The following is a 57,671-nucleotide window of genomic DNA, read 5'->3' as shown; positions in this document are numbered from 1 at the left end:
GCTTCAAGGTCTTTAAATAGAGCACATTCACCAGAAACTTTAACCTGAGCGTAGCCAAACTCACGTTCGTTAGAGCCCGCTACTTTGCCTCCTAACTGTTCCGCCATGGTTTGCATGCCGTAACATACGCCAAGCAAAGGAACACCGGAATCAAACACATATTGAGGCGCGCGTGGAGAGTTCTCTTCCGTTACGCTTTCTGGACCGCCAGATAGGATAATGCCATCTGGGTTGAATTCGCGAATATCCGCTTCTTCTACATCCCAGCTCCATAGTTCACAGTAAACGCCGATTTCACGTACGCGGCGTGCTACTAATTGAGTGTACTGAGAACCGAAGTCCAAGATCAGAATACGTTGGTCATGGATATTTTTAGTCATTTTGAGCAGTCTTTTTAAGGCTAAGTGATTAAAACCGAGGCGAGTGTACTCGCCTCTTCTTAATGCTTCAAGGAAAAAGCAAACGTTTCCGTTAGGTAATTAGTTCCCTAGACGGTAGTTCGGCGCTTCCTTAGTAATTTGAACATCGTGTACATGAGACTCTTGCATACCTGCACCAGAGATACGTACAAATTCAGCTTTCGTACGCATATCTTCGATAGTTGCAGAACCAGTTAGACCCATGCTTGAACGTAGACCACCCATTTGTTGGTGTACGATCTCTTTTAGACGGCCTTTGTATGCGATACGACCTTCAATGCCTTCTGGTACTAGCTTGTCCGCTGCGTTGTCAGACTGGAAGTAACGGTCAGAAGAACCTTGAGACATAGCACCAAGAGAACCCATGCCGCGGTAAGACTTGTAAGAACGGCCATTGTATAGAATCACTTCACCCGGCGCTTCTTCAGTACCAGCAAACATAGAACCAACCATCACACATGATGCGCCAGCTACGATTGCTTTACAGATATCACCTGAGAAACGGATACCACCATCAGCAATAACCGGAATACCATAATCATTAGCCACTTCTGCCGCATCTGCGATTGCAGTGATTTGTGGAACTCCCACACCCGTTACAATACGAGTTGTACAGATAGAACCAGGGCCGATACCAACTTTCACTGCGCTTACGCCAGCTTCGATTAGTGCTTTAGCACCAGCACCTGTTGCTACGTTACCACCGATGATGTCTAGATCTGGGTAAGCAGCGCGAGTTTCGCGGATGCGGTTTAGTACACCTTCAGAATGTCCGTGTGAAGAGTCGATAAGTAGAATGTCAACGCCTGCTTCAACTAGAGCAGCAACACGCTCTTCGTTACCAGCGCCAGCACCAACGGCTGCGCCAACACGTAGGCGACCACGCTCATCTTTACATGCGTTTGGTTTACGTTCTGCTTTGTGGAAGTCTTTCGCAGTAATCATACCGGTTAGTTGGAACTCATCATTCACAACCAATACTTTCTCTACACGAGCTTCGTGCATTTTCTCTTGCACTTCTTCTCGTGTTGCACCTTCTTTAACTGCTGCCAACTTCTCTTTTGGCGTCATTACTGAAGATACTTTCTTAGAAAGGTCCGTCACAAAACGAACGTCACGACCAGTGATAATACCAACAAGCTCATTGCTCTCAGTGACAACAGGGAAACCTGCAAAACCATGCTTTTCAGTGAGTGCAACAACATCAGCGATGGTCGCGTCAGGGTTTACAGTAACCGCGTCAGTTACCATACCAGCTTCGAACTTCTTAACTTTACGAACTTCGGCTGCCTGCTGCTCAATAGACATGTTCTTGTGGATAAAGCCAATGCCACCCTCTTGCGCTAGCGCAATTGCTAGACGAGCTTCAGTAACAGTGTCCATAGACGCTGAAATCATTGGGATGTTTAGGGTGATGTTCTTAGTTAGCTGAGTGCGAAGATCAGCTGTGTTTGGGAGAACGGTGGAGTGTGCTGGCACAAGTAGTACGTCATCGAATGTCAGCGCTTCTTTGGCAATTCTAAGCATTTGCAATATCTCACAATTAGAGGAGTAAAAAGAACAATCCAATCTCATCGTTTCGCATAATGAGGGTAACCTGCGTTAGCAACTAGCTACATTTGGATTAGATATTGCGGAGGGATTATACGGTTAACGCAATCGCTTGACCACAATTTTTTTAATTTTTTTCTTGCAATTACCCCCTTGCTATGTATTATATTGCCGCTAATTTCCATACTCACGTCTAAGAGATTAGCTGTGCTCTCCAAGACCAATCAAAACATCTTTACTGTTTCTCGTCTCAACGCGGAAGTTCGTTTACTCCTTGAAAACGAAATGGGGATCGTTTGGCTCGTCGGAGAGATATCCAACTTTTCAGCTCCTGTCTCTGGTCACTGGTACCTCACTCTTAAAGACTCTCGCGCTCAAGTTAAATGTGCCATGTTTCGTGGTAACAATCGCCGCGTTACTTTCAAACCCGCTAACGGTAATCAAGTCCTAGTAAAAGCTCGTCTGTCTCTTTATGAGCCTCGCGGTGACTACCAATTGATCATCGAAAGCATGCAACCGGAAGGTGATGGCCGTCTTCAACAAGAGTTTGAAGAGCTGAAAATGAAGCTTGCAGCAGAAGGGTTGTTCGCGCAAATCAATAAGCAATCTTTGCCTGAGCACCCTAAACGTGTTGGCGTCATCACATCGAAAACTGGTGCCGCGCTTTACGATATCTTAGACGTATTGAAACGTCGTGATCCTTCCCTACCTGTTGTGATTTATCCGACAGTGGTACAAGGTGAGGACGCAGCCATTCAAATTGCACAAGCCATTGGTCGCGCTAACAGCCGTGATGAATGTGATGTACTAATTGTGGGCCGAGGTGGTGGTTCATTAGAAGACTTATGGTGCTTTAACAACGAGATATTAGCTCGCACGATTGCAGCAAGCCAAATTCCTATTATTAGCGCCGTTGGACATGAAGTTGACGTGACAATAGCTGATTTTGTCGCCGACGTACGCGCGCCTACTCCATCAGCAGCCGCTGAGCTAGTAAGCCGTGATAACAGCCACAAAGATCAAGCTTTAGTTACCCGCCAGCATAAGTTAGCGAGCGCGATGCGTTACTACCTAGCACAACAAAAGCAGCAATCTGCTCAATTAGTGCACCGTCTAGAGAGACAGCACCCAAGCTATCGCTTGCAACGTCAGACGCAACAGTTAGATGAGTTGGACATGCGCTTACAGCGAGCGATGAGTCGTTTTATTGCCTTGCGTCAACAGCGAATCGAGCGTCAACATTATCGGCTGCAATTAAATTCTCCTGTAACACGCCTTGCCGAGCAGAAGTCGAAGCTAGAACGTGTTGAGCAAAAGCTCATGGATGCAATGGATCGCAAATTACTGACTATGCGCCATCAACTCGCGATTGCTGCAGAGAAGTTAGACACCGTCAGCCCACTAGCGACATTGAAACGAGGTTACTCAATTACTCAAACTGAGCAAGGTAAAGTGATTACTCAATCTTCAGATGTAAAATCGGGAGATGTATTGATTACTCGATTAGCCGAAGGCGACGTTCGCTCTACCGTTAACTGAATACAAACTCTGGTTAACTGATTTTCTGGAACTCAAATCGGACACGTGATTTTGATTTGAGTTCATTACACACATTACAAAAGTAACTCGCAGCACCGCATGCTTGCAGCTTCTCCAGCTCCGCCTCACAATCAGGGCAAAAACCTACTTTTTTAAAATCCGATTCACACTGTGCACAATGGTATTGTCCTGTCCATTCCAGTTCGACATTGCAAGTCGGGCAAATGTTCTGCTGCATATCCCGTTCCTCTCTCTAAACTAAGCAATTTCGAGTAACGCATGCTACTCAAAATAACGAACAAGTATGTTGATCTTCATCACCGCCCCAACAAGTTTCACGAGGCGTTAACCATACTTGATACGTAGGATCTTATACTGATCGTCTGATATTTACTCCTTGATCAGCGATCACCCCTTAAAAGAATATTTATATAACCACACACCGAAAGCATAAGTTACATATTCTGCATTCCAATTTAAGACAGAATAAAAAACCTTAAAGAGATTTAATTAAACGAAAAATCAGAATTTAATAAAAAGATCTTATTCAAAAAGCAGTGTTTACATTGGTGTGCATTTCGATAGTTTGAGCGTCGAGCTTAACGAGTTTAACTTGGATAAAAGCAAACTCATTTAAATGGCTCGCATGCGTTCCACCACAAGGGATTACCGCTAATTGACCTTCCCCTAAATCGCACTTCCAATAGCGAGAATCCGTTAATCTGTCACCGTGGCATTCCATGGTGATCATCGCATCTCGTCGAAGCCATTCCACAAGTTGGCTATTCACTTTTTTTGCAATCGCCTGGAGGTCATTCAGCATATCTGCACTGTTTAATCCTCTTTTACGGAGTGTTTTGCCTAAACGGTACGTATCGAGGCACTTGTCTGGAGTAACATAACTCGTAACTTGTGCATAGCTATTAAAGTCATAATAACCATGTGGGTCTTTGCGGTCTGCGTCTTTTCGCCAATAGTCTTCCGCTAGTACTTTATTCAACGCCAAATACGCTAAGTGTCCTGCAGTGTGGCCTCGACTCAAAGCGCGTTGGTAATCCTTATCTACCGCCAATGTCACCAAATCATCAGTAACAAGTGATTCCGTACGTGATAAAACATGCACGACGACAAACACCCAACCTTCAGCATCACGCTTTACAGGGATGTCACTACCCACATACAGAGCACCACTTTCCTGCTCCACTGCCCCAACTTGGCAATCTACTACGTAATGCTCAGCCCTATTCACCTTCAACGTTCCTTTGTCTGCAGGGTGATCCGGCCATATGTGACTAACGGGATGGAACGGCGTGACATCTGTAATAACGTAAGTCACTTCTTCCGTATATTGAACGAGCTGTATTTGTGCTTCTAATTGCCATGTTTGATGACAAAAACGAGTCTTTGTTGCTGTGATAGTCATTTTTACGATTACTTTTGATAAAAAAATACCCAAGTAGAAACTTGGGTATTCGAATTTCATTATTTATTGCGGTTTTTCACCATCGACATCATACGCTTACGTTTACGCTCTTGTGATAGCGTAAGCTTATTCGTACGGTTCTCGTATGGGTTATCACTGTTGTGGAAGTTAATGCGAATCGGTGTTCCCATAATTTCCAGAGACTTACGGAAGTAGTTCATCAGATAACGTTTATACGAATCTGGCAATTCACGAACCATGTTACCGTGGATAACAACGATCGGTGGGTTGTAACCACCTGCGTGTGCGTATTTGAGTTTGATACGACGACCACGAACCATTGGCGGTTGGTGATCATCCACAGCCATCTTCATGATACGCGTCAGTACTGACGTACCCACACGCGTTGTCGCCGAGTTATATGCTTCTTGGATAGATTCAAACAAGTGACCAACGCCAGTACCGTGCAGCGCAGAGATAAAGTGGATACGCGCGAAGTCGACGAATCCTAGACGGCGGTCCAGTTCTTTCTTCACGCTTTCTTTCACGTCACTGTCTAGACCATCCCACTTGTTAACGGCGATGACAATTGAGCGGCCAGCATTCAGTGCAAAACCAAGCAAGCTTAGGTCTTGGTCTGAAATATTTTCACGAGCATCAATCACCAGTAGAACGACGTTTGCATCTTCTACCGCTTTCAGCGTCTTAACAACAGAGAACTTTTCAACCGTTTCATTGATACGACCACGACGACGAACACCTGCGGTGTCAATTAGTACGTATTCGCGTCCATCACGCTCCATCGGGATGTAGATAGAATCGCGCGTTGTACCAGGCATATCGTATACAACCACACGTTCTTCACCCAGAATACGGTTAGTCAGTGTCGATTTGCCTACGTTAGGACGACCGATGATCGCCAACTTAATCGGCTGCTCTTGAAGGCGTTTGAATTCAGCTTCTGCGTCTTCTTCAGTGTAATCTTCAACAAGAGGCTCTTCGTCTTCGAATCCAGTCAGGTCTTCAATCTCACCTTCTTCAGATTCACTTGTTAGTAGATCATCAAAGAATGGAGATAAAGCACGCTCAAGCAAAGCGGTCACACCACGGCCATGAGCAGCCGCAATCTGGTACATATCATCCACGCCGAGCTGCCAAAAATCAGCACACGCCGCATCGGCATCAATACCATCGATTTTGTTTACTACCAGCATCGCTGGCTTTTCAATTTTACGCAGATGCGCAGCAATTGCTTCATCTGAAGGTGTCAGACCAGCACGACCGTCAACAAGGAACAATACAACATCAGCCTCATCAATCGCGGCTAATGACTGTTCTGCCATCTTTGTTTCCACGCCTTCTTCTGTGCCATCGATACCACCAGTATCAATCACAATGAATTCGTGCTCTTCACCAAGTCTCGCCTGGCCATATTTACGGTCTCGCGTTAGGCCTGGAAAGTCCGCAACCAACGCGTCACGAGTGCGAGTCAATCGGTTAAATAGTGTAGATTTACCTACGTTCGGACGCCCTACTAGAGCTACAACAGGTACCATAACAACCTCTACAATAATCTTTCTTCTGTAGTTATAGGTAACGACTTGCTCGATGCCAAATCAAACCAGCTTTTTACCTATAACCACGTCAGGGTTAATAAATTCAAACAACAAAACGGCTCCTAGCTGTCACCAGCCAGGAGCCGAATGTGAATTATATCACGATATTATTCGTTAATGGTTAGTTTCTTTACATCGCCGTTGCGAGTTGTAATCACATAACCATCCGACAATAACGTCGGGCCAACTGCCAAGCCACTATCATCGACAAACTGCTGCGCAACAAATTCGCCCGTTGAACGATCCATCCAGTGAAGGTAACCAAGCGTGTCACCGACAACGAGATAATTGCCAACAATAACTGGCGCTGTAAGTTGTCGGTGCTCAAGCAAGCTGTTTTCCCACAACTCAGTCCCGCTTCGTGAATCAACGGCAACAACATGATCTTTTTCCGTTATCACAAAGATGCGACTACCATCTGTAGAAATGTCTGTCGCAGATGAGTAATTACGCTTCCAAATCGGGTTCGCTGAACGCAAGTCAATGGCGATAAGTTGACCATTGTATCCAATGGTGAAAAGAGTACCGCCTAGCACAATTGGCGATGAATCAACGTCAACCAAACGATCAATTTCTGTCGCGCCTTTTGGCGTACCAACAGGCTGTTGCCAAATCAACTGACCACGCTCAACGATAGCAGCTGCGAGTCGGCCATTTGCCGTTCCCCAAAATACACCGCCGCCAATTGCAGTCGGAGTACTGTCGCCACGTAAAGTTAAGTTCGGCACTTCTGTGCTCAATGCCCAGCGTTGCTCACCTGTACTCTCATTAAGGGCAATCAGCATGCCTCGGCTAGTATTGATGATAATAAGGCCTGAATCTGCAACTGGCTTCGCCAGTACCTCACCACCAACTTTTACACGCCAAACAATTTCACCTGTTTCTTGGTCAAGAGAGATGACTTCACCATTCTCAGAGCCAATGTAAAGGTTTCCGTATGCCGCTGTGATACCACCAGAGAGACGAGCAATGACATCTTCTTCTAGGTCCGTTTGCCAACGTTGTTTACCGTTTTCAGGATCCAGCGCTTTTACTAAGCCATCACGACTTGCCACGAACAATGTATCATTCGCAAATACAGGGGATAGTTTTGAAAAGTAATGACCAACACCATCGCCAACCGATGTGCTCCACTCACTACTGGTTGTAAACTGACTGTCTACCTGAGGTAGTGGCGCCATTACAATGGTGTCTTTCTCACCTGCACAACCGGCAAGTACTCCCATTGTTAACGCCCCTAGCAAGGCTTTCTTAAAGACTCTTTTCATCCAATGCGGTCCTTATTTCGCCAGATCGTCCAATTTCATTTGTAGTGTCGGGCTTGCATCTGCCGCTTGCTGAGCTTCAGTATACGCAGCGTACGCAGCATCTTTGTCACCTTGGCGAATCGCAATATCGCCACGAAGTTCAGCAATACGACCTGTCCATGCTGTATCAGTGACGTTACTTAGCTCTGCCGTTGCAGCGTCGAAGTTACCCATTTCCGTCTCAATACGCGCAATGCGGTAACTAATCAATGGTAACAACGCAGCATCTTGAGTGTTGCTTTGCGCCCACTTCAGTTGCTCCAATGCAGCAGAAAGGTCTTGAGCTTCAACTTGTGCTTTAGCAAGTTGTAGCGCAGCCAATACTGAATATTCTTTTACTTCATTTGACTCAATGAAAGCTTTCACGTCAGCTTGAGCATCAGTGCCTTTGTCTTGCAAAGCATTCATTGCTGTCGTGTAGCTTTGAGAAGCTGCTTCACTCGCCTGAATCACAGAATCCTGGTAGTAACGCCAGCCGAATAGACCACCTAAACCAACAACCGCACCGATGATGACGGCTTTGCCGTTTTCCTTCCACCAGTCTTTAATGGCTTCAACTTGTTGTTCTTCAGTATCGTAAAGTTCCACTTCCTGTCCTCTTAAAACATGTAAATGGCAGCTTAGCTGCCATTGTTCCTATTTCGTTTAAAGGCTCCACATTTGGGAGCCTTAGCTTACGAACTAGGATGTAATTTTGTTAGATTACTAAAAGACTTAAATCAGTGCTGCGATCTTTTCTGCAACTTCTGCTTGGTTGTAAGTCTCTTGCTCACCACCAGCTAAGTCTTTCAGTACTACGGTATTATCCGCAACTTCGTTTTCGCCCAGAACCAATGCTACAACAGCACCAACTTTGTCTGCGCGTTTAAACTGTTTCTTGAAGTTACCGCCACCGAAGTGATTCATCACACGAACGCCTGGAACAGACTCGCGAAGCTGTTCTGCTAGCTTCATTCCTGCCATCATGGTGCCTTCACCCGCTGTGACTACGTACACGTCAACACTGCGACGAACGTCGGTCAGTTCCAACGTTTCTAGCATCAGTACTAGACGCTCTAGGCCCATTGCAAAGCCAACCGCTGGTGTTGGTTTACCACCTAATTGCTCTACAAGGCCATCGTAACGACCACCGCCACATACAGTGCCTTGAGCACCTAGGCTCTCAGTGATCCACTCAAATACCGTGCGATTGTAGTAATCCAGACCACGAACTAGACGTTCGTTAACTGTGTATTTGATACCTGCGGCGTCTAAAAGTTCACATAGACCTGCGAAGTGTGCTTTAGATTCTTCACCCAAGTAATCTGAAAGGCGAGGCGCATCACCTAAAATAGCTTGAACGTCTGGGTTCTTCGTATCCAGAACACGCAATGGGTTCGTGTGCATGCGACGCTTACAATCTTCATCTAGCACATCAATATGTTGCTCAAGGAATGCAACCAGTGCAGTACGGTAGTCTGCGCGGTCTTCTTGAGAACCGATAGAGTTCAGCTCAAGACGGACATGCTCATTGATACCTAGCTCACGCCATAGACGCGCCGTCATCATGATAAGCTCTGCATCAACATCTGGACCATTTAGACCAAACACCTCAACACCACACTGGTGGAATTGACGGTAACGACCTTTCTGCGGACGTTCATGGCGGAACATAGGCCCCATGTACCACAGACGCTGTTCATCACGGTTGATCAGGCTGTTTTGGATACATGAACGTACACAACCCGCCGTACCTTCTGGGCGAAGTGTTAGGCTGTCGCCGTTACGGTCATCAAAAGTGTACATTTCTTTTGAAACGACGTCTGTTTCTTCACCAACAGCGCGGCTGAATAGGTTTGTTTCTTCAACGATTGGCATGCGCACTTCGTTATAACCGTATGCGCTAATTACATTTTTCACTGTGTTTTCTAATTTTTGCCACAGTGGCGACTGAGTTGGGAGGCAATCGTTCATGCCTCGAATTGCTTGAATTGTTTTTGCCACAATACTTACCGTAATTCTCGTTGAGATTAATCTTGTACTTTAACTTCGATGCGGTTTTCGCCATTCATCATAGCTGCTTTCGCACGGATCTTAGCTTCTAGCTTATTCACAAGGTCATCGTTATTAAAGCGCTCTTTCTGGCGTTTACCATCTTCGTAGAATGCGCTCTTCTTGTTACTACCTGCTAGACCTAAGTGAGAAACTTCTGCTTCACCAGGGCCGTTTACCACACAACCGATGATAGACACATCCATTGGCGTGATGATGTCTTCTAAACGTTGCTCCAGTGCATTCACCGTACCAATCACATCGAATTCTTGGCGTGAGCAGCTTGGGCACGCAATAAAGTTGATGCCTCGAGAGCGAATGCGCAGAGATTTAAGGATGTCAAAACCGACTTTGATTTCTTCAACTGGATCGGCAGCCAAAGAGATACGCAGCGTATCGCCTATCCCTTCAGATAACAGCATACCTAAGCCAACAGATGACTTAACAGCGCCAGCTCGAGCACCACCCGCCTCTGTGATACCTAAATGAAGAGGCTGATCGATTTTCTTCGCCAGCAGACGATATGAATCCACCGCAAGAAAAACGTCTGAAGCTTTCACGCTAACTTTAAATTGGTCAAAGTTAAGACGATCGAGATGGTCTACGTGACGCATCGCCGATTCAACCAAGGCTTCTGGCGTTGGCTCACCGTATTTCATCTGTAGGTCTTTTTCCAAAGATCCACCATTGACACCAATACGGATCGGGATGTTTTTATCGCGAGCGCAATCGACAACAGCGCGAATGCGTTCTTCATTGCCGATGTTACCTGGGTTGATACGTAAACAGTCAACTCCGTACTCCGCAACTTTCAGCGCGATACGATAGTCGAAATGAATATCAGCCACTAATGGTACAGAAACTTGCTGTTTAATCAGTTTGAAAGCTTCTGCTGCGTCCATCGTAGGTACAGAAACTCGAACGATATCTGCGCCGACTTTTTCTAGTGCTCGGATTTGAGCGACTGTCGCTTCTACGTCAGTCGTGCGAGTGTTAGTCATTGACTGTACTGCAATTGGCGCACCATCACCAATTGGCACATCACCCACATAGATACGCGTCGATTTACGACGAATAATTGGAGATTCGTGTTGCATAATTTTTTATAACGGTAGAGTGAATCTAGCTACTTTGCCTGAAGTATACCCAGAAAGGTCGACAGGTTCACTTGCAAATGTCATTGTAACCCCTTCCGGTGCGCCTAATATCACTTTAAATGGCGCTTTTCCGGTAAGTTCTACATCTTGTCCTGGCTTATGAGTACCACTTACCAGCGTTTTACCATTGGTGTCTTTTACTTGAATCCAACAGTCCGCTTTAAACTTCATAGTAAGAAGTGTCATGCCTTCAGGTACTACTGGCGCAGGCTGTTCCTCTTCCGCCGCTTCAATCACGGCAACAGGTTCTTCAGAATCTACGCTTGTTGTATTTTCAGTTTCAGTCAGCAAAGGATCCGCCCCTTGCTCAACGGATGCTTCAGTCGATTCAGCAACGCCTTCATTAGTTGAAGCAACTTCTTCAGGAGTGCTTGCGATTAACTCTTCAGCCGTCATCAAATCGATATCAGCTAATTCTTGAGCAGTGGGCTGCGGCGCTTCAACACTTGAATCCGTTACTTCCTTAGTTAGGCTATTCTCTTGTTGGTTTTGCCACCACCATGCCGCTGAAATGCCAATAATGACCAGCCCGATAACCCAAGTAAGGAGCATAATACGGCTATTGTGCTTCTCGTCTTTTGTTTTACGAGAGAAGCTTTGCATTTCAATTTCTTGCTCTTGAGGCTGAGCATCGGCAGTCTGCTCTAACGCCGTCAAAACCACCTTCTCATCAAGACCCACGAATTTAGCGTAAGAGCGTAAGTAACCACGCGTAAATGTCGCGACTTGTTGAGATTCAAATCGGTTACTTTCAATATCTTCAATCACAGAAATGCGAAGCCTCAGGCGATCGGCAACTTGCTTTTGGCTCATTCCCAAGGATTCACGTTTGTTTTTCAGTAATGTGCCAGCTTCAATAGAGAGTGGCACTTCATTCGTATTTTCGTGTTCTGTCATAATGGCGGTATTTAATCTGTTTTAGTGGCTAACGTGGTCATGTATTTTCGTTATTGTTCTTAAGCCTCTTTAAAAGATAGCTAGCCTAAACGCGTTAACCAAAAATAATAATTTTAAGAAACTCTCAGCGATCTGAGTGCGAATACCAGTTTTGCAAAAATCAGCAAAACGTATGTGAGAAAGTGCTGAGAATTATCGGTGTCATCGTTAGTGTTACATATCATGATAAGCGAATGCGCAACGAAGACAAAAACTCTTTACACTCAAACTAACAGATAGCTCAAGCTTTTGTCCAAACTTTGACAAAGGAATTCGAAATTATACCCAAATAACCTTAGGTTGAAGAGTGATAGTCCCAAATCTTGGCGAAAATGTCCTAAACAATAAACAAAATAGCCAGAGCGAATGGCTCTGGCTATTTTTGAATTCCGGTCGTTTATACAGCTTTCACTTCAATGGTATCGGCACCGCGTGACGCTTTCAGCATTGCCGTACGTTTAGTTCGGTCAATTACATCACCGACCAACTGACCACATGCGGCATCAATGTCATCACCGCGCGTTTTACGAACCGTAACTGTGTGCTCGTATTGCATCAATGTTTTTTGGAAGCGATCAATACGTGAGTTACTTGGTTTCTTGTAAGGTGAACCTGGGTACGGGTTAAACGGAATCAAGTTAATCTTACATGGTGTGTCTTTCATCAATTCAGCCAGTTCACGAGCATGGTCCATGTCATCGTTCACATGATCAAGCAACACGTACTCGACTGTTACCTTGCCACGGTTTGCATTCGATGAAGCAATGTAGCGACGAACGGATGCTAGGAAATCTTGAATATCCCAACGATCGTTAATTGGCATGATTTCACTACGCAGCTTATCGTTTGGCGCATGAAGAGAGATCGCTAACGCAACGTCGATTTTGCCCGTCATCTGATCAAGACCAGAAACGACACCTGATGTTGATACGGTTACGCGACGCTTCGACAAACCAAAGCCAAGGTCATCCAGCATTAACTCCAATGCAGGAATCAAGTTCTTCATATTAAGAAGCGGCTCACCCATGCCCATCATCACGACGTTCGTAATTGGGCGACGGCCTGTTTCTTTCTCAAGACCAATTTCACGTGCAGCACGCCACACCTGACCGATGATCTCTGAAACTTTCAAGTTACGGTTAAAGCCCTGCTGTGCTGTTGAGCAGAACTTACATTCCAATGCACAACCTACTTGAGAAGATACACAAAGCGTTGCGCGATCATCTTCTGGAATGTAAACCGTTTCTACATCCTGATCACCAACCTTCATTGCCCACTTGATCGTGCCGTCTGAAGAATGCTGAGCTTCTGCTACAGTTGGTGCTTTAATTTCACACTTGTGTAAAAGCTTTTCGCGCAGCTTCTTGTTGATGTTTGTCATTTTTTCGAAGTCATCTACACCGAAATGGTAGATCCACTTCATAACCTGATCGGCACGAAACGCTTTCTCGCCAAGTTCTTCCGCGAAAAACTGACGCATGCCTTTGCGATCAAAGTCGAGTAGATTGATTTTTTCAGTGGTCATGTTGCCTCTCAATGACTGAAACAAGAATAAGGGCGCGAATTGTACAGCCTTTATGCAGCTACAACAAGGGGTGTAAGACCCTGAGTTTGCTAAGGCATTAAAATAAAAACGATTAAATTTTAATCAGACTTTACGGTGAGAATAATGATTAGACAACCGACAACAAAAGCGTAGAAGTGGTACAGAGAAAACAGTGAGAACAAACACACGTAACTAAGCTTTCACCCCTGTAAGATGCTCAGATTAGCCAACATCTTCGCGAATAATTACGAATGAACTCGCAGGTGAAATGGAGAACGCGGAATAAAAAACCTCGGACAATTCCGAGGTTATTACGAACTAGATCATCACGCAAAAGTGATGCATGAACGAGTTAGCGAGAGAAAACTTCTGATTCAGGGAAGAAAAACTCAATTTCACGAGCGGCAGACTCAGGGCTATCTGAACCATGAACTGAATTGTGACGCATGCTGAGTGCGTAATCAGCACGCAAAGTGCCACATGCCGCGTCCTCTGGGTTGGTTTTACCCATTAGCTCGCGGTAACGTGCAATCGCATTTTCGCCTTCCAATACCTGAACCATAATAGGACCAGATGTCATGAACTCTTTTAGAGGAGGGAAAAACTCTTTACCTTCATGCTCTGCATAAAAGCCGCTTGCCTGATCTTCTGTCAGGTGAACCATTTTGGCAGCGATGATACGTAGGCCAGCCTTTTCAATACGATTGTAGATTTCACCAATTAGGTTTCGCTCTACAGCATCAGGCTTAATGATTGAAAATGTTCTTTCTAGAGCCATAAAATTTCCTTTCTGTACTTGTAATAATAGTTGTGCTTTTAAAGTGACTTACTGGGTAAGAGCAGCACTCAAACAAGAGAGTGCTGCAATCAATCTTATTTTCCAGCTTGCTCATTGAGGAAACGAGCAAGTGTACGAACACCCATACCCGTTGCTCCCGCAGCCCATTTATCAGAAGCGGCTTTACGATACGTACCCGCACAGTCGAAATGTAACCAGCCTTTTTTGTAGTCCTCAACGAAGTAAGACAAGAACGCAGCTGCAGTACTTGCACCCGGAGAATAATCACCAGAGCTGATATTCGATAAATCGGCAAAATTAGATGGCAGCATTTCTCGATGGAAATCAGCAAGTGGTAGCGGCCACAAGCCTTCTTTTTCCTGGTTTGCCGCCGTAAGCGCTTGATGCGATAGCTCATCATCAAAGCTCATTAGCGCATGGTAATCGTTACCTAACGCATTCTTCGCTGCGCCTGTTAGCGTCGCGCAGTCAATGATTAACTCAGGCTTTTGCTCACTGGCGTAGATAAGACCGTCTGCAAGCACCAAGCGACCTTCCGCGTCGGTATTCATAATCTCAACGGTTTTGCCGTTTTTGTAAGTGATGATGTCGCCAAGCTTAAGGGCACGGCCAGAAACCATGTTCTCAGCACAACACAAGATCAGTTTTACGCGCTTGTTTAAACCGCGCAAGATAGCTAATCCTAGGCCACCAGTTATAGTACCCGAGCCACCCATATCTGCTTTCATTGCACTCATGAAGGTAGAAGGCTTCAAGCTGTAACCACCGGAATCAAAGGTGATGCCTTTACCCACAAGACATGCGAATACAGGTGCGTTTTCGTCACCAGTTGGGTTGTAGTCTAACTGAAGCATCGCAGAAGTACGCTCAGAACCACGGCCTACTGCGTAAATACCTTCCCAACCTTCTGCCAACAAGTCTTTGTCTTTGACGATACGTGCTGTCACAGTGCCTTTCGGCGCAACAGATTTGATGAATTCAGCAGCCATTGTCGCTAGCTGACGAGGAGCAACTTCTTCTGCCGTTTTGTTGATAATATCGCGGGTAAAATCAGTCGAAGTAATACGAGCTTGAAGCTCTGCTTGATCTTCATCAGACAATGCTGCCCACTCAACTGAGCCATGTTTTTTAGGGTTACGGAACCCTTGGTGGAAAGCCCATACGCTCTCTAGATCCCAGTTATCACCAGAAAGAAAAATAGAACGAATTCCTTGGCCATCTAGCTGACGAGCTGCACGTTGAATTGCGCCGAGATCATGACCTTCACCTAAGTGAATAGTTGCGCCGTTTTCAGCGAATGAAAGCAGTGCTTTTTCACCCCAATGTGGTGCTGCCGACTCTTGACTTAAAAATACAGACATCTGTGTAGACATGGTTTCTCCTTGTCTTATAGCAGCGTTGCCTACGCTGCTTCTTTTTAATAACTCACGGATGTTAGCATTATGTAGGGCAAAAATGTCAATTGGATAAAAAAACGGACCTAAAGGTCCGCTTTTTTTAGTAAGAATTGTTAACTAGGCTGTGTTTTACAGACTTAGTCCGCTTCGTCCATCCAGCACATGATAACGGCTTCTAGAATCTTTTCATTAGAACGGTTTGGCTCATCGTCAAACTCATCTAACTCCATGATCCATTGATGAAGATCGGTAAAACGCACTGTTTTTGGATCGACATCTGGAAACTTGTCACAAAGTTCAATCGCGATATCGCGAGAATCTGTCCATTTCATTGCTCATCTTCCTTTTGCTTCTTCCCTATATTGGGAAGATAGTTTTAGTGATCTTCTGAAGCGTGGTTTAGTGTGTATTTAGGAATTTCTACCACCAAGTCTTCATCAGCAATTCTCGCCTGACACCCTAGGCGTGACTCAGGCTCTAGACCCCACGCTTTATCTAGCATGTCGTCTTCTAGTTCTTCACTTTCTTCGAGTGAATCAAAACCTTCACGGATGATTACGTGGCAGGTAGTACACGCACATGACTTCTCACACGCATGTTCAATACCGATACCGTTTTTTAGCGCTACGTCTAGAACGGTGTCACCAGAGTTTGCTTCCAACACTGCACCTTCTGGGCACAAATCGTCGTGTGGTAATACAATAATCTTAGGCATAACTACTTATCTCTTATATATCGTCTACTGATTGACCTGACAACGCAGCTCGAATCGATTTATCCATACGGCGTGATGCGAAATCTTGGCTCGCTTTATCGGTATCTTTAATGCCTTGCTCTATCGCATCTGCATCATCACCATTACGCAGCTCAATCAAGGCTTCGATGGCTTTAATCAAGTTTTGTTTCTCTTGTTCTGATAGTAAGTCATCACCATCAGCTTGCATCGCTGCAATCAAACCTTCTATCACTCGGTCGGCTTCAACACGCTGCTCAGCTAAGGCACGAGCTTGCATGTCTTCTTTTGCGTGCGTCATTGAATCACGCAACATATCCGCCACTTCATTGTCACTTAAGCCGTAAGAAGGTTTTACTTGAATCTCTGATTGAACACCAGTGCTCTTCTCCATTGCCGTAACAGAAAGAAGGCCATCAGCGTCAACTTGGTAAGTCACGCGAATATGTGCCGCACCCGCTGCCATCGGAGGAATACCTTTTAACGAGAAGCGAGCAAGTGAACGACAGTCATCAACCATTTCACGTTCACCTTGTACCACATGAACACTCATCGCCGTTTGGCCATCTTTGAATGTGGTAAATTCTTGCGCACGCGCAACGGGAATCGTAGTGTTGCGGGGGATGATCTTCTCGACCAAACCACCCATGGTTTCAATACCGAGCGACAGTGGAATCACATCAAGAAGCAACATTTCAGAGTCAGGCTTGTTACCCGCGAGAATGTCTGCTTGGATACCCGCGCCGATTGCAACAACTTCATCAGGGTTAATGCTTGTCAGGGGTGTGCGACCAAAAAACTCGCCTACCATTTCACGAACCAGCAATGTACGGGTTGAGCCACCAACCATGACGACCTCGAGTACTTCATCTGCGTCGACATCCGCATCTTTTAATGCGCGACGACAAGACATCAGTGTTTTCTTCACTAGCGGACGAATCAGATCTTCGAACTGCTCGCGAGTCACGGTGCCTTTCCAACCAAAAACGTCAACGTCAACACTGTCTTGCTCAGAGAAAGCAATCTTAGCTTCAGTAGCAATGTTCAACAGTGTACGGTTCTTTTCTGCAGAAAGCGGCGCTTCTAGACCCGCTTGCTCCATTAAATAATCGGCAAATAAATGGTCGAAGTCGTCACCGCCTAATGCAGAGTCGCCACCTGTTGCTAATACTTCAAATACGCCTTTCGATAAACGTAGGATAGAGATATCAAAAGTACCGCCACCTAGATCGTAAACCGCAATCACACCTTCTTGACCTGAGTCTAGGCCATAAGCAATTGCCGCAGCGGTTGGTTCGTTAAGTAGACGGAGAACATGAAGACCAGCTAATTTCGCCGCATCTTTTGTACCTGCACGTTGCGCGTCATCAAAGTAAGCAGGAACGGTAATAACGACACCAGCTAACTCACCACCTAACGTATCTTCAGCTCGCTTACCCAATACTTTTAGGATGTCCGCAGATACTTCAATCGGGTTTTTGTCACCTTGAGGTGTTTGCAGAATTGGCAGGCCGTTTTCACTCTCTTTAAAACGATAAGGAAGTGAAGAGTAACGGGACTGAATGTCCTTTAATGAACGACCGATCAAACGTTTTACAGAGATAATCGTGTTCTCTGGTTCAAACTCTGCTTTGGCTTTGGCTTCGTGGCCGACCGTTAACGTTTCCTCAGCGTAATTAACGACTGAAGGTAAAATAGTACGGCCCTGCTCGTCCGCAAGTGGAGTTGCATCGCCGCTACGTACAGAAGCAACCAAAGAGTTGGTAGTACCTAAGTCGATACCCGCTGCTAACTTATGCTCATGAGGTGCCGAGCTTTGGCCCGGTTCTGCGATTTGAAGTAGTGCCATGATAGGTCCTTGTCACGCTTACTAGCCGAGGAGTTTGTCTTCGACTAGCTCAATTTCGTTCTTTAGTTTGGCAATGAATTTTAGCTTACGAACTCGGTCTGCGGCTTCAGCCCATAGACCATCATCAAGCTCTTGCTCGACGCTTGCCAGATGCTGTTTGTACATTTTGCTGACCTTAGAGTCGAAGTCAAAAAGCGCCGATTCAGGATCGGAGTTGTCAGCAATCTCTTCCAGTTCTTCGCGCAGTTCCATTTGCTCCATTAAGAACATCGGATCTTGCATCGTTTGCTGTTCACCTCGGATCTCAACACCTTGCTCTGCGAGGATATACTCGGCGCGAGAAATAGGATTTTTCAGAACTTGATAGGCATCGTTGATTTGCGCCGCCTTTTGCACCGCCATCAAACGGTCACGTTCTGAGCCCGTTGCAAAGTTATCCGGGTGGAAGCGTTTTTGTAGTTCTCGGAACTGAGAAGAAAGAAGGCTACCATCCAGCTTAAACTGACTTGGTAGCCCAAATAATTCAAAGTGATTCATTAAGTTCGGGTCCTAGTAAAGCCTTCCGGACTCGTTTGCCCAGAAGGACAATCAATTAGACGTTGAAGCTTTCACCACAACCACATTCACTTTTCGCGTTAGGGTTGTTGAATTCAAAACCTTCATTCAACCCTTCTTTCACGTAATCCAATTCAGTACCATCTAGGTACACTAAGCTCTTTTGATCGATGATAATTTTCACTCCAGAGAGTTCAAATACTTCGTCTTCTTCATTGAGCTCATCAACAAACTCAAGTACGTATGCCATGCCGGAACAACCAGTCGTCTTCACTCCAAGACGTAAACCGATACCTTTGCCTCGGTTATCTAGGAATGCTCTTACGCGACTTGCCGCTGATTCTGTCATTGTGATGGCCATACTGCACCTTAGTCTGTCTAAATTTCGATTGGAATGGGAGCGTCAAAGCTCCCATTATATTACGGAATAATTATTCTTGGTGTTTTTTCTTGTAGTCAGCAACCGCTGCTTTGATTGCATCTTCAGCAAGAATAGAACAGTGAACTTTCACTGGTGGAAGCTCTAGCTCTTCAGCAATCTCAGAGTTTTTAATTGCTGCCGCTTCATCAACTGACTTACCTTTTACCCACTCAGTTACTAGTGAGCTTGATGCGATTGCACTACCACAACCGTATGTTTTGAACTTCGCATCTTCGATGATACCTTCAGGTGTCACTTTGATTTGAAGCTTCATTACGTCACCACACGCAGGAGCGCCAACCATGCCGCTACCTACTGATGGATCTTCTTTATCGAATGAACCAACGTTACGTGGGTTCTCGTAGTGATCAATTACTTTTTCGCTGTATGCCATGATAAATTACCTCGAATCCTCTATTTCAATCCCTGAGATTAATGGTGAGCCCATTCAACAGTGCTCAAATCAATCCCTTCTTTGTACATATCCCATAGAGGAGACATGTCGCGTAGCTTAGTCACTGCAACGCGGATTTGTTCAATTGCGTAATCAATTTCTTCTTCAGTCGTGAAACGACCAAACGAGAAACGAACCGAGCTGTGAGCCAATTCGTCATCCATGCCTAGGGCACGAAGAACGTAAGAAGGCTCAAGGCTTGCAGACGTACAAGCACTACCAGAAGATACCGCTAGATCTTTAAGCGACATTAGTAGTGATTCACCTTCTACGAATGCGAAACTGATGTTTAGGTTGTGTGGTACACGCTGCTCAAAGTCACCGTTTACCGTCACTGCTTCTAAGTCTTTCACGCCATCAAAAAGACGGTTACGAAGCGCTAAAGCATGATCGTAATCTTTTTGCATGTCTTCTTTTGCAATACGGAATGCTTCACCCATACCTACGATTTGGTGAGTAGGTAGTGTACCAGAGCGGAAACCACGCTCATGGCCGCCACCGTGCATTTGCGCTTCAAGACGAATACGAGGCTTACGACGAACGTAAAGTGCACCGATGCCTTTAGGGCCATAAACTTTGTGAGCAGAAAGCGAAATTAGGTCAACTTTCATCTCTTGAACGTCGATTGGTAATTTCCCTGCAGATTGCGCTGCATCCACGTGGAAAACAATTTTACGCTCACGACACAATTCGCCGATCGCTGTAATGTCTTGAACCACACCAATCTCGTTGTTTACGTGCATAATAGACACAAGCACTGTGTCATCACGCATTGCCGCTTTAAGCTTCTCTAGATCGATCAAGCCATTTGATTCTGGCTCAAGGTAAGTCACTTCAAAGCCTTCACGCTCAAGTTGACGACATGGGTCAAGAACGGCTTTGTGCTCTGTTTTACAAGTGATTACGTGCTTGCCTTTCTTCGAGTAAAAGTGCGCTGCACCTTTAATAGCAAGGTTGTCTGATTCTGTCGCACCAGATGTAAATACGATTTCGCGAGGATCTGCATTTAGAAGGTCAGCAATTTGCTCACGAGCAGTATCGACCGCTTCTTCTGCCTGCCAGCCGTAACGGTGCGAACGCGACGCTGGGTTGCCAAATGTGCCATCCATTGTCATGTACTGAACCATTTTTTCAGCAACACGTGGATCAACTGGACATGTAGCGGAATAATCAAGATAAATCGGCAGTTTCATTCTCTACTCCAATGTAAAAAGCTGACCGCTAAGAGCGGACGTTTACACCGATGGGCGCGGCGGTTGTATTTTTGTTTGATAGCCCATGGGTTACCGCCAGATCAATGTCCTGACGATCAGAAATTTCGAGTACTTCATTGTCTGTCATCAACTCACCAAGAGTGATGTTATTCAAAAAGTCACTAATGCGAGAGCTTAGGTCACGCCACAGCGTGTGAGTAAGGCAACGTGTTCCACCTTGGCAATCTCCTTTACCTTGGCATTTGGTTGCATCTACTGACTCATCAACGGCAGCAATCACGGTACCAATAGCGATACTGTGAGCGTCGGCACCAAGTCGGTAACCACCACCAGGACCACGAACGCTGGCAACGAGACCTGCTTTACGCAATTTTGAAAATAGCTGCTCTAAGTAAGAGAGCGAGATCCCTTGACGCTCTGAAATATCAGCCAGAGGTACAGGGTTTTGTTGCGAATGCAGTGCCACATCCAGCATGGCTGTCACCGCATATCTTCCTTTAGATGTAAGTTTCATACCACACCGTATCCACATGGTTTGTAATGGTTAAGATTTTTCCATACCTGAGTAATTTGGTCAAGTATTTATTTGACCATTTTACTCAGGTATTCATCCTTACACCTAAAGTGGTTATTATTTACTCAGAACTTCTTTTCTATCGAAGTCAAAACGCCTCGTAGAATATTAAGTTCTTGGGTTTCTGGTCGAGCACGAGAGAACAAACGGCGCAACTTATTCATCACCTGTCCAGGTTGCTCTTTGTTAATAAACTGGGTCTCAACCATCACCTTTTCAAGATGCTCGAAGAACATTTCGAGTTCTCGATGACGCGGGTATTCTTCCGATTCATTTGGGGAAAACTGGCTTTGCTCTAAGTTCAAGTGTGCAACTCGCACTTCGTAACTGAGAGTTTGTACAGCCATCGCTAGGTTAAGCGAGCTGTACTCAGGATTAGCGGGAATACAAACATGGTAGTGGCACTTTTGTAGCTCTTCGTTTGTCAAACCAGTTCTTTCTCGGCCAAACACGAGCGCAACCGGATGCTTTCGGCCTTCAACTGCAAATTTCTCACCGCATTCACGTGGCTCGAGCATTGGCCATTCTAATGTACGAGAGCGGGCGCTAGAACCCACAACAAGGCAACAATCTTCAACCGCTTCTTCTAATGTGCCGACAATCTTTGCATTTTGAGCAATATCACCAGCACCCGCAGCTAAAGCAAGAGTTTGTTCATCCACTTCACATTGTGGATCGACTAATACTAGTTGGTTTAAACCCATCACTTTCATTGCTCGAGCTGCTGAGCCAATATTGCCTGAATGAGAGGTACCTACGAGTACAATTTTTACTTGATCCAACATCTGTGTTTGCTACCTAAATTAAAACCGCAGAATGTTATCATAGTTTTTTAAGACACCCTAGAGGCAAGCAGACCTCTCTTCTCATTCTTGGTTATTGTTCTCGTCCGCAGTATGCTCTGTACACTCAACCAGTCGCATTTAGAACAAAAAATAACCACTTCCCTTTTTAATTATCTCTGGTATACTCGCCGCCGCTTTCATTTGTTCTTTAACATCCGTTGGGAAATTCGTATGCATCCAATGCTAAACATTGCTATTCGCGCTGCGCGAAAGGCAGGCAATCATATTGCTAAATCATTAGAAAACACTGATAAAGTAGAATCTACTCTTAAAGGCACTAATGACTTTGTCACTAACGTAGACAAAGAAGCAGAATACATCATCATCGATACTATCAAGCAGTCTTACCCTGAGCATTGTATCGTTGCTGAAGAACAAGGTCTTATCGAAGGTAAAGATAAAGACGTACAATGGATCATCGACCCACTGGATGGCACCACTAACTTTGTAAAAGGTTACCCAACTTTCGCGGTTTCTATCGCTGTTCGTATTAAGGGTAAAACTGAAGTTGCTTGTGTTTACGATCCAATGCAAAACGAGCTATTCACTGCACAACGCGGTGCCGGCGCTCAACTAAACAGTGCACGTATTCGTGTTGCTCAACTAAAAGACCTTCAAGGTACTGTTCTAGCAACAGGCTTCCCATTCAAGCAGAAACAACACGCTGAGTCTTACATCAAGATCGTTGGTGCGCTATTCACTGAATGTGCTGATTTCCGTCGTAGCGGCTCTGCTGCTCTTGACCTTTGTTACGTGGCTGCTGGCCGTGTTGATGGTTACTTCGAGCTAGGCCTAAAACCTTGGGATATGGCAGCAGGTGAGCTTATTGCTCGTGAAGCTGGCGCAATCCTAACAGACTTTGCTGGCGGCACTGACTACATGAAGTCTGGTAACATCGTTGCTTCAAGCGCTCGTGGCGTAAAATCTATCCTTAAGCACATCCGCGAAAACGGTAACAGCGCGATCCTTAAGTAAGATTTGAAAGTCATATATAGCCCGTCACGCTGATGACTTTAGAAAGCCCCGCTCATTGAGCGGGGCTTTTTTATTTCGAACAATCAGCCTGTTTGTAGAAACGGTCGTAGTCAGATAAGTGGTCTATTTTTACGTGCTTAACCTTCCATATTTGTTCCTTCATTAAAAACTGCAGCGAAACCGTGACTGGCTGGTATACATCACCAAAGCCGTTTACAGAAAGACATCCAACTCCTCCATCCTCACTGTACTCTTCAAAGTAAGACAGCTCTGTAACCAAACTTGATGGGATAGATGATAAAAATGGAAATTGATGACCAAATTTTATTGGGTGAGACTTAATACTGTTCAGCTCTTCAATCGATAGATTTGGTCCTGCCATAGCTTCTACCACCTCTATATACTGCATCTTGTATAAATTATTACGTATATCAAGGTAAGTATCGTGGAGTGGACTTGCGATGCAGGGCGTTGAAACACTTAGTAAAACCGGAATAGGTAGAATTCTATTTAGCATAACCAACTAAACCCCAGCTTCACGGAGCGCTTGATCAATTTTACTCGGCTTAAATCTGTACTTACAAAGCCCCCACTCGCACTGCTCTAAAAGCTCACGGACATTTACCTGCCCAGTAACTCCAAAGGAAACAACACCAAAAAGAGAAACACTCCCACTGTATGTCAAAACACCATCACGAGTAGTTTTAAAAGTAACAGAAACGGCTTTTAATTTTATGCCCAGCTCTTCAACCATTTCTTTTGAAACTTCAAACTTAGTAAATCCAAGCTCACCAGATAAAGTTACTTTACCTGACTCATCAACTGCTAACTTGAACCTTTTCCCTCCAGTAACTAGCTTGGTGGTAACACCTTTATTGTGCTTGTAAGAAATCTCTACAAACTTCAGTAACTGTACTTTTATTTCAGCTTGCCTTGACATTATTTCCTCCCGAAATTGTTGAACATACTTCCGATATTCAACTCAATCAAAAAACTACAATTCAAGCTGGAAGTACCTCAAAAAAAAATGAAACTTTCAAATCTATCAGGCATAAAAAAACCGCTGATTGCTCAGCGGTTTTTGTTTTCGGTTCTCAATCTGCCTTATGGCATCTCGTCGAACTCTGCACCTTCTTTTTCTACTTGAGGTGGCATCAAGTGCTCTTTCTGGATACCCAGTTTCAGAGCCAGTGCTGATGCTACGTAGATAGAAGAGTAAGTACCTACAGTGATACCGAGTAAAAGTGCGGTTGCAAAGCCGTGAATCATAGCACCGCCCTGCATGAACAGTGCAATTACCACGAACAACGTCGTACCAGATGTAATCAATGTACGGCTCAACGTCTGAGTGATTGAGGCGTCCATAATGTCTGAAGGTTCACCCTTACGCATCTTACGGAAGTTTTCACGAATCCGGTCAAATACAACGATGGTATCGTTGAGTGAGTAGCCCACAACCGTCAGTAGCGCAGCTACGATGGTCAGGTCAACTTCAATTTGTAGAAACGAGAAGACACCTAGCGTGATAATTATATCGTGAGCCAATGCCATTACCGCACCAGCCGCTAGACGCCATTCAAATCGCATCGATACATAAAGCAGGATACAGATCAGCGATACCAAGATCGCTAGACCACCAGCTTCTGTTAGCTCATCACCAACGTTGGGACCTACGAACTCAATACGACGCATTTCTACGCTTTCGCCAGTACCATCTTTGATAGCACCAATGATTTGGTTACCTAGCGTTTCACCAGAAACGTCATCACGTGGACGAAGACGAACCATGACTTCACGAGCACTACCGAAGTTTTGTACTGTTGCATCGCCAAAGCCTTTTGAATCTAGTGCTGCACGAATCTCTTCAAGGTTTGCTGGCTGTTCAAAACCGACCTCGATAAGCGTACCGCCAGTGAAATCTAGGCCCCAATTAAGCCACTTGGTTGACAAAGTGAAGATGGAAGCAGCAATCATTATAATTGAAAAAACGAATGCTACTTTCGACCAACGCATAAAGCCGATCGTCTTCTCTGCTTTTAGAATTTGAAACATATTAATTCCCAGCCTTAGATCGACAATTTATCAACGCGTTTGCCACCGTAGATCAGGTTCACGATACAACGTGTACCAATAATGGCGGTGAACATTGAAGTTAAGATACCGATAGATAGAGTAACTGCGAAACCTTTCACCGCACCTGTACCGACCGCAAATAGAATGATTGCAGTAATTAGTGTTGTGATGTTCGCATCAGCAATCGTGCTGAATGCATTCGCGTAACCTTGGTGAATCGCTTGTTGTGGACTACGTCCATCACGAATTTCTTCACGGATACGCTCGAAGATCAGTACGTTCGCATCAACCGCCATACCGACTGTTAACACGATACCGGCTATCCCCGGAAGCGTCATGGTAGCGCCTGGAATCATCGACATAACACCAATGATAAGCACTAAGTTTGCCATTAGAGCGATGTTTGCAATCAAACCAAAGCCGCGGTAGTAAAGCAGCGTAAATAGCATTACGGCAACCATACCCCAGATACATGCTTGGATACCCATATCGATGTTTTGCTGGCCCATTGATGGACCAATGGTACGTTCTTCAACGATAGAGATAGGTGCAATCAGTGCACCAGCACGTAGTAAAAGTGCTAGGTTGTGTGCTTCTGCAGCAGAGTCGATACCTGTGATACGGAAGTTACGACCAAGAGCCGATTGAATCGTTGCTTGGTTGATGACTTCTTCATGCTTATCCAGAATAACTTTGCCTTCAGGCGTACGACGGCCACTGTCTTTGTATTCTGCAAACACGGTAGCCATTAGCTTACCAATGTTCTTCTTAGAGAACGCAGACATTTTATTACCACCTTCGCTGTCTAGCGAGATGTTAACTTGTGGACGACCATATTCATCAACACTTGAGCTTGCATCTGTGATGCTTTGACCGCCAAGAATAACGCGCTTCTTAAGCACTACTGGGCGACCATCACGGTCCATCTTGATTTCACTACCTGCTGGCGCACGACCATTTGCCGCTGCCGATAGGTCAGCTTTATCATCAACTTCACGGAATTCAAGCGTTGCCGTAGCTCCGAGAATTTCTTTTGCACGAGCAGTATCTTGAACACCAGGCAGTTCAACTACAATGCGACTAGCACCTTGACGTTGAACCAATGGTTCCGCAACACCTAGTTCGTTGACACGATTACGTAAAATCGTAATGTTTTGCTCAACAGCATAGTTACGGATCTCTTGTAAACGTTGCTCAGTAAAGGTTGCAGTAAGAGCGTAACGGCCATTTGAATCAGAATCGACAAAAATCATGTCCGGGTGATTCTTTTCTAGCGTTGCTTTCGCTTCTGCTAATTGCTCTTCGTTACGCAACAACACTTCTACCGCTTCTTTTCCAGAAGGGCGGATTGCACGGTAACGAATCTTGGCGTCACGAAGTTCGCTACGGAAAGCTTCTTCTTGTTGACCAACAAGCTTTTCCATCGCTGCATCCATATCCACTTCCATTAAGAAGTGAACACCACCGCGAAGGTCAAGACCTAGCTTCAATGGTGACGCGCCAATCGCTTCTAGCCAATCGGGTGTAGAAGGTGCAAGGTTAAGTGCAACAATTGTGTCTTTGCCTAGCGCTTCGCTGATGACATCACGAGCACTGATTTGTGTGTCAGTGTCGTTAAAACGAACAAGAATTGATCCATCTTCGAGAGCAATGGATTTATGAGAAAGTTGCTCTTTGTTAAGAGCGGTAGTGACAGCATCCAGCGTTGACATATCTACAGAGGCGCCACGCGCCCCTGTAACTTGAATAGCCGGATCTTCACCGTAGATATTTGGAAGTGCGTATAACGCAGCGGTGATGATGGCAAAAAGCACCATCAAGTACTTCCATAATGGATAACGGTTTAGCACAGCGAGGATCCTTTAGCTGTTTTATAGAGACTTAAGCGTACCTTTTGGTAGCACTGCAGTGATGAAGTCTTTCTTGATTACTACTTCATTGTTCGCGTTAAGCTCAATTGAAATGTAGTCATTGTCTTCAGCAATCTTAGTGATTTTACCCACTAGGCCACCGCTAGTTAAAACTTCGTCGCCTTTGCCCATAGAAGCCATTAGGTTTTTGTGTTCTTTTACGCGTTTCGCTTGTGGGCGGTAAATCATGAAGTAAAAGATCACTGCGAACATGCCAAGCATGATTAGCATTTCAAAACCACCGCCTGCTGGCGCGCCTTCTGCTGCTGCGTGAGCCTGAGAAATAAACATTAAAACATCCTCATTATATTTTATTGATAATCAAACAAATTGGGCTTTCGCATTTTAGATTCAAGTCTGAGAGTAACTAATAGAGATCGCTCTCTCAAAAATAACGTGCGTTAGCCTACTTTATTAGCAAAAGCCTCTGGCGACATGCCAAAGGCTTTAATTCTTTTAGTTTTTCAATTACTGCTCTTTTGCTAGTGGTGGCACTTCACGGCCACGACGATCATAGAACTCAGTAACAAATTCATCGAAGCGATCTTCATCAATTGCTTTACGAATGCTTTCCATCAGACGCTGGTAGTAACGCAGGTTATGGATTGTATTCAAGCGAGCGCCTAAGATTTCATTACAACGCTCTAAATGGTGAAGGTACGACTTGCTGTAGTTTTGACAAGTGTAACAGTCACAATGCGGATCCAATGGTGTTGTATCCGTTTTATGTTTCGCATTACGGATCTTGATCACACCACCAGTCACAAATAAGTGACCATTACGTGCGTTACGCGTTGGCATTACACAGTCAAACATGTCGATACCACGACGAACACCTTCAACCAAGTCTTCTGGCTTACCTACGCCCATCAAGTAGCGAGGTTTGTCTTCAGGAAGTTGAGGACAAGTATGCTCAAGAATACGGTGCATGTCTTCTTTAGGCTCACCTACTGCCAAACCACCAACCGCGTAACCGTCAAAACCGATTTCCGTTAGACCTTTTACCGACACATCACGTAAATCTTCGTAAACACCACCTTGAACAATACCAAATAGGTTGTTCGGGTTTTCTAGCTTCTCGAAGTGGTCACGTGAACGCTGTGCCCAGCGTAATGACATTTCCATCGATTTCTTCGCTTCATCGTGTGTCGCTGGGTAAGGCGTACACTCGTCAAAAATCATAACGATGTCAGAGCCCAGGTCTTTTTGAATTTCCATCGACTTTTCTGCGTCCATGAAAATCTTGTCACCGTTTACTGGGTTACGAAAGTGAACACCCTCTTCAGTGATCGTACGCATCTTACCAAGGCTGAATACTTGGAAGCCGCCTGAATCAGTAAGAATAGGACCGTGCCAGTTCATAAAATCGTGCAGGTCACCGTGCATTTTCATCACTTCTTGACCAGGACGTAGCCACAGGTGGAACGTATTACCTAGCAGAATTTCTGCACCAGTACCTTTTACTTCTTCTGGTGTCATACCTTTAACGGTACCGTAAGTACCTACTGGCATGAACGCAGGAGTTTGAACAGTGCCGCGTTCGAAAGTCAGTTGACCACGACGTGCATTGCCGTTTTTCTTCTTAAGATCGAATTTTAATTTCACGATGCCTCCGGGTGTCAGAGAAACAGTCTGACTGAGTGTTTAGGGCTCTACCCTACTTTAAGGAGCGGTCGCTTTTCCTTGCGAGAGACAAAGCAATGGATGCTTTATTTCCTAGCTTACTGCTAGCACTCGTAAATCTACTTTTAACTACGCCGTTTTCTTCTTGATGAACATTGAATCGCCATACGAGAAGAAACGATATTTGTTTTCCACCGCGTGCTTGTAAGCATTCATGGTGTTCTCGTATCCAGCAAATGCACTCACCAACATGATCAGTGTTGATTCAGGCAAGTGGAAGTTTGTGATCAAGCAATCCACCAGCTGATATTCGTAACCAGGGAAAATAAAGATTTCAGTATCGCCAAAGAATGGGGCCAGCTCAGTCCCTTTTTGCAATGCGTCTTGCGCTGCACTTTCAAGTGAACGCACAGATGTGGTACCAACAGCAATAATTCGTCCGCCGCGCGCTTTCGTCGCTTTAATTGCTTCGACGACTTCTTGTGGTACTTCTACGTACTCGGCATGCATGTGGTGATCGTTGATATTTTCCACTTTTACCGGCTGGAATGTACCCGCCCCAACGTGCAAAGTAACGTAAGCAAACTCTGCACCTTTCGCTTTGATTTTCTCCAAGAGAACATCATCAAAGTGAAGGCCCGCTGTCGGTGCCGCAACCGCACCTGGCTTTTGATTATATACCGTTTGGTAACGCTCTTTATCTGCATCTTCGTCTGGACGGTCGATGTAAGGAGGAAGCGGCATATGGCCGATTTCTTCCAGAATTTCTAGTACCGTCTTATCAGAACTGAATTTCAGTTCAAATAAAGCATCATGGCGTGCCACCATTTCTGCTGAATATTCATCATTCTCGCCAACAATAATGGTTGTACCTGGTTTTGGTGATTTAGAGCAACGAACGTGCGCGAGGATGCTTTTCTCATCCAACATGCGCTCCACCAGCACTTCTAATTTACCGCCCGATTCCTTGCGGCCAAAAAGACGAGCAGGAATAACACGAGTATTATTAAACACCACTAAGTCACCGGGTTGAACTTGGCCCAATACATCAGTAAATGTGCCATCAATGAGCTCTCCGGTATTGCCGTCCATTTGCAGCAGTCGGCTAGCGGTACGCTCTGGTTGAGGGTAGCGAGCGATGAGTTCATCTGGAAGGTCGAAATGGAAATCTGATACTTGCATGTTACTTGTCTTATCTATTGGTCAAATCACGTCTAGGCGACGATAAAATTGCGACGAGTTTTTCGCAGCAGACTAGTATATGTTTACATGCTGCAATAGCAAGCAAATCACCAGAATATAGCAGTAAAAGCCATGGTGAAGAGTGTAATAAAACGTGAAAAGCCTCGATGACTTGGCACTATTTTTAATTTGAGCCCAAAAGAGAGAACATGAAAAAAGCAAAGCAGCGTATACCGCTGCTTATTAGTTTGGCATTCCAATCGCCCTATCAAACCTCACGCTTTCGCCACAAGAATAACGGCACGAATAAACCCAATAACCAAAACCCTAGACTGCCACCTTCATCATCTGAGCCTTTGAAATCACAGTTATTGGTCGCAATGCCATCGTGACACTCTTTATTGTCACCACTTTCATTGTTAGCACTTTTGATAAAATTCGGCGCAATGATGTAACGACTTGGTGGCGCATCGGCAGTGATGTAAGACTGTACCCAGTCGTAATAGTGGCTCACCTTGGTGTAGAAACTTGGGATCGTCAAAGAGCCACACGTTGGTAGAATAAGGGGGCCGCCACTAACAATACCAATTTGTTTGCCGGTCGCCACATCGACCAACGGGCCACCACTGTCACCTTTACATGCAGAGTTGCCATATTGAGTATGGCTATCTGGCTCCAATACATGGTTTTGTGTTGGTAGCGTACAAATTTTGGTTTGGTTGTCTCTTGAATCAATGATCCCCGGAAAACTGCTGCCAATTTCTAAACGCTCATAACATTTGTCGATGGGTAAAAATGTGCTAATGGTGGTTTTGAGCGTATTAGAAGGTTCAGAAGCATCCGGCTGAGTAGCCCCCCATCCAAACACTTGCACATTTTCGACACGTTGATTGGTCAGGTAATTATCGTTCCAATCCGCCACCAAACGTGCTTCGATACTCTCCATGTCAACTTTACTCGCTAGGTCAGCAAAGTTCGCGTTTGCCACTGGGCGCGTGAGATACAGCAACGCGATGTCTGAATCTAAACCGGTTTGGATAGGTTTCACGTTGCCATTACTGTCGGTCTCAGCTTTTGAAATCCGGGTGTAATCCGGATGAACCACAACGTGAGACACCGGATAAAAGTTATCAAGCCCTGCAGAATTAAGTTCATACGCATCCGCATTCACCGACAGCTCACCCGGCGGGGTCACATAGTAGGTTGCTTCATTGGTTCCTTGTCCCATCACCACACAGTGCGCCGCAGTCAGTACCCATTGCTCTGTCAGCATCGTTCCACCACACAGCGGAAACTCTGCCATGTTACTTGCTCGCAAAGTAACGCGGTCAACAGGATCGGTTTGTTCATCTCCTAACACAATCGCCTGTGTTGATGGCACACTGAATGCCGCCACTGCCAGCGCAATAAGTTTGTTACACGTTGTTCGTTTCATCTAGGTTGCTGTCTTCAATTTGGTAAGCCTGGACGTATCTTCTTCGAGAGAAGAATCTTGGAAAATCCAGCGAATAAAAATGTGCGATTCAATTCATTGGATTACCTTGGGAACACATTCAATATCAACTAAAAATGCCAACTGACTCGCACACAAACCGACTTATTCAAATTAATAAAAACACCAATAAAACACAGATTACGCAGCCCATCAGCATTGTGCTATTTAATTGATGAAAAACGAGTTAGCTCCCAGATATACAGAAAAATATTCTCTATATTTAAGAGAAGGACAATGCCGCTGGAGGTCTCTATGATCAAGGTTGAAGACATGATGACTCGTAATCCTCATACCTTACTGCGCACGCACACCTTGCGTGATGCAAAAAGCATGATGGATGCGCTTGATATTCGACACATTCCGGTTGTTGATGCCAATAACCACTTACAAGGCTTGGTGACTCAACGCGACATTCTTGCTGCTCAAGAATCGAGCTTGCACCCAGATGAGGCTGAACAATCTTTTACTTTAGACACACCGCTCTACGAAATGATGCACACCAATATCATGACGGCAGAGCCTATCGCGGGGCTCAAAGAGAGCGCTATCTATATGCAAAAGCATAAAGTTGGCTGTCTACCTGTTGTCACCAAAGGTCGATTGGTCGGCATTATTACTGATAGTGACTTCGTGACGATTGCGATTAACTTATTGGAACTACAAGAAGAAGTGGAACCTGAAGAAATCGAGCAGGAAGAGTAGTACGCAAGCGTATTCTCTTTGTTGTAAGTTTCGTTTTTACACCGGTTAAACGAAAAAAGAGCGGCAGGGTTGCCGCTCAAAATGCCATTACTGACGCTGATTAAGGAAGTGTTTCTCTGCCAATTAGAATTGGTCTTCTTCGGTCGAACCTGTCAATGCTGTCACTGAAGAGTTACCACCTTGGATAGTATTGGTCATTCTATCGAAGTAACCTGTACCTACTTCTTGTTGGTGCGCAACAAACGTATAGCCTTTTTCAGCTGCTTGGAATTCAGGACGCTGAACTTTCTCAACATAATGACGCATACCTTCACCTTGAGCGTAAGCGTGCGCCAGTTCAAACATGTTGAACCACATGTTGTGAATGCCTGCTAGCGTGATGAATTGGTACTTGTAGCCCATGTCTGCAAGCTCTTGTTGGAACTTAGCAATGGTTTCTGCATCTAGGTTTTTCTCCCAGTTGAATGAAGGCGAGCAGTTGTACGCCAACAATTGATCTGGGTATTCAGCGTGAATTGCTTCTGCAAACTTACGTGCTTCTTCCAAACATGGCGTAGCCGTTTCACACCAAATCAAGTCTGCATATGGTGCGTAAGCCAGGCCGCGAGAGATAGCTTGGTCGATACCCGCGCGAACGCGGTAGAAACCTTCTTGAGTACGCTCACCTTCGATGAAGTCTTTATCATATGGGTCGCAATCTGAAGTAATGAGATCCGCCGCATTCGCATCAGTACGAGCAATAACTAATGTTGTTGTACCCGCTACGTCAGCAGCCAAACGAGCTGCAACGAGCTTTTGTACCGCTTCTTGCGTAGGAACTAATACCTTACCCCCCATATGACCACACTTTTTCACCGATGCTAACTGGTCTTCAAAGTGAACGCCCGCGGCACCGGCTTCGATCATCGATTTCATTAGTTCGTAAGCGTTAAGCACACCACCAAAGCCCGCTTCAGCATCCGCTACGATAGGTAGGAAGTAATCAATTCCACCTTCATCTTCAGGCGTCTTACCAGCAGCCCACTGAATTTGGTCTGCACGACGGAATGAGTTGTTGATGCGTTTTACTACTGACGGTACAGAATCTACTGGGTAAAGAGATTGGTCTGGATACATCGTCGAGGCGGTGTTGTTATCCGCCGCTACCTGCCAGCCTGACAAGTAAATCGCTTCAATACCTGCTTTAGCTTGTTGAACCGCTTGACCACCCGTTAGCGCACCAAGACAGTTTACGTAACCTTTTTTCGCACTACCGTTGACCAGTGACCAAAGTTTGTCTGCACCACGTTGTGCAATTGTGTTTGCAGGCACCATAGAGCCACGCAGTTCCACCACTTCCTCGGCAGTGTAAGTACGCTTCACATTTTTCCAGCGTGGGTTAGTTGCCCAGTCTTTTTCCAGAGCTTCAATTTGTTGGCGGCGAGTTAAGTTAGTCATTGGTCTATCCCTCTTTATAATTTGCACTTTATGCGTGTGCGTTGAGTTTCCGTTCTCAGGCAGTACTTCCCTATCTGCCTTGAAAATCCTTCACGTTATTGGTGTTACAGTTATTCTTTATTAATCCAGGTAGTCATAACCAGGAACTGTCAAAAAGTTGGTCAGTTCATCGCTCGTCGTGAGCCTTGCCATTAAGTCTGCTGCTTCTTCAAATCGACCCGCATGGTAGCGCTGCTCGCCAATTTCTTGCTTCACGACTTCAATCTCCTCTTTGAGATAGAGCTCGAACAGCTCTTTAGTGACCTTTAATCCGTTGTCTAGCGACTTGCCGTGTTGAATCCATTGCCAGATCGAAGCTCGGGAGATTTCTGCCGTTGCAGCGTCTTCCATCAGTCCGTAAATCGGCACACAACCATTGCCAGAAATCCAAGCTTCGATGTATTGCAGCGCAACGCGAATATTGTGGCGCATTCCGCCTTCAGTGCGCTCGCCTTCACAAGGCTCAAGCAGTTCAGCTGCTGTAATAGGCGCATCCTCTGCACGGCTCACATCCAACTGGTTGGTGCGTTCACCCAGCACAGCACTAAAGACTTCCATAGCAGTGTCAGCCAAACCTGGATGAGCCACCCAAGTACCGTCGTGGCCGTTGTTAGCTTCTAACGATTTGTCAGTCTGGATCTTGTCTAATACTTTTTGATTCTCTTTCGGGTCTTTAGCTGGGATAAATGCGGCCATTCCTCCCATCGCGAAAGCACCTCGTTTATGGCAAGTACGTACCAATAATCGCGAGTAAGCGTTTAAGAATGGCTTGTCCATCGTTACCACTTGGCGATCTGGCAGTACTCGGTCTGAGTGTTTTTTCAATGTTTTGATGTAGCTAAAGATGTAATCCCAGCGACCACAGTTCAAACCAACGATGTGTTCTTTAAGCGAGAACAGAATCTCGTTCATTTCAAATACCGCTGGTAAGGTTTCAATCAGCACAGTCGCTTTGATGGTGCCTGTATCCAAACCGAAGTAGTCTTCCGTGAAATGGAACACTTCGCTCCACCACTTCGCTTCGTGATGCGATTGCAGTTTTGGAAGGTAGAAATAAGGGCCACTGCCTTTTTGAAGTAACGCTTTGTAGTTGTTATAGAAATACAGAGCGAAATCGAATAGCGCACCTGGAATGATCTGACCGTGCCACGTAACGTGTTTTTCTTTTAAATGAAGGCCGCGAACACGGCAGATCAACACCGCAGGGTCATCTTCCAGCTGATAATGTTTGCCATTGCCAGGATTGGTGTAACTGATGGTGCCATTAACAGCATCGCGCAAGTTAATTTGACCATCCAGCACTTTACTCCATGCAGGAGACATTGAATCTTCAAAGTCTGCCATGAACACTTTTACATTCGCATTCAGTGCGTTAATCACCATCTTGCGGTCAGTTGGTCCGGTAATCTCCACTCGGCGATCTTGCAGATCTTGTGGGATTCCTAGGATCTTCCAACTTCCTTCACGGATGTCTTGTGTCTCTGGCAGAAAATCTGGTAGCTCACCAGCATCAATACGTGCTTGCTTCTCTTCTCTTGCTTCCAGCAACTGTTCAACACGTCCGGCAAATTTTTCACACAGTAGAGATAAAAAGGTTTGGGCTTCAACAGGGAAAATTGCTTGATGTTCTGGAGCAACGACTCCATTCACCTCAAGCATGCCTTGGGTTTGCTTTAGTTGTTGTGTTTTTTGTTCTGTCTGAGCAAGCATAATTATTCATCCTTAACGTGCTTTATCAATCTTGGGCAGTCAGCGTAAAGCTACATTTGTAAGTTATGAACAACAAATTACATCCTTTAACTTTGTGTTCAACTCGTCTAGCCATGCCGATAGATTGCGTAATGCTACGTGTATTTTCAATCTAGACATAAGTCGTATCGGCCTTTAAATAAGCTATATCAACAAAGGGTTTAGTGAAACCCCCAATATAAACAAAACAGAAAATTCAAAGTTTTATTCCGCAAGGTAAAAACCATCTATCAAGCGCCTTATTTTGTAAGTTATTACGTAATAAAATTACATTAAATTTAAAGTCGCTTTATCATTTCAAACAAGCGTATGAATATTGACAGGTAAACAAACACCTTGTATTCACAAGGGCTGAAGAGATGGATTTAAACAGGGGTCAAACAAGGTATGCAGGGCTTTGTGTAAAATTAACATTGTGAAATTTCACTATTTTATGAAAGCTTCATCAAAGAAGAGCTGTAAAATTTTACAAGTCAAAGTTTACCAACAGAATAAAATACTAGAAAGCGCACTGTTTCCAGTGCGCTTTTAGATAAATAATGGAGAAGTAAGGGCTAATACTAATAGCTAAAGCAGCTCTGAAACGACTTCTGCAAGTTGATTAAATGTTTTCGTTCTTGACGAGCTCGGACGCCAAACTAAGCCGATTTCGCGATAAGCTTGTTTACCTGGAGGATCGATCACGACTAAATTCTGGTTATGCAGCAAGCCATGGTCGATAGCCATTTGAGGAATGAACGTTGTTCCCAAACCATTCGCAACCATTTGCACCAGTGTATGGAGGCTGGTTGCCGTAAACGGATTGATTTTTTCTTTGTCTGTTAATTTACACGCTGATACCGCATGTTCCGTTAAGCAATGTTCTTTCTCTAGTAGAAAGACGGATTCGTCAGGTAAATCCGCGTAACGAATCGGCACAGGGACCGATTGGGCTTGATTAGCGCTTATAACCATTCGAAACGGATCCTTACCCACTACTCGGCTTTCCATCCCATCAATTTCGACTGGTAACGCTAAAATAAGCACATCCAGCTCACCATGTCTGAGCGCTTGGAGTAAGTTTGTCGTCGTGTCTTCTCTTAATAAAAGGTTCAGTTGTGGGAAACGGTAGTTCACCTCTTGTACCAAATCACACAGTAAAAACGGAGCAATTGTTGGTATGCATCCTACTTTTAGCTGGCCTTGCATATCGTCGCCTTGGCACATACGTCCAAGCTCGACCAAATCTTGCCCTTTTGCTAACAGCTCTCGCCCCTGCTTTACTACCATTTCTCCTGTTTGGGTAAAAACCAGTGGACTTTTCTTGTCTTTCTTTTCATATAATGGACAGCCAATCAACTCCTCTAAGTTTTGAATACCCTTACTTAAAGTCGACTGACTGACAAAACAACGCTCTGCAGCGTCACTAAAATGTCTTGTTTCATGCAGTGTGACTAAATAGTGTAACTGCTTCAAACTGGGCCATTTATTCATAATTGTATTTGTATCTACCGCCGTTCCAGTGATCGAGTTAAGAGTTTTGTTATTATCGTTTTTTTCGATTAACTCAATCTATTTATTTCGCTTTTTTCAATACTACAATCTGTACTATAGTTTGTCTCGTACAAACACGAACCAAACCGACACAACTGAATTCGGTTTGGAGCTAACCATACTTTTTAGGAGCAAAAAAATGGTACTAGTAGGTCGTCAAGCCCCTGATTTTACTGCAGCAGCTGTTCTAGGTAACGGTGAAATCGTTGAAAACTTCAACTTTGCAGAGTTCACTAAAGGTAAGAAAGCAGTAGTATTCTTCTACCCACTAGATTTCACTTTCGTTTGCCCATCTGAGCTAATCGCATTCGACAACCGTCTAGCTGACTTCCAAGCTAAAGGTGTTGAAGTAATCGGTGTTTCTATCGATTCTCAGTTCTCTCACAACGCATGGCGTAACACTGCTATCGAAGATGGCGGTATCGGTCAAGTTAAGTACCCACTAGTTGCTGACGTTAAGCACGAAATCTGTAAAGCTTACGACGTTGAGCACCCAGAAGCAGGCGTTGCTTTCCGTGGTTCTTTCCTAATCGACGAAGAAGGCGTTGTACGTCACCAAGTAGTTAACGACCTACCACTAGGCCGTAACATCGACGAAATGCTACGCATGGTTGACGCTCTTAACTTCCACCAGAAGCACGGCGAAGTATGTCCTGCACAATGGGAAGAAGGTAAAGCAGGTATGGACGCATCTCCAAAAGGTGTTGCAGCGTTCCTATCTGAGCACGCAGCTGACCTAGGCAAAAAATAATAGACCTTCACCCTAGCTCAACGGGTGTGATGGTTGGATGTATATAAAGCAATAAGCTAATGCGGAAAACCGCAAACGCCAATCAGTCTAAGTAAAGTCCTATCAAAGCCCAGAGCCTCTGCTCTGGGCTTTCTTTTTCCTTCAGATAAACCGCCAAAATGAGGTAACGCTTTAGCGTAAACTTTACCTCTATTTATCATCCCCTCCATACAGATTCTGCTTACTTGCCCTGTTAATATCTTAGCCACAACACCTATTTGTAACGTTAGCAGGATGAATGAACATGGTTACTCACCTAGAAGTCTGTATCGATAATATTGAATCTCTGCACTACGCCATTGCTGGCGGCGCCACTCGGATTGAGCTTTGCTCCTCTTTGGCTTTAGGCGGACTAACACCCAGTTATGGTTTTATGCAGCAAGCGGCTAAGCTTTCGAGTGTTCCAGTTTATGCCATGGTCCGCCCACGCCAAGGTGACTTCTTCTACAATGAAGAAGAGATCGAAATGATGCGTTGGGATATTGAAGCGGCTCACCAATCAGGCTTGAGCGGTGTCGTGTTCGGCGTGCTAACTCAAGACGGTGATATTCATATGCCTTACGCGGCTGCGCTGTGTGAATTTGCTCAAGCGCTTGGCTTAGGCGTGACCTTCCATCGTGCCTTTGACCAGTGTCGTGACGCTGAAAAAACTTTGGAAGAAGTGATCAGCTTAGGTTGTGAACGTATTTTAACCTCCGGTCTTGCGCCTTCAGCACCACAAGGGATCGATGTGCTTAGAGCTTTGGTTAAGCAAGCCCAAGGACGCATAGCAATCATGGCGGGGGCTGGCGTTAATGCGAGTAACGTACGTGCGTTAGTAGAAGACACTCAAGTTCCTGAAATCCATCTGTCAGGCAAAACCACACGCCCTAGCCAAATGACCTTTGTTGCTGAACAAAGCAAAATGGGCGCATCCGATGTCGATGATTTTTTAATCCCCATCACAAGTACACAAGCCATAACCGATGTCGTAGCAACTCTCAAATAGACCACCGTAACCTCACGCGCATAGCTTTTGAGTGCTAACATATTGTTTATCAAGGAGTGAGGAAAGGTGTATGTCTAAATTGAAGAAAAAGGAATACGAAAAGGAGCTCAAAAACCTTCAAGTTGAGCTCGTAAAACTTCAAGAGTGGGTCAAACACAAAGGGTTAAAAGTGGTTGTTCTGTTTGAAGGCCGTGATGCTGCGGGCAAAGGCGGAGTGATAAAGCGAATTACAGAAAAGCTAAACCCGCGTGTTTGTCGCGTAGTGGCTCTGCCTGCACCGACCGAAAAAGAAAAAACGCAATGGTACTTCCAACGTTACGTCGCTCATTTACCATCTGCTGGTGAAATCGTTTTATTTGACCGAAGTTGGTATAACCGAGCAGGTGTCGAAAAAGTCATGGGGTTCTGTACTCCAGACGAATACGAGGAGTTTTTACGCTCTTGCCCTGAATTCGAGAGAATGTTGCAACGCTCTGGGATTATTCTGATTAAGTATTGGTTTTCGGTTTCAGACGAAGAGCAGGAAAAACGTTTTCTAGGTCGAATTAATACGCCGATCAAACGTTGGAAATTCAGCCCCATGGATTTGGAGTCACGTCATCGCTGGGCGGAGTATTCGGAAGCAAAAGATAAGATGTTTGCCTATACAGACACGAAAAACTGCCCTTGGTGGGTCGTCCCTTCTGATGACAAAAAGAAAGCGCGCTTGAACTGTATCAGTCATTTACTAAGCCAGATTGATTACAAAGCACTTGAGTACCCACCGATTGAATTACCTGATCTCAATAAAGAAGGTTATGTCAGAGCGCCCATTGATGATCAGACCTTCGTGCCCGATAAATATTGATGTACTTTCCTTCTCTGTAATAAATAGACCAGCCTAAAAGCTGGTCTATTTATTGAAGTCAGTTACTTCAGTACGTCATCAATGCTTTGATCACCTAGATGGCGTACATCTTTCCCTTTCACGAAGTAAATAATGTATTCACAGATGTTCTGGCAACGGTCCCCCACGCGTTCAATCGCGCGTGCAGACCACATCACTTGCAGAATATTGGGGATATTTTTTGGGTCTTCCATCATGTAGGTCATCAACTGACGAATTACCGCTTCATATTCGGCGTCTAGCTTGTCATCTTGTTTGTGCACCTCTGCTGCCGCTTCTACATCCATGCGGGCAAACGCATCCAAAACCTGATGCAGCATATTAATTGCCTGACGGCAGAGAGGCTCTAACGACACTTGGAATTGTCGTTCTTTTGATGATGGGCTTTCAATGGCAACGTAAGCAATGCGTGTCGCCACATCACCGATGCGTTCTAAATCCGTGATCGTTTTGATGATAGCCATGATTAAGCGCAAGTCTTTTGCCGTTGGCTGACGCTTAGCAATAATGCGTGTACAGGCGTCATCGATCGAGACTTCCATCGCATTCACTTTATGATCGTCACGCACAACCTTACGCGCCAGTTCGATGTCTTCTTTATGCAAGGCTTGAATAGCATACGAAAGCTGCTGTTCTACCAAGCCCCCCATGGTTAATACATGAGTACGAATCGATTCTAGCTCTACGTTAAATTGTCCTGAAATATGACGTCCAAAGTGCATGATGTTCCTTATTCCGTATAGAGTCGCGACTTAACCGTAGCGACCCGTAATGTAATCTTCGGTCTGCTTCTTCATTGGCGAGGTGAAGATCGAGTCCGCGTCAGAGTATTCAATTAACTTACCCATATGAATGAATGCAGTATGATCACTCACTCGCGCCGCTTGTTGCATGTTATGGGTAACGATAACAACAGTATATTGAGTCTTCAGCTCATTGATAAGCTCTTCAATGGTTAAAGTTGAGATTGGATCCAACGCTGATGTTGGCTCGTCCAATAACAGGACTTCCGGCTCAATCGCCACCGCCCGCGCAATGACCAAGCGCTGTTGCTGACCACCAGATAAACCAAATGCGTTCTCATGCAAGCGGTCTTTTACCTCATCCCACAACGCCGCCGAGCGCAAGGATCGCTCCACTGCGTCATCTAAACTGCGGCTGTTTTTTACACCTTGTAAGCGTAAGCCATAAACTACATTTTCATAAATAGACTTAGGAAATGGATTGGGTCTTTGAAACACCATCCCCACTCGGCGTCGAAGTGTCGCAACATCGACATTAGGATGATAAACATTCTTGCCATGGAGACGCACTTTGCCTGTGACTCGACACCCTTCCACTAAGTCGTTCATGCGATTGATGCAACGTAATAACGTCGACTTTCCACACCCTGAAGGACCGATAAAAGCGGTGACTCGCCCTTTGGGAATTCGCATCGAAATATCATACAGCGCCTGAGTTTGACCATAGAACAGATTAAGGTTCTCGATTGAGATGGCTGTTTGTTTATCCGTTAAATTATGAACGTCCAATGGTGGCTCATAACCTAATGTACTATCAAAATTAAACATACTTAATCTTGTCCTAACGTTCTGTATTTTTCTCGTAAATTATTGCGAATACTGATTGCTGTTAAGTTTAGCCCGACAATCACTGTCACGAGTAAGAAAGAGGTAGCATAAACTAATGGTCGCGCCGCTTCGATGTTGGAGGTTTGAAAGCCAACATCGTAAATGTGAAAACCTAAATGCATGAACTTTCTATCCAAATGCACATAAGGGAATTGTCCGTCAACCGGTAAACTGGATGCCAATTTCACGACCCCCACCAGCATCAGTGGCGCTACTTCGCCAGCTGCACGTGCAATCGCAAGGATCAAACCTGTGATAATAGCTGGCGTCGCCATAGGTAAAACCACACGCCATAGTGTTTCGAACTGAGTTGCACCAAGCGCCAGAGAACCATGTCGTACTGAGCTCGGAATACGAGTTAAACCTTCTTCAGTAGTCACAATCACAACTGGAAGCGTCAGCACGGCAAGAGTTAGTGCAGACCATAACAAACCCGGCGTACCAAAGGTTGGTGCCGGTAGCTTCTCCGCATAGAATACGTTGTCGATAGAGGCACCAATCGTATAAACGAAGAAACCTAAACCAAACACGCCATAAACAATCGATGGAACACCCGCTAGGTTTATAACCGCAATACGAATAACTCTGGTTAGAGCGTTATTCTTAGCGTATTCATGTAGATAGATAGCGGCGATCACCCCGAGTGGCATCACAATGATCGACATGATGAGTACTAAGAAAACCGTACCAAATATCGCAGGGAACACGCCTCCTTCGGAGTTAGACTCTCTTGGATCTTCAGATAAAAACTTCCAAACCTGTTTTCCCCAATGCATGACTTTATCAGGCAGTGACATTTGGTTTGGATACCAGTAGTCCAAAATGTCTTCGAGCGGAATCGATACTTGTGACCCCGTCATATCCTCGACAATCAAGGCATAGTCAGAGAGCTGAAGTCGTAAACCATCAAGTTGCAAATCTAACGTCGCAAGCGCTTTTTCTATCTGCTCTTTTTTCGTCTGGTTTTCGTTTAAGAAGCTTTCTGTCAGCGTGTCATTCAATTCATGCTTGCGCTTTTCTAATCGCAACTGCTCTAGCTTCCAACCAAGCTCTTTAAGCTGATCGACCACCAAAGAATCAATCTCATGGCGCAGAGTTTCTGCATCATCAAGCTTTTTATTTAGTACCGATTGAATATCACTGGTGTATATATTATCACCATCTTGAAACGCCACCAGCTTACCAAAGAAATAACCACCGCTACTGCGCTCTATCACCGCCCACTCTTTTGGCATCGTGGGCTCATCCAACTGCATTTGCAATACGGAGATAAAATCGGCGGGATACAACTCTCGGTTAGCGATTTTGATACTGAGTCGCGTGGCAAAATCTTCATCGTCTTCTAACTGTTGTGCTGCGCTTTCAGGCAAATAACTCTTCGGTACAAAGCTGCGCTCATACACTTGACCAATCAGAATAGTATTTTCATGTAGCACTTCGCCTTGTACAGGAGTCAGCGCTGCAACATTCCACTGATACAAAGGCGCTGGCCAAAAGTAAGTCAGGCCTTTCCAGCCGATAAGGAGTAACAACCCTAATACCGACAACAAACTGATGCTGACTGCACCGCCTGTTAGCCATATCCACGGTGCGCCAGAACGAATCCAATTTAACACGTTATTACTCGCTCTTTATTCAAACCATTATTACAACGCACGGTACTTATCTCTCAGTCTCTGACGAACCCACTCCGCAAGCGCGTTTACTGCAAACGTAAACACAAATAAAATCAATGCAGCTAGGAACAGCAGGCGATAATGCGAACTTCCAACTTCCGACTCTGGCAACTCAACGGCGATGGTCGCCGACAGGCTGCGCAATCCTTCCAAAATATTCCAATCCATTAATGGCGTATTGCCCGTTGCCATTAACACAATCATGGTTTCGCCAACAGCGCGTCCCAGGCCCATCATAATGGCAGAAAAAATACCTGGGCTTGCAGTAAGCAAGACAACATAGATTAAAGTTTGCCAAGGCGTGGCCCCTAATGCCAAAGAGCCATCCGATAAATGCTTCGGTACAGAGAAAATGGCATCTTCGGCAATGGTAAAAATCGTCGGGATAACAGCAAACCCCATCGCTAACCCCACCACCAATGCATTGCGTTGATCGTAACCAATACCATGCTCGGTTAAGAATAAGCGCATATCGCCACCAAAGAACGTCTGCTCAATCGTAGGCGAAATCCACACTCCAAGCCCAATCAGTACCAATATGACAGGCATGAGCACTAAAGCATGCCAACCATTAGGCAGACGATTCCGCAAAGGTTGCGGTATTAATGCCCATAGCCCGCCCATAATCATGGTGCTCAAAGGCAAAACAAACAGCATAACGACGATCGTAATCAAATGATCTTCGACAATAGGCGCGAACCACAATCCCGCGAGGAAACCTATGATCACCGTCGGCAGTGCTTCCATTAGCTCAATCGACGGTTTTACTACACGACGCATGCGTGGCGACATAAAGTAAGCCGTATAAATAGCACCTAGCACTGCGAGCGGTACTGAAAACAGCATCGCAAACATCGCCGCTTTTATCGTTCCAAACGCAATAGGTACTAGGCTGAACTTAGCCTCAAAGTTATCGCTCGCCGAAGTCGATTGCCACACAAATTCAGGCTCAGGATACCCTTCGTACCACACTTCTTGCCATAATGAAGACAATGAAATTTCCGGATAGGCATTGTCCACTTCCGCAACATTTAACGCATTATTTTGCCAAGTGATTAAGTAGCGTTCATTGTTAGACATTGCTGCGATTGCGGGCGCTTGATTGTACGCACGCTTAAACAACACCAGTTTTTCACTGGTTGTATAATGGCTTTGCAACGTGCCGTTGGTGTAAAAGCTATAAAATCCTTTTCGATGAGAATCCGGCAACAAATACTTAAGCTCTGATGCCAATTTAAAATCACGAATATGCGTTAACGTGCGTTTTTCTTCTTGCAGCGTATCAAACCATTGCGACACCCGACCATCGTTGTGCGTCACCAAAAGCGAGTAAGCACCAGCCAATAAGTCTATCGTACGAACGGAATGCTTCTTATCACCTTGAGTGAGATCGACCACCTCTCGCACAGCAAATTTACGTGCGGTTTTCTTTAACACGATCAACTCAGAGCCATCGCGCAAATAAAGCGTTTCACCGTCAGGTGTCAATAACATTTGCTGAGGCGTATCAAAACCTGAAGAGAACGTAAAATCAATCGTTGTAGGAGACGTACCCAAAGACGAAGCCACTTGCCAGCGAGCTTTCACTTCACCACTTTGCGTCTGCCAAACAACCGTTGGTAAGGGCGTCGAAGCTGCAAATACAAACTGAGTCACAGGATCTTGAGGCGTACTTAGTGTCAGATCCATGCTGGTGTCTAGCTCAATCACTTCCGGAGGACGTGTATTTTCTCTCAATGTGGCATTAAATTCTGGCTTGAAAAGGTTCGCTTTACCCTGCCCATCAACAAATCCATACCAACCTAGCCCAGGAGCAGATTGAGAGAAAGCGACGGGTTTCTGGACGATTTGCTGTGTATACACCGCAGGTTTCGTAGGATCGTCCATCGACAAATATTGAATCTCACCACTTTGGGTTAGAACGAACGCGAGCTGAGCGTAATCATCCACTGAAATCGCAAGTGGTGTTTCAATATGAGTGGCTCGAATGGCTTGGTTGGTTTTGATCTCCGCATCAGAAAAAAGCGGAATGATCACCATGGCGAGGTAGACAAAGATCAAAACAAGCGCCGCGAGTACGCCGACACCACCGGATGTCACTGCAAGTCGAACTAAACGATCTTTTATCAGTCGTTTCTTATCTTTTTCCTGCAATGAAAACTCGGCTTGTGCCATTTAAATCTCTACCTTTTTTGACTTAGTACTAGAATATGTCGTTAAGATGACAATTATATTACAGATCACATTAAACACCTGAAAAGAATACAACTCTTATGCAATGCGTGGTATGAAATAAATCTGTAATGAAAATCTCATAATGTTCTCACTCATCCATTTTTCCAAGATGAGTACGTAATACTTCACTTTTGGCTAGGTAAGGTTATGAGCGCAGAAAAACTATATATAGAAAAAGAACTGAGTTGGTTGTCTTTCAACGAACGAGTATTACAAGAAGCTGCCGATAAAACCGTCCCTTTGATCGAACGTATTCGCTTTCTTGGGATCTTTTCCAACAATTTAGATGAATTTTACAAAGTACGCTTTGCGGACGTGAAGCGCAGAATCCTAATCAGCCAAGAGCGCGGTGGCAGTGATAGCCCTAAACGACTGTTAACCAAAATGCAGTCGAAAGCACTAAAGCTTAACGAACAATTTGATGAGCTTTACAGCGAGTTGATTCGAGAAATGGCGCGACGTCGCATTTTCTTGGTCAACGAGCAACAACTGGATGAATCGCAACAAAAGTGGATCGCGAAATACTTCCGTAGAGAGGTAATGCCGCATATCACTCCCCTCCTAATGAAAGACGAGATCGATGTTCTGCAATTTCTCAAAGACGAGTACGCTTACATCGCCGTAGAACTGCGTAAAGAAGAACATTACCAATACGCTCTGATCGAAATTCCGACCGATCACCTTCCCCGCTTTGTGATGGTACCAGAACAGAAAGGAAAGCGTCGAAAAACCATCATCTTACTTGATAATATTATCCGCCACTGTTTGGACGAGCTGTTCAAAGGCTTTTTTGATTATGATGAGCTTAGCGGCTATGCGATGAAAATGACGCGTGACGCTGAATACGATTTACGCAATGAAATCGAGTACAGCTTGCTTGAACAAATGTCAGAGGGTGTCAATCAGCGACTGACAGCAAAGCCCGTTCGCTTCGTCTACGAACGCGATATGCCGCCTCAAATGTTAGAGTTTCTGTGTAACAAACTTAATATCTCTAACTACGATAACCTTATCCCCGGCGGACGCTATCACAACTTTAAAGACTTCATCGGCTTTCCAAATGTTGGACGAGAGTATCTTGAAAATAAACCTCTCCCGCCAATGAAATGTGCCGATTTCGAAGGTTATGCCAACAGCTTTGACGCGATTAAAGCGAAAGATATTCTGCTCTATTATCCCTACCACACTTTTGACCACATTAGTGAATTAGTGCGCCAAGCCTCCTTCGATCCCAAAGTACTTAGTATCAAGATTAACATTTATCGCGTCGCGAAAGATTCTCGCTTGATGAACTCTTTAATTGATGCAGTGCACAACGGCAAAAATGTCACAGTGGTCGTCGAGCTGCAAGCTCGCTTTGATGAAGAAGCCAATATCGAATGGTCAAAAGTATTAACCGAAGCGGGTGTTCACGTCATCTTTGGTGCACCTGGTCTTAAGATTCACTCAAAGCTACTGATGATTAGCCGACGCGAAGGTGAAGAAATTATTCGCTACGCACACATCGGCACAGGCAACTTCCATGAGAAGACGGCACGAATTTATACCGACTTCTCCCTTCTTACGGCAGATCAAGAAATCACTAATGAAGTCCGTAATGTCTTCGGTTACATTGAGAATCCATACCGACCAGTGAAGTTCAATCACCTTATGGTATCTCCTCGTAATTCTCGAACCCAAATCTACCGCTTAATTGATAATGAAATTGCGAATGCCAAGCTAGGGAAAAAAGCCGCTCTTACGATCAAGGTCAATAACCTAGTCGATAAAGGCATCGTCAATAAGCTTTATGGAGCAAGTACTTCCGGTGTAAAAATAAACATGATCATTCGAGGCATGTGCTCATTAGTACCGGGCATTGAGGGGATCAGCGACAATATTCGCATCATCAGTATTGTTGACCGCTTTCTTGAGCACCCTCGCGTGGTGATCACCCACAATGATGGCGATCCGCAAGTTTATATCTCCTCCGCAGACTGGATGACAAGAAATATTGATCACCGTATCGAGGTAGCAGTACCAGTCCGTGATCCACGTTTGAAACAGAGAATTATTGATATAACGAATATCCATTTTACCGATACAGTAAAGGCTCGTTTAATAGATAAAGAAATGAGTAACGCTTACGTACCACGAGGTAATCGCAAAAAAGTTCGCTCTCAAATCGCTATCTATGACTATCTTAAAAATATAGAAAAGCAAACTAGAAAACAAAATTCAGATGCCTCAAATACTTGAACAAGATACTCGCTACATTGCCGCGATAGACCTCGGCTCAAACAGTTTCCATATGGTGGTGGCCAAAGTTGTCGGCAGTGACCTACAACTGGTTAGTCGTCATAAACAACGTGTTCGCTTAGCATCAGGACTCGACAGTGAATTGAACTTAAGTCACGCCGCAATGGAGCGTGCGCTAGAATGCTTAGCCATGTTCGCTGAGAGGCTGCAAGGGCTTGATGAGTCAAATGTACGTATCGCCGCCACACACACACTAAGACGCGCTAAAAATGCCCACCTTTTCATCGAGCGTGCGAAAGAAGTGATGCCTTTCCCAATAGAAATTATCCCTGGAGAAGAAGAAGCCCGCCTGATTTACTTAGGCGTCGCGCACACTCAAGTAGAATCCAACTCCAAACTAGTCATCGATATCGGAGGCGGCAGTACCGAGATGATTATTGGACAAGAATTTGAGCCTGAGCTTCTCAACAGTAAACAGATGGGATGCGTCAGTTTTACAGAACAGTACTTTAAAAACGGCAAACTATCAGGCAAAAACTTCAGTAAGGCGATGTTAGCGGCCGAACAAAAACTCGAGTCCATTGCTTCAACATATCGTAAAAAGGGCTGGGATATTGCTCTCGGCTCATCAGGAACCATCAAAGCGATTCAAGAAGTGCTAGTAGGATTAGGTTTTGAAGATGGCCTGATCACAGCGAGTCGACTGGATACACTTATCGAAACTCTGTGTAAATTTGATTCAATTGAAGATATTGAGCTGACGGGTCTAACAGAAGAACGTAAACCCGTATTCGCAGCAGGCGTAGCGATTTTGTCCGCGATTTTCAAAGCGCTTCGCATTGAGCAAATGTTTTTCTCCGATGGTGCTCTACGCGAAGGCCTGTTGTACGAAATGGAAGAACGTTTCGCACGCTCCGATATTCGCATGCGCACCACAGAAAATTTAGCCAACAAGCACCGAGTCGACTTAGAGCATGCCGCTCGTGTGAAGGGTCATGCACGTGAGATGTTATGTCAGGTACGCTCTGAACTAGGCATTAAGAAAAAGAGTGAGTTATTTGACTTACTAGAGTGGGCAGCGTTGCTTCATGAAGTCGGATTAAGTATTAACTTGCGTAGTTTCCATCGCCACTCTTTTTATATTCTGTTGCACTCCACCCTACAAGGCTTCAACCGTGAGCAGCAATTAGTGCTTGCAACATTAGCTCGCTTCCAGCGTAAAGCGCTCAAATTGCAAGAACTACCAGATTTCAACCTCTATAAACAGAGTGACGTTATAAGCCTCATCAAAATATTACGACTTTCTATCGTATTAAATGGGCAGCGTAATGAAGATCCATTGCCTGATATCACCTTATCTATCAAAAATGACGAATGGATTCTCACATGCACAGATGAAGCATGGCTAGAAAACAATAAATTACTTCACGCGGATTTACAGGAAGAACAAGAACGTTGGGACAGCGCGAAGTGGACACTCACTTTCTGATCTCGTACTCTTCATACCTAAATAAAAAGTCGGCTTACAGGCCGACTTTTTTTAACTCTTCTTCTGCAAAATCTGCCGTAATGGGCACATAACCATCTTTCTCAACCAACGCTTGTCCCTGAGCAGAAAAGATAAATCGAATAAACTCAGCTTCAATTGGTGTTAATGGGTAATCAGGGTGCTTATTCACGTAAACATATAAGTAACGTGATAGTGGGTACTTACCACTAACAATATGTTCTCGCGTTGGAGTCACGTAGTCATTTCCCATTTTAGCCACAGGGACTAAGCGCACGCCTGCCACTCGATAACCGACACCGGAATAACCAATTCCACTGATGGTTGACGCTACAGCTTGCACAACTGACGCGGAGCCTGGCTGCTCGTTAACTCGAGTCTTGAAATCGCCGCCACACAAGGCATTGCTTTTGAAGTAACCATAAGTTCCAGAAACGGAGTTACGACCAAACAACTGGACGTTTCGCTTTGCCCACTGTGATTCAAGACCGAGTTGCTGCCAGTTTGTGACAAATTGACTTTCACCACAGCGTAGCGTGGCAGAAAACAAAGCATCTAACTGACTAAAGTTAAGCCCTTGAATTGGATTATCTTGATGAACAAAAATACCGATTGCATCGATGGCTACCCTGAGCGCCGTTGGCTTGTAGCCATGTTCACGTTCAAACGCTTCAACCTCTCTTAAACGCATAGGGCGACTCATGGGACCAAACTGGGCTGTTTGTTCGGTCAATGCTGGAGGGGCAGTAGAAGAGCCAGATGCTTGGACTTGCGCATTAATATTCGGGTAAATGGATTTAAACTCTTCAACCCAAAGCGTTGTCATACCCGCAAGTGTATCGGAGCCAACAGAGAGCAAGTTCCCGACAATCCCCGTCGTTTTATGATAACTCGGCAATGGTTTATCTTGAGCGCCAGCCATACAGGAACAAACAAGCGCGAATAAACTGAATGTTTTTGCCAATCGTAACGCCATTATTTCACCACCAAACGCTCAGGCAATACGAAAGAAAACTTACTGCCCACGCCTACTTCACTGTGAATTTCTAAATGAGAGTCATGGTGACTCAGCGCGTGTTTTACAATGGCTAGCCCTAAACCACTTCCTCCAGTATCACGTGATCTTGCTTTATCTACTCGATAAAAACGCTCGGTAAGTCGGTGTAGGTGCTGAGGTTCAATACCATCACCGCTATCTTCCACCTCTAAGCATGCGCCTTGAGAGGTCTGGAACCAACGAACATTAATGTTCGCACCAGGTGGTGTGTATTTGACGGCGTTATAAACGAGGTTAGAGATAGCACTACGTAACTGGTCATCATCGCCCAACACGCGTAGGCTTGCATCAACATCAAATTTCAATTTATGTTGGTTGTCCCCACTAAGGCTAACCGCCTCTTTTTCTAACACTTCAAGCATCGCGGGCACATTCACGACTTCCTCAAGCTCATGCATAGGTGCCGCTTCAATTTTAGATAGTGTCAGTAGTTGGTTCACCAAACTGTTCATGCGGTTAAGCTGCTCCGTCATGACACCATGAGCTTTGCTCCACATTGGACCCACGACCATATCAGGGTCTTCAGTCATCTCCAAATAACCTTGTAGCACCGTCATTGGTGTACGCAGTTCATGAGATACGTTGGCAAAAAAGTTGCGACGCATTCCCTCAAGTTGTTTTAACTGGCTCACATCACGCACTACCATCAAGTGCTCACCCTCGGTATACGGTACGATACGTAGTTCTAGCATGCGTTCGACATTGAGTGGTGAACGCATTTCTAATGGCTCTGAGAAGTCTTTCTTGTTGAGGTACTTGATAAAATCAGGTGTACGAATGAGATTGGAGATAGGTTGACCTGAATCTTCTGGCCAATGGAAGCCCAGTAAGTGCTGAGCCAGCTTGTTGCACCAAACAATATTGCCTTCAGCACGGAATACCACTACCGCATCGGGTAGTGATTCTGCACCATTTCTGAATCGACGAATAAGATTAGTAAGCTCTTTTCGTTTGCGGCGTTGGCGCTGTTGTAAGCGATACAACCCATTGAACAAAGATTCCCAGTTACCGCTACCAGACGGTGGCGTGAGGCGTTTTTCATCCCATAACCAAGAAGATAAACGTACTTGGTTATGCAAATGCCACACAAGCTGCAATGCCGTAGCTGCCAAAAGCAACCACGGCATATAACCGAATATCCAACCTACTATCACCCATGGGGTGTAAAAAAAAGCCAGCTCCCAGGCCAGCTTTTTCCACGTTAATCTTTCAACCACTCATAACTCCAGAAATGGTACCGATAAGCTGCGTGTTAATTTATGCCTTCGTCGAGAAGCGATATCCAGCACCACGAACAGTTTGGATCAGCTTATCATGCCCTGCAGCTTCCAATGCTTTACGCAGGCGGCGAATGTGAACATCGACCGTACGGTCTTCGACATACACGTTAGTGCCCCAAACATTGTTTAATAGCTGCTCACGGCTGTATACGCGTTCTTGATGCGTCATGAAAAAATGAAGCATCTTAAATTCTGTTGGACCCATGTCTAATGGCGCATCATTAGCCGTAACACGGTGCGATACAGGGTCAAGCTTCAATCCCTGTACATCAATTACATCTTCTAGTGCAGTCGGGGTAACGCGACGAATCACCGCTTTTAAGCGTGCAACCAACTCTTTAGGAGAGAATGGCTTAGTAATGTAGTCATCCGCACCGACTTCTAAACCGCGCACTTTATCTTCTTCTTCACCACGAGCGGTAAGCATCACAACTGGAATGTTGCGCGTTAATTCCTCTCGCTTCATATGTTTGATGAAGTTAATGCCACTACCGCCTGGTAACATCCAATCCAGTAAAACTAAATCAGGGAAGGGTTCAGCCAGTTTGGTTACTGCAGTATCATAATCTTCCGCTTCTACCGCTTGGTAACCTTTCTGCTCAAGTACGAAGCACAGCATTTCGCGAATAGGAGCTTCGTCTTCAACAACCAGAATCCTTCTAGACATAATTGAGTAACCTTATGTTCGTTGAGCTAATGAATTTAAGAGACAAAGCGCCTCTCTTTGCATAAGCATTATCACTACCAATTATGACACTTTTGTGACCTTTGAAAACAAATTTTCATATAACTTTCTTTTGAGGTTCATTCGGATATTTTTCATTTCTATTAAGACATCAGCACAAAAATTCCCTATGATTAGTCTCTTGTCATCAAGCCTAGAGAAGATTTATGTGGTTTAAAAACTGTCTGGTATACCGCGTTAACCGCGAGGTTACTTTTAACGCCGAACAACTAGAAACTCAGCTGTCTGAATTCCGATTCACCCCGTGTGGCAGTCAAGACAAACAGAAATTTGGCTGGGTCAGTGCAATGGGTAGACATGGCGATATGATGACTCACGTGTCAGAAAACCGCATTCTGATTTGCGCCAAGAAAGAAGAGAAAATGCTACCTGCCTCTGTGATCAAAGAATCATTGAATGCAAAAGTAGAAGCAATGGAAGCACAAGAAGGTCGTCCTCTGAAAAAGAAAGAGAAAGACAACCTGAAAGATGACATCGTAATGGATTTACTGCCGCGCGCATTCAGCCGCAGCAGCCACACTCACGTGCTCATCATGCCAAAAGAGGGTTTTATCCTTGTTGATGCAAGCAGCTATAAAAAAGCAGAAGATGTATTAGCATTGCTTCGTAAAACCATGGGTAGTTTACCTGTTGTTCCTGCTATTCCAGAAGTGGCGATTGAAACTACGCTAACCGAGTGGGTGAAAAGCGGTGACACACCTCAAGGTATCAGCATGATGGACGAAGCTGAGCTAAAATCCGTACTTGAAGAAGGTGGCGTGATTCGCTGTAAGAAGCAAGAGCTAACCACTGATGAAATCCGCAACCACATCGCTGCGGATAAAGTCGTGACGAAACTTGCGCTTAATTGGCAAGATCGTATTGAGTTCATTATGACGGAAGATGCAGGCATCAAACGTCTAAAATTCTCTGATGAATTGAAAGATCAAAACGATGATATTCCACGTGAAGATCAAGCAGCTCGATTTGATGCAGACTTCTCTCTAATGTGTGGAGAGTTCAGTGCTTTCCTTCCCAACTTATACGATGCGCTAGGCGGATTACCGAATCCTAACGCATAACATTGTATAAAGGTTAACCATAACGCCCTCACTTTTTTTGAGGGCGTTTTTCTATCTGAAGCACAATTACCCTAGTCACAGTTCACATTTTGACGTAAAATTTGCGCCCCATTTCCATTAGGTGGAATTGGCCTGACTTGTGATCAGATAAAAGAGAATTGAGCAATGACAACTGAGAAAGCATTCGTGCCTGAGCTACTATCTCCAGCGGGCAGCCTGAAAAACATGCGTTACGCATTCGCCTACGGGGCAGATGCAGTTTACGCTGGCCAACCTCGCTACAGCCTTCGCGTACGTAACAACGAGTTTAACCACGAGAACCTAAAAATCGGTATCGATGAAGCCCACGCCCTAGGCAAAAAGCTTTATGTGGTATGTAACATTCAACCACACAACTCGAAGCTAAAAACCTTCATCCGTGATCTTAAGCCAATCGTAGAGATGGGTCCTGACGCATTGATCATGTCAGATCCAGGCCTAATTATGATGGTTCGTGAAGCTTTCCCAGAAATGCCAATTCACCTTTCTGTACAAGCAAACGCTGTAAACTGGGCAACCGTTAAGTTCTGGGCAGCGAATGGCGTGGAACGTGTGATCGTTTCTCGCGAGCTGTCTCTAGAAGAAATCGAAGAAATTCGTGAGCATTGCCCTGAAACTGAGCTTGAAGTATTCGTTCACGGTGCATTATGCATGGCTTACTCAGGTCGTTGCCTACTTTCTGGCTATATCAACAAACGTGACCCTAACCAAGGCACTTGCACTAACGCATGCCGCTGGGAATACAAAGTTGAAGAGGGTAAAGAAAACGACGCTGGTGATATCGTAGAGAAATTCGACCCGACTGAAGCACAGCCTGTCGAAGTACAAGACGAGCGCCCTGAAACCACAATTGGTCGCGGCAAACCAACAGATGAAGTCGTTCTGCTTTCTGAAGCGCACCGTCCAGAAGAAAAAATGGCGGCCTACGAAGATGAGCATGGTACTTACATCATGAACTCTAAAGACCTACGAGCGGTTCAGCACGTTGAACGCTTAACTAAGATGGGTGTTCACTCATTGAAAATTGAAGGTCGTACTAAATCGTTCTACTACTGCGCACGTACCGCTCAAGTTTATCGTAAAGCAATTGATGATGCTGTAGCAGGTCGACCATTCGATGAAAGCCTAATGGGTACACTAGAAAGCCTAGCTCACCGTGGCTACACTGAAGGCTTCCTACGCCGTCATACACACGATACTTACCAAAACTACGATTACGGTTACTCAGTCTCTGATGCTCAACAGTTTGTTGGTGAATTCACTGGCAAACGTCGTGGTGACATGGCTGAAGTAGAAGTAAAAAATAAGTTTCTTGTCGGTGATAGCCTTGAACTAATGACGCCAAAAGGCAATATTGTTTTCACGCTAGAGGCAATGGAAAACCGCAAATCAGAGTCTATTGAAGACGCGAAAGGAAACGGTCACTTTGTATTCATTCCAGTACCAGCAGAGCTAGATTTAGAATATGGCCTATTAATGCGTAATCTAAACTCAGGGCAGGACACCCGTAACCCGACTGGTAAGTAACCATGGCCTTGCTCATTACTGATAAATGCATTAACTGCGACATGTGTGATCCCGAATGCCCCAATGGGGCAATCAGTATGGGAGAGAGCATTTTCGAAATTGATCCAGCGCTATGTACAGAGTGTAAGGGGCATTACGAAAAGCCGACCTGTCAGTCAGTGTGTCCAATTACAAAATGCATAATCACTGATCCGAACCATGTCGAAACTGAAGAGCAGTTGCTTGAAAAATTCGTGATTATTCAAGGGTTAGCATAAGAGCAATTAGGTTCAACTTTGACATCAAAGTTGAACCTTTTCTCAACCTGATTTTTCAATAGGGATAATATTGCAGAATAGCTCTTTTTCAAAATGATACTCTAGTCTCTCACGCCAATTCTCCGCTTGAGAAACAGGTATTAAATAAAAGTTTTCTCGGCTCGTATCAGTAACGAAAGCCATCCCATATTGCATCAGCTCATAATGCACATCATTAACAAAACCCGGATCAAGGCGTTGACGCCCAGTCAGGTGATTCACATCCTCTCGAGTCAAAGAGACTCCTTTAGTATCACTGCTAAATCTGTGTCTTAACCACTCTGCAAATTCTTTTGCACAAATCATAGTCATGGTTTTGTCCTTGATTTACTCTTCTAACAGGAAAAGGGCATATCCCTGCCTTACACACTTGTCTGCGTTGTTATCGCTTTTTAGCCAACTGACAGACATATTGCTAAGAAACCAGAGTATCGTGACGAAAGATCTTTTTCTAAACAGAGAAGTTACAACTTACCCATACTACAACTCTTTGTTTAATTTTAGATTTCTATAATATGTCCCCAAAACTAATTGGGTTAGTTTTTGTATTGGTACTATTCAATGTAGACAAAAGTATGATGTTTCTCCAGTTTCATAAAAGAGATCACCAAGTACAGATAAACCTGAAGAGTAACACTAATTAGGATTGATAAGCGGCAAGCATTGAGGTGGAACGACTTTTTTTCGTTTGGGCTTAGAGGTTGTTTTTACCCGTGGAGGGGTATCAATAGGTTTTGCTTTCGGGGCCCAACTTGCAAGCTCAACACCGCAGCCATCGCCTACTGGAGGTGGAGCTTGATCAACACAATAGTCGCTCGAATCAGGACAAGATAACCTGACGTGAAAGTGGTAATGATGCCCCCACCATGGACGTACTTTACGTAACCAAGAACGATCTTTGCCGTTTTCTTGCAAGCAAAGTTGCTCCTTAATAACAGGATGTACAAAAATTCGTGCAACATCCTTACTTTTTGAAGCGTACCGAATTAGCTTAAAGTGCCGTTCTTCCCAGCGATGATTAAGTATGGAATAACCTTTTAAATCCACCACACTCATGGGCTTAGGAAGTTGTAATTCGTTATAAGAAAGCGGTTGGTCAGCAAGCCTTAACCAGATATCGATATCTAACCCGGTTTGATGACTAGAATGACCAGAGGAGAACCTTCCACCTCTAGGTAAAGACAAATCACCAATCAACAGAGTGGTGTTGAGATTTTGATGAGCTTTAAGCGCCAGAATTTCAATAAACTCTATCGTTTTAGGGTGCCCATAGTAGCGCTTCGTTTTACTACGTAAGACTTGATAACCAACGCCATCGAGAGGCAAGGGTAATGCACCATCTAAACAACCGTTAGCATAACTACCAATAGAGGAGGAAGAGTTTCGGGTAGGATTAACCGCAGACTCCCAAGGAGTAGAACATACTGAAGCTGAGAAACATAAACCCAAAGTTACAATGAAACTCAGCCTCATAGCCTTTAACCTTTAGTAGTGTTCGCCATTATCGTAATAAGCTTTAGGAGATAAGGCGGAAAAGATAACTGCAACATCAATATCGGCACCAGCGATACCGCGCACTTGTTGCGTAATAAGCTTGGCAACTTCATCTTGCACTTCCTGGCCACGGTCGAACCAAAGCACTTCGACAAAAGGATATGCAGCACTCACCTCACCCTCATTGAAAAACGTAGTGTAGATATACTCAAAAGTAAAATCCTCACGCGGACAGTCCATTAGAGGCTGAAGTTCATCCGTAAGGGGTTTTGATAATGCCTGAACAGCTTGTGGCTCTACAGCACGGAATCGAAAATGTGGCATAAACTTACTTCCTAATTATTAGCATCAATGCATGATGATAACAGGAACCAAGTCAGTAATCATCCAAGCCAATGTAACCACTGACCTTTCAATAGATTGTGAATTAGATGTGCTCGATAACGAAGAAAAAGCGTTATGAAAATTCGAAGGTAAAACAGAAAGAGCAAAGCGATACGTCAACATTTAATAATTACATTACTAGAAAATAAAACTATCTGAAGCAAAGGTATGCCATATTCGTTGGATAAACATACACCTGACGCCGAAACTATACGTTAGGAATAAAAGAGCCCCTGACCTAAGCCAGAGGTTATGAACATGGGGGATAGGTGAAGTGGACCAATATCCCGGAGATATGAACTTTCAATCCCCCGATACTTTGGTATCAGAGGAATCGACAGCTCTCCAACTAGTCAGATTCTCTTTTCTTCGGATGCAAAAAAGCCCCAGCATTACTGCTGAGGCTTTAGAGTATGGCAGGGGTGGAGAGATTCGAACTCCCAACACGCGGATTTGGAATCCGCTGCTCTGCCAATTGGAGCTACACCCCTGTAATTCGTGTTTATTGAGACGACGCTCAAATAAGTGGCGGAGTGGACGGGACTCGAACCCGCGACCCCCGGCGTGACAGGCCGGTATTCTAACCAACTGAACTACCACTCCGCAGTGGTATCACTCGCTTTAATAAGCAAGCGTCCGCTTTTGTCTTCACTTTTCGAAAAAGTGAAAATAAAACTAAAGCCTGGCGATGTCCTACTCTCACATGGGGAAGCCCCACACTACCATCGGCGCTATTTCGTTTCACTTCTGAGT

At 44.8% G+C, this 57,671-nt stretch carries 53 protein-coding genes, 2 tRNA genes and 2 pseudogenes (1 of these 57 running past the window's edge); 11 read left to right on the top strand and 46 right to left on the bottom strand.

Annotated elements, in window-relative coordinates; all coding sequences use genetic code 11:
- Nucleotides 1-380 carry the start of a glutamine-hydrolyzing GMP synthase gene (gene guaA / locus R7E38_RS11665; RefSeq protein ID WP_226083913.1) on the bottom strand. The gene continues 1,174 nt to the left of window position 1, outside the view, so 380 of the gene's 1,554 nt are visible here — the first part of the coding sequence; it begins with the start codon at nucleotides 378-380; its stop codon lies off the left edge, out of view.
- Between the two features lie 99 nt (nucleotides 381-479).
- Nucleotides 480-1,946 carry an IMP dehydrogenase gene (gene guaB / locus R7E38_RS11660; RefSeq protein WP_017633908.1) on the bottom strand — a complete coding sequence of 489 codons (1,467 nt, stop codon included), beginning with the start codon at nucleotides 1,944-1,946 and terminating at the stop codon, nucleotides 480-482.
- A gap of 231 nt (nucleotides 1,947-2,177) precedes the next feature.
- Between guaB and xseA the strand changes: the two genes are divergently transcribed.
- On the top strand, nucleotides 2,178-3,509 hold the full coding sequence (xseA, locus tag R7E38_RS11655) for an exodeoxyribonuclease VII large subunit (RefSeq protein ID WP_017633909.1): 1,332 nt from the start codon (nucleotides 2,178-2,180) through the stop codon (nucleotides 3,507-3,509).
- Nucleotides 3,510-3,522: 13 nt separating this feature from the next.
- On the opposite strand, the gene R7E38_RS11650 is transcribed toward xseA, so the two are convergent.
- The 20 genes from R7E38_RS11650 to trmJ form a co-directional block, all read right to left on the bottom strand.
- Nucleotides 3,523-3,747, bottom strand: a complete 225-nt coding sequence (locus R7E38_RS11650; RefSeq protein WP_012842112.1) for a zinc ribbon domain-containing protein — start codon at nucleotides 3,745-3,747, stop codon at nucleotides 3,523-3,525.
- Nucleotides 3,748-4,056: 309 nt separating this feature from the next.
- On the bottom strand, nucleotides 4,057-4,992 hold the full coding sequence (locus tag R7E38_RS11645; protein WP_318081792.1) for an alanyl-tRNA editing protein: 936 nt from the start codon (nucleotides 4,990-4,992) through the stop codon (nucleotides 4,057-4,059).
- Entirely contained in the window at nucleotides 4,992-6,488 is a 1,497-nt protein-coding gene (gene der, locus R7E38_RS11640; protein ID WP_017820569.1) for a ribosome biogenesis GTPase Der, read from the bottom strand. Before der ends, R7E38_RS11645 begins: the two co-directional genes overlap by 1 nt.
- Nucleotides 6,489-6,655: 167 nt before the next feature.
- Nucleotides 6,656-7,816 carry an outer membrane protein assembly factor BamB gene (gene bamB / locus R7E38_RS11635; RefSeq protein WP_005381696.1) on the bottom strand — a complete coding sequence of 387 codons (1,161 nt, stop codon included), beginning with the start codon at nucleotides 7,814-7,816 and terminating at the stop codon, nucleotides 6,656-6,658.
- A gap of 12 nt (nucleotides 7,817-7,828) precedes the next feature.
- Nucleotides 7,829-8,443, bottom strand: coding sequence for a YfgM family protein (locus tag R7E38_RS11630; RefSeq protein WP_005381697.1), 615 nt, complete (start codon nucleotides 8,441-8,443; stop codon nucleotides 7,829-7,831).
- Nucleotides 8,444-8,569: 126 nt separating this feature from the next.
- Nucleotides 8,570-9,838, bottom strand: coding sequence for a histidine--tRNA ligase (gene hisS, locus R7E38_RS11625; protein ID WP_005381698.1), 1,269 nt, complete (start codon nucleotides 9,836-9,838; stop codon nucleotides 8,570-8,572).
- Between the two features lie 26 nt (nucleotides 9,839-9,864).
- Nucleotides 9,865-10,983 carry a flavodoxin-dependent (E)-4-hydroxy-3-methylbut-2-enyl-diphosphate synthase gene (gene ispG / locus R7E38_RS11620; protein WP_005383709.1) on the bottom strand — a complete coding sequence of 373 codons (1,119 nt, stop codon included), beginning with the start codon at nucleotides 10,981-10,983 and terminating at the stop codon, nucleotides 9,865-9,867.
- A 6-nt stretch (nucleotides 10,984-10,989) separates the two neighbouring features.
- Entirely contained in the window at nucleotides 10,990-11,940 is a 951-nt protein-coding gene (rodZ, locus tag R7E38_RS11615; protein ID WP_226083911.1) for a cytoskeleton protein RodZ, read from the bottom strand.
- Between the two features lie 436 nt (nucleotides 11,941-12,376).
- Entirely contained in the window at nucleotides 12,377-13,504 is a 1,128-nt protein-coding gene (locus R7E38_RS11610; RefSeq protein WP_017633913.1) for a bifunctional tRNA (adenosine(37)-C2)-methyltransferase TrmG/ribosomal RNA large subunit methyltransferase RlmN, read from the bottom strand.
- Nucleotides 13,505-13,877: 373 nt separating this feature from the next.
- Nucleotides 13,878-14,303 carry a nucleoside-diphosphate kinase gene (ndk, locus tag R7E38_RS11605; RefSeq protein ID WP_005381702.1) on the bottom strand — a complete coding sequence of 142 codons (426 nt, stop codon included), beginning with the start codon at nucleotides 14,301-14,303 and terminating at the stop codon, nucleotides 13,878-13,880.
- A gap of 95 nt (nucleotides 14,304-14,398) precedes the next feature.
- Nucleotides 14,399-15,697, bottom strand: a complete 1,299-nt coding sequence (gene pepB, locus R7E38_RS11600; RefSeq protein ID WP_005381709.1) for an aminopeptidase PepB — start codon at nucleotides 15,695-15,697, stop codon at nucleotides 14,399-14,401.
- 161 nt (nucleotides 15,698-15,858) lie between these two features.
- Nucleotides 15,859-16,053 carry a Fe-S cluster assembly protein IscX gene (gene iscX, locus R7E38_RS11595; RefSeq protein WP_005381711.1) on the bottom strand — a complete coding sequence of 65 codons (195 nt, stop codon included), beginning with the start codon at nucleotides 16,051-16,053 and terminating at the stop codon, nucleotides 15,859-15,861.
- Nucleotides 16,054-16,097: 44 nt separating this feature from the next.
- Nucleotides 16,098-16,436, bottom strand: a complete 339-nt coding sequence (gene fdx / locus R7E38_RS11590) for an ISC system 2Fe-2S type ferredoxin (RefSeq protein ID WP_005381713.1) — start codon at nucleotides 16,434-16,436, stop codon at nucleotides 16,098-16,100.
- 13 nt (nucleotides 16,437-16,449) lie between these two features.
- Nucleotides 16,450-18,303: a Fe-S protein assembly chaperone HscA gene (gene hscA, locus R7E38_RS11585; RefSeq protein ID WP_017820567.1), complete on the bottom strand. Its 1,854-nt coding sequence runs from the start codon at nucleotides 18,301-18,303 to the stop codon at nucleotides 16,450-16,452.
- A 21-nt stretch (nucleotides 18,304-18,324) separates the two neighbouring features.
- A complete protein-coding gene (gene hscB, locus R7E38_RS11580; RefSeq protein WP_042521163.1) occupies nucleotides 18,325-18,840 on the bottom strand; it encodes a co-chaperone HscB in 516 nt (171 codons plus the stop codon).
- Between the two features lie 55 nt (nucleotides 18,841-18,895).
- A complete protein-coding gene (gene iscA / locus R7E38_RS11575; protein ID WP_005381717.1) occupies nucleotides 18,896-19,219 on the bottom strand; it encodes an iron-sulfur cluster assembly protein IscA in 324 nt (107 codons plus the stop codon).
- 70 nt (nucleotides 19,220-19,289) lie between these two features.
- Entirely contained in the window at nucleotides 19,290-19,673 is a 384-nt protein-coding gene (gene iscU / locus R7E38_RS11570; protein WP_005381718.1) for a Fe-S cluster assembly scaffold IscU, read from the bottom strand.
- A 38-nt stretch (nucleotides 19,674-19,711) separates the two neighbouring features.
- Complete coding sequence (locus R7E38_RS11565; protein ID WP_025768862.1) at nucleotides 19,712-20,926, bottom strand: IscS subfamily cysteine desulfurase; 1,215 nt, start codon at nucleotides 20,924-20,926, stop codon at nucleotides 19,712-19,714.
- A gap of 28 nt (nucleotides 20,927-20,954) precedes the next feature.
- On the bottom strand, nucleotides 20,955-21,461 hold the full coding sequence (iscR, locus tag R7E38_RS11560) for a Fe-S cluster assembly transcriptional regulator IscR (protein ID WP_005381720.1): 507 nt from the start codon (nucleotides 21,459-21,461) through the stop codon (nucleotides 20,955-20,957).
- 125 nt (nucleotides 21,462-21,586) lie between these two features.
- Entirely contained in the window at nucleotides 21,587-22,306 is a 720-nt protein-coding gene (gene trmJ / locus R7E38_RS11555) for a tRNA (cytosine(32)/uridine(32)-2'-O)-methyltransferase TrmJ (RefSeq protein ID WP_213900097.1), read from the bottom strand.
- 231 nt (nucleotides 22,307-22,537) lie between these two features.
- Between trmJ and suhB the strand changes: the two genes are divergently transcribed.
- Complete coding sequence (suhB, locus tag R7E38_RS11550) at nucleotides 22,538-23,341, top strand: inositol-1-monophosphatase (protein WP_005381722.1); 804 nt, start codon at nucleotides 22,538-22,540, stop codon at nucleotides 23,339-23,341.
- Between the two features lie 70 nt (nucleotides 23,342-23,411).
- Here suhB and R7E38_RS11545 read toward each other — a convergent pair whose 3' ends face one another.
- From R7E38_RS11545 to R7E38_RS11510, 8 genes are all read right to left on the bottom strand, one after another.
- Nucleotides 23,412-23,723, bottom strand: a complete 312-nt coding sequence (locus tag R7E38_RS11545) for a hypothetical protein (protein WP_017633920.1) — start codon at nucleotides 23,721-23,723, stop codon at nucleotides 23,412-23,414.
- 141 nt (nucleotides 23,724-23,864) lie between these two features.
- Complete coding sequence (locus R7E38_RS11540) at nucleotides 23,865-24,281, bottom strand: hypothetical protein (protein ID WP_017633921.1); 417 nt, start codon at nucleotides 24,279-24,281, stop codon at nucleotides 23,865-23,867.
- 164 nt (nucleotides 24,282-24,445) lie between these two features.
- Nucleotides 24,446-25,393, bottom strand: coding sequence for a protein translocase subunit SecF (gene secF, locus R7E38_RS11535; protein ID WP_005383689.1), 948 nt, complete (start codon nucleotides 25,391-25,393; stop codon nucleotides 24,446-24,448).
- A gap of 14 nt (nucleotides 25,394-25,407) precedes the next feature.
- On the bottom strand, nucleotides 25,408-27,264 hold the full coding sequence (secD, locus tag R7E38_RS11530; RefSeq protein ID WP_005381724.1) for a protein translocase subunit SecD: 1,857 nt from the start codon (nucleotides 27,262-27,264) through the stop codon (nucleotides 25,408-25,410).
- 21 nt (nucleotides 27,265-27,285) lie between these two features.
- A complete protein-coding gene (gene yajC, locus R7E38_RS11525) occupies nucleotides 27,286-27,615 on the bottom strand; it encodes a preprotein translocase subunit YajC (RefSeq protein WP_005381725.1) in 330 nt (109 codons plus the stop codon).
- A 177-nt stretch (nucleotides 27,616-27,792) separates the two neighbouring features.
- Nucleotides 27,793-28,929 carry a tRNA guanosine(34) transglycosylase Tgt gene (gene tgt, locus R7E38_RS11520; RefSeq protein ID WP_054575095.1) on the bottom strand — a complete coding sequence of 379 codons (1,137 nt, stop codon included), beginning with the start codon at nucleotides 28,927-28,929 and terminating at the stop codon, nucleotides 27,793-27,795.
- 147 nt (nucleotides 28,930-29,076) lie between these two features.
- Nucleotides 29,077-30,129, bottom strand: a complete 1,053-nt coding sequence (gene queA, locus R7E38_RS11515; protein WP_005381728.1) for a tRNA preQ1(34) S-adenosylmethionine ribosyltransferase-isomerase QueA — start codon at nucleotides 30,127-30,129, stop codon at nucleotides 29,077-29,079.
- 268 nt (nucleotides 30,130-30,397) lie between these two features.
- On the bottom strand, nucleotides 30,398-31,564 hold the full coding sequence (locus R7E38_RS11510) for a trypsin-like serine protease (RefSeq protein WP_226083909.1): 1,167 nt from the start codon (nucleotides 31,562-31,564) through the stop codon (nucleotides 30,398-30,400).
- Nucleotides 31,565-31,876: 312 nt separating this feature from the next.
- Between R7E38_RS11510 and R7E38_RS11505 the strand changes: the two genes are divergently transcribed.
- Nucleotides 31,877-32,326 carry a CBS domain-containing protein gene (locus R7E38_RS11505; protein WP_017820562.1) on the top strand — a complete coding sequence of 150 codons (450 nt, stop codon included), beginning with the start codon at nucleotides 31,877-31,879 and terminating at the stop codon, nucleotides 32,324-32,326.
- Between the two features lie 123 nt (nucleotides 32,327-32,449).
- On the opposite strand, the gene aceA is transcribed toward R7E38_RS11505, so the two are convergent.
- The 3 genes from aceA to R7E38_RS11490 all read right to left on the bottom strand — a co-directional run bounded on the left by aceA (nucleotide 32,450) and on the right by R7E38_RS11490 (nucleotide 37,024).
- Nucleotides 32,450-33,763: an isocitrate lyase gene (gene aceA, locus R7E38_RS11500; RefSeq protein WP_005381733.1), complete on the bottom strand. Its 1,314-nt coding sequence runs from the start codon at nucleotides 33,761-33,763 to the stop codon at nucleotides 32,450-32,452.
- A gap of 120 nt (nucleotides 33,764-33,883) precedes the next feature.
- Nucleotides 33,884-35,512: a malate synthase A gene (gene aceB, locus R7E38_RS11495; RefSeq protein ID WP_226083906.1), complete on the bottom strand. Its 1,629-nt coding sequence runs from the start codon at nucleotides 35,510-35,512 to the stop codon at nucleotides 33,884-33,886.
- 606 nt (nucleotides 35,513-36,118) lie between these two features.
- Nucleotides 36,119-37,024 carry a hydrogen peroxide-inducible genes activator gene (locus R7E38_RS11490; RefSeq protein ID WP_005383681.1) on the bottom strand — a complete coding sequence of 302 codons (906 nt, stop codon included), beginning with the start codon at nucleotides 37,022-37,024 and terminating at the stop codon, nucleotides 36,119-36,121.
- A 199-nt stretch (nucleotides 37,025-37,223) separates the two neighbouring features.
- On the opposite strand from R7E38_RS11490, the gene R7E38_RS11485 reads away from it, so the two are divergent.
- The 3 genes from R7E38_RS11485 (at nucleotide 37,224) to ppk2 (ending at nucleotide 39,709) form a co-directional block, all read left to right on the top strand.
- On the top strand, nucleotides 37,224-37,835 hold the full coding sequence (locus R7E38_RS11485) for a peroxiredoxin C (RefSeq protein ID WP_005381738.1): 612 nt from the start codon (nucleotides 37,224-37,226) through the stop codon (nucleotides 37,833-37,835).
- 283 nt (nucleotides 37,836-38,118) lie between these two features.
- Nucleotides 38,119-38,862 carry a copper homeostasis protein CutC gene (locus R7E38_RS11480; protein WP_238852845.1) on the top strand — a complete coding sequence of 248 codons (744 nt, stop codon included), beginning with the start codon at nucleotides 38,119-38,121 and terminating at the stop codon, nucleotides 38,860-38,862.
- Between the two features lie 70 nt (nucleotides 38,863-38,932).
- Complete coding sequence (gene ppk2 / locus R7E38_RS11475) at nucleotides 38,933-39,709, top strand: polyphosphate kinase 2 (protein ID WP_053808700.1); 777 nt, start codon at nucleotides 38,933-38,935, stop codon at nucleotides 39,707-39,709.
- A gap of 62 nt (nucleotides 39,710-39,771) precedes the next feature.
- Here the strand turns inward: ppk2 and phoU are convergent, their stop codons facing one another.
- From phoU to R7E38_RS11455, 5 genes and pseudogenes are all read right to left on the bottom strand, one after another.
- Nucleotides 39,772-40,470, bottom strand: a complete 699-nt coding sequence (phoU, locus tag R7E38_RS11470; RefSeq protein ID WP_005381744.1) for a phosphate signaling complex protein PhoU — start codon at nucleotides 40,468-40,470, stop codon at nucleotides 39,772-39,774.
- Nucleotides 40,471-40,500: 30 nt separating this feature from the next.
- Entirely contained in the window at nucleotides 40,501-41,319 is an 819-nt protein-coding gene (gene pstB, locus R7E38_RS11465) for a phosphate ABC transporter ATP-binding protein PstB (RefSeq protein ID WP_226083905.1), read from the bottom strand.
- Between the two features lie 2 nt (nucleotides 41,320-41,321).
- Nucleotides 41,322-42,698 (bottom strand): annotated as a pseudogene (pstA, locus tag R7E38_RS11460) (phosphate ABC transporter permease PstA); the annotation flags it as partial.
- A 65-nt stretch (nucleotides 42,699-42,763) separates the two neighbouring features.
- Nucleotides 42,764-42,995, bottom strand: a pseudogene (locus R7E38_RS23520) (phosphate ABC transporter, permease protein PstA); the annotation flags it as partial.
- Between the two features lie 30 nt (nucleotides 42,996-43,025).
- Nucleotides 43,026-45,230, bottom strand: coding sequence for an ABC transporter permease subunit (locus R7E38_RS11455; protein WP_226083904.1), 2,205 nt, complete (start codon nucleotides 45,228-45,230; stop codon nucleotides 43,026-43,028).
- Between the two features lie 207 nt (nucleotides 45,231-45,437).
- Between R7E38_RS11455 and ppk1 the strand changes: the two genes are divergently transcribed.
- Entirely contained in the window at nucleotides 45,438-47,528 is a 2,091-nt protein-coding gene (ppk1, locus tag R7E38_RS11450) for a polyphosphate kinase 1 (RefSeq protein ID WP_005381748.1), read from the top strand.
- Nucleotides 47,512-49,017, top strand: coding sequence for an exopolyphosphatase (gene ppx / locus R7E38_RS11445; protein ID WP_005381749.1), 1,506 nt, complete (start codon nucleotides 47,512-47,514; stop codon nucleotides 49,015-49,017). Before ppk1 ends, ppx begins: the two co-directional genes overlap by 17 nt.
- Nucleotides 49,018-49,051: 34 nt before the next feature.
- Here ppx and R7E38_RS11440 read toward each other — a convergent pair whose 3' ends face one another.
- From R7E38_RS11440 to phoB, 3 genes are read right to left on the bottom strand one after another with little or no spacing between them, the layout of a single operon-like run.
- Nucleotides 49,052-50,011, bottom strand: a complete 960-nt coding sequence (locus R7E38_RS11440) for a PstS family phosphate ABC transporter substrate-binding protein (RefSeq protein ID WP_017821959.1) — start codon at nucleotides 50,009-50,011, stop codon at nucleotides 49,052-49,054.
- Nucleotides 50,011-51,309, bottom strand: a complete 1,299-nt coding sequence (gene phoR, locus R7E38_RS11435; RefSeq protein ID WP_005383667.1) for a phosphate regulon sensor histidine kinase PhoR — start codon at nucleotides 51,307-51,309, stop codon at nucleotides 50,011-50,013. The genes R7E38_RS11440 and phoR overlap by 1 nt, the downstream gene beginning before the upstream one ends.
- A 40-nt stretch (nucleotides 51,310-51,349) precedes the next feature.
- Nucleotides 51,350-52,039 carry a phosphate regulon transcriptional regulator PhoB gene (gene phoB / locus R7E38_RS11430; RefSeq protein WP_005381752.1) on the bottom strand — a complete coding sequence of 230 codons (690 nt, stop codon included), beginning with the start codon at nucleotides 52,037-52,039 and terminating at the stop codon, nucleotides 51,350-51,352.
- A gap of 224 nt (nucleotides 52,040-52,263) precedes the next feature.
- Between phoB and rdgC the strand changes: the two genes are divergently transcribed.
- The 3 genes from rdgC (at nucleotide 52,264) to R7E38_RS11415 (ending at nucleotide 55,001) form a co-directional block, all read left to right on the top strand.
- Nucleotides 52,264-53,178, top strand: coding sequence for a recombination-associated protein RdgC (rdgC, locus tag R7E38_RS11425; RefSeq protein ID WP_005381753.1), 915 nt, complete (start codon nucleotides 52,264-52,266; stop codon nucleotides 53,176-53,178).
- A 165-nt stretch (nucleotides 53,179-53,343) separates the two neighbouring features.
- The gene (gene yegQ / locus R7E38_RS11420; protein ID WP_005381754.1) at nucleotides 53,344-54,744 is read left to right on the top strand and encodes a tRNA 5-hydroxyuridine modification protein YegQ; all 1,401 of its coding nucleotides are present in this window, start codon (nucleotides 53,344-53,346) and stop codon (nucleotides 54,742-54,744) included.
- A 2-nt stretch (nucleotides 54,745-54,746) separates the two neighbouring features.
- Nucleotides 54,747-55,001, top strand: coding sequence for a YfhL family 4Fe-4S dicluster ferredoxin (locus R7E38_RS11415; RefSeq protein WP_005381763.1), 255 nt, complete (start codon nucleotides 54,747-54,749; stop codon nucleotides 54,999-55,001).
- A 42-nt stretch (nucleotides 55,002-55,043) separates the two neighbouring features.
- On the opposite strand, the gene R7E38_RS11410 is transcribed toward R7E38_RS11415, so the two are convergent.
- The 5 genes from R7E38_RS11410 to R7E38_RS11390 form a co-directional block, all read right to left on the bottom strand.
- Nucleotides 55,044-55,352, bottom strand: coding sequence for a hypothetical protein (locus R7E38_RS11410; RefSeq protein WP_005381765.1), 309 nt, complete (start codon nucleotides 55,350-55,352; stop codon nucleotides 55,044-55,046).
- 324 nt (nucleotides 55,353-55,676) lie between these two features.
- The gene (gene mepA, locus R7E38_RS11405; protein ID WP_226083903.1) at nucleotides 55,677-56,513 is read right to left on the bottom strand and encodes a penicillin-insensitive murein endopeptidase; all 837 of its coding nucleotides are present in this window, start codon (nucleotides 56,511-56,513) and stop codon (nucleotides 55,677-55,679) included.
- A 12-nt stretch (nucleotides 56,514-56,525) separates the two neighbouring features.
- On the bottom strand, nucleotides 56,526-56,858 hold the full coding sequence (locus tag R7E38_RS11400; RefSeq protein ID WP_005381768.1) for a DUF1904 domain-containing protein: 333 nt from the start codon (nucleotides 56,856-56,858) through the stop codon (nucleotides 56,526-56,528).
- Between the two features lie 474 nt (nucleotides 56,859-57,332).
- A tRNA-Trp gene (locus R7E38_RS11395) sits at nucleotides 57,333-57,409 on the bottom strand.
- A 35-nt stretch (nucleotides 57,410-57,444) separates the two neighbouring features.
- Nucleotides 57,445-57,521 (bottom strand) — tRNA-Asp (locus R7E38_RS11390).
- Nucleotides 57,522-57,671 lie beyond the last annotated feature (150 nt).

It is taken from the genome of Vibrio sp. Vb2131 (assembly GCF_033338535.1).
GTDB classification, from domain to species: domain Bacteria; phylum Pseudomonadota; class Gammaproteobacteria; order Enterobacterales; family Vibrionaceae; genus Vibrio; species Vibrio alginolyticus.
This window is presented reverse-complemented; position numbering and strand designations above follow the sequence as displayed.

Excerpts from the sequence above, each read along its gene's own strand:
- guaB (WP_017633908.1), bottom strand. The coding sequence starts at position 1,946 with ATGCTTAGAATTGCCAAAGAAGCGCTGACATTCGATGACGTACTACTT.
- R7E38_RS11650 (WP_012842112.1), bottom strand. The coding sequence starts at position 3,747 with ATGCAGCAGAACATTTGCCCGACTTGCAATGTCGAACTGGAATGGACA.
- R7E38_RS11645 (WP_318081792.1), bottom strand. The coding sequence starts at position 4,992 with ATGAAATTCGAATACCCAAGTTTCTACTTGGGTATTTTTTTATCAAAA.
- der (WP_017820569.1), bottom strand. The coding sequence starts at position 6,488 with ATGGTACCTGTTGTAGCTCTAGTAGGGCGTCCGAACGTAGGTAAATCT.
- bamB (WP_005381696.1), bottom strand. The coding sequence starts at position 7,816 with ATGAAAAGAGTCTTTAAGAAAGCCTTGCTAGGGGCGTTAACAATGGGA.
- ispG (WP_005383709.1), bottom strand. The coding sequence starts at position 10,983 with ATGCAACACGAATCTCCAATTATTCGTCGTAAATCGACGCGTATCTAT.
- rodZ (WP_226083911.1), bottom strand. The coding sequence starts at position 11,940 with ATGACAGAACACGAAAATACGAATGAAGTGCCACTCTCTATTGAAGCT.
- R7E38_RS11610 (WP_017633913.1), bottom strand. The coding sequence starts at position 13,504 with ATGACCACTGAAAAAATCAATCTACTCGACTTTGATCGCAAAGGCATG.
- ndk (WP_005381702.1), bottom strand. The coding sequence starts at position 14,303 with ATGGCTCTAGAAAGAACATTTTCAATCATTAAGCCTGATGCTGTAGAG.
- pepB (WP_005381709.1), bottom strand. The coding sequence starts at position 15,697 with ATGTCTACACAGATGTCTGTATTTTTAAGTCAAGAGTCGGCAGCACCA.
- iscX (WP_005381711.1), bottom strand. The coding sequence starts at position 16,053 with ATGAAATGGACAGATTCTCGCGATATCGCGATTGAACTTTGTGACAAG.
- fdx (WP_005381713.1), bottom strand. The coding sequence starts at position 16,436 with ATGCCTAAGATTATTGTATTACCACACGACGATTTGTGCCCAGAAGGT.
- hscA (WP_017820567.1), bottom strand. The coding sequence starts at position 18,303 with ATGGCACTACTTCAAATCGCAGAACCGGGCCAAAGCTCGGCACCTCAT.
- hscB (WP_042521163.1), bottom strand. The coding sequence starts at position 18,840 with ATGAATCACTTTGAATTATTTGGGCTACCAAGTCAGTTTAAGCTGGAT.
- iscA (WP_005381717.1), bottom strand. The coding sequence starts at position 19,219 with ATGGCCATCACAATGACAGAATCAGCGGCAAGTCGCGTAAGAGCATTC.
- iscU (WP_005381718.1), bottom strand. The coding sequence starts at position 19,673 with ATGGCATACAGCGAAAAAGTAATTGATCACTACGAGAACCCACGTAAC.
- R7E38_RS11565 (WP_025768862.1), bottom strand. The coding sequence starts at position 20,926 with ATGAAACTGCCGATTTATCTTGATTATTCCGCTACATGTCCAGTTGAT.
- iscR (WP_005381720.1), bottom strand. The coding sequence starts at position 21,461 with ATGAAACTTACATCTAAAGGAAGATATGCGGTGACAGCCATGCTGGAT.
- trmJ (WP_213900097.1), bottom strand. The coding sequence starts at position 22,306 with ATGTTGGATCAAGTAAAAATTGTACTCGTAGGTACCTCTCATTCAGGC.
- suhB (WP_005381722.1), top strand. The coding sequence starts at position 22,538 with ATGCATCCAATGCTAAACATTGCTATTCGCGCTGCGCGAAAGGCAGGC.
- R7E38_RS11545 (WP_017633920.1), bottom strand. The coding sequence starts at position 23,723 with ATGGCAGGACCAAATCTATCGATTGAAGAGCTGAACAGTATTAAGTCT.
- R7E38_RS11540 (WP_017633921.1), bottom strand. The coding sequence starts at position 24,281 with ATGTCAAGGCAAGCTGAAATAAAAGTACAGTTACTGAAGTTTGTAGAG.
- secF (WP_005383689.1), bottom strand. The coding sequence starts at position 25,393 with ATGTTTCAAATTCTAAAAGCAGAGAAGACGATCGGCTTTATGCGTTGG.
- yajC (WP_005381725.1), bottom strand. The coding sequence starts at position 27,615 with ATGTTTATTTCTCAGGCTCACGCAGCAGCAGAAGGCGCGCCAGCAGGC.
- queA (WP_005381728.1), bottom strand. The coding sequence starts at position 30,129 with ATGCAAGTATCAGATTTCCATTTCGACCTTCCAGATGAACTCATCGCT.
- R7E38_RS11510 (WP_226083909.1), bottom strand. The coding sequence starts at position 31,564 with ATGAAACGAACAACGTGTAACAAACTTATTGCGCTGGCAGTGGCGGCA.
- R7E38_RS11505 (WP_017820562.1), top strand. The coding sequence starts at position 31,877 with ATGATCAAGGTTGAAGACATGATGACTCGTAATCCTCATACCTTACTG.
- aceA (WP_005381733.1), bottom strand. The coding sequence starts at position 33,763 with ATGACTAACTTAACTCGCCGCCAACAAATTGAAGCTCTGGAAAAAGAC.
- aceB (WP_226083906.1), bottom strand. The coding sequence starts at position 35,512 with ATGCTTGCTCAGACAGAACAAAAAACACAACAACTAAAGCAAACCCAA.
- R7E38_RS11490 (WP_005383681.1), bottom strand. The coding sequence starts at position 37,024 with ATGAATAAATGGCCCAGTTTGAAGCAGTTACACTATTTAGTCACACTG.
- R7E38_RS11485 (WP_005381738.1), top strand. The coding sequence starts at position 37,224 with ATGGTACTAGTAGGTCGTCAAGCCCCTGATTTTACTGCAGCAGCTGTT.
- R7E38_RS11480 (WP_238852845.1), top strand. The coding sequence starts at position 38,119 with ATGGTTACTCACCTAGAAGTCTGTATCGATAATATTGAATCTCTGCAC.
- ppk2 (WP_053808700.1), top strand. The coding sequence starts at position 38,933 with ATGTCTAAATTGAAGAAAAAGGAATACGAAAAGGAGCTCAAAAACCTT.
- phoU (WP_005381744.1), bottom strand. The coding sequence starts at position 40,470 with ATGCACTTTGGACGTCATATTTCAGGACAATTTAACGTAGAGCTAGAA.
- pstB (WP_226083905.1), bottom strand. The coding sequence starts at position 41,319 with ATGTTTAATTTTGATAGTACATTAGGTTATGAGCCACCATTGGACGTT.
- R7E38_RS11455 (WP_226083904.1), bottom strand. The coding sequence starts at position 45,230 with ATGGCACAAGCCGAGTTTTCATTGCAGGAAAAAGATAAGAAACGACTG.
- ppk1 (WP_005381748.1), top strand. The coding sequence starts at position 45,438 with ATGAGCGCAGAAAAACTATATATAGAAAAAGAACTGAGTTGGTTGTCT.
- ppx (WP_005381749.1), top strand. The coding sequence starts at position 47,512 with ATGCCTCAAATACTTGAACAAGATACTCGCTACATTGCCGCGATAGAC.
- R7E38_RS11440 (WP_017821959.1), bottom strand. The coding sequence starts at position 50,011 with ATGGCGTTACGATTGGCAAAAACATTCAGTTTATTCGCGCTTGTTTGT.
- phoB (WP_005381752.1), bottom strand. The coding sequence starts at position 52,039 with ATGTCTAGAAGGATTCTGGTTGTTGAAGACGAAGCTCCTATTCGCGAA.
- rdgC (WP_005381753.1), top strand. The coding sequence starts at position 52,264 with ATGTGGTTTAAAAACTGTCTGGTATACCGCGTTAACCGCGAGGTTACT.
- yegQ (WP_005381754.1), top strand. The coding sequence starts at position 53,344 with ATGACAACTGAGAAAGCATTCGTGCCTGAGCTACTATCTCCAGCGGGC.
- R7E38_RS11415 (WP_005381763.1), top strand. The coding sequence starts at position 54,747 with ATGGCCTTGCTCATTACTGATAAATGCATTAACTGCGACATGTGTGAT.
- R7E38_RS11410 (WP_005381765.1), bottom strand. The coding sequence starts at position 55,352 with ATGACTATGATTTGTGCAAAAGAATTTGCAGAGTGGTTAAGACACAGA.
- mepA (WP_226083903.1), bottom strand. The coding sequence starts at position 56,513 with ATGAGGCTGAGTTTCATTGTAACTTTGGGTTTATGTTTCTCAGCTTCA.
- R7E38_RS11400 (WP_005381768.1), bottom strand. The coding sequence starts at position 56,858 with ATGCCACATTTTCGATTCCGTGCTGTAGAGCCACAAGCTGTTCAGGCA.